We start from the raw sequence: 57,671 nt of genomic DNA, 5'->3' as shown, positions 1-57,671 counted from the left end.
GCCAGCAGGTTGGCCACGTGCTGGCCGCGGGCGTCGCGCCCGGCGTCCGGCAGCTCGTAACCCTTGGCGCGGTAGACCCGGCCCTTGTTGGTGAAGAACAGGATCCAGTTGTGGGTCGTCGTCACGAAGAAGTGGTCGACGAGGTCGTCCTGCTTCAGCTGGGCGCCGCGCACGCCCTTGCCGCCGCGCTTCTGCGAGCGGTAGAGGTCGGAGCGGGTCCGCTTGACGTAGCCACCACGGGTGATGGTGACGACGATGTCCTCCTCGGCGATGAGGTCCTCGATGGAGAGGTCGCCGTCGGACGGGATCAGGGTGGAGCGCCGCTCGTCGCCGTACTTCTCGACGATCGCGGTGAGCTCCTCGGAGATGATCTCGCGCTGGCGGCCCGGCGAACGCAGGATCGCGTTGTACTCGTCGATCTTGCGCTGCAGCTCGTCGTGCTCGTCGGTGATCCGCTGGCGCTCCAGGGCAGCCAGGCGGCGCAGCTGCATCTCGAGGATCGCGTTGGCCTGGAGCTCGTCGATGGAGAGCAGGCCCATCAGGCCGGTGCGGGCGGCGTCGGCACTCTCCGAGGCCCGGATCAGCGCGATGACCTCGTCGATCACGTCCAGGGCGCGCAGCAGGGCGCGCAGGATGTGCGCCCGCTCCTCGGCCTTGCGCAGCCGGAAGGTGGTGCGCCGGACGATGACCTCGACCTGGTGGTTGACCCAGTGCCGGATGAAGGCGTCCAGCGAGAGCGTGCGCGGCACGCCGTCGACCAGGGCCAGCATGTTGGCGCCGAAGTTGGTCTGCAGGTCGGTGTGCTTGTAGAGGTTGTTCAGCACGACCTTGGCGACGGCGTCGCGCTTGAGCACGATCACCAGGCGCTGGCCGGTGCGCGAGGAGGACTCGTCGCGGACGTCGGCGATGCCGGCGACCTTGCCGTCCTTGACCAGGTCGGCGATCTTCAGCGCGAGGTTGTCCGGGTTGACCTGGTACGGCAGCTCGGTGATCACCAGGCACTGGCGGCCCTGGATCTCCTCGACCTCGACCACGGCGCGCATGGTGATCGAGCCGCGCCCGGTGCGGTACGCCTCCTCGATCCCGCGGCGGCCGACGATCAGGGCGCCGGTCGGGAAGTCCGGGCCCTTGATCCGCTCGATCAGGGCCTCCAGCAGCTCCTCGTTGGAGGCGTCCGGGTGCTCCAGCGCCCAGAGCGCGCCGGAGGCGACCTCGCGGAGGTTGTGCGGCGGGATGTTGGTGGCCATGCCGACCGCGATGCCGGTGGCACCGTTGATCAGCAGGTTGGGGATGCGCGCGGGCAGGACGGTGGGCTCCTGCGAGCGGCCGTCGTAGTTGGCGGCGAAGTCGACGGTCTCCTCGTCGATGTCCCGCATCATCTCCATGGCCAGCGGCATCATCTTGCACTCGGTGTAGCGCATGGCCGCGGCCGGGTCGTTGCCCGGGGAGCCGAAGTTGCCGTTGCCGTCGACCAGCGGCATCCGCAGCGACCACGGCTGGGCCAGCCGGACCACGGTGTCGTAGATCGAGGTGTCGCCGTGCGGGTGGTAGTTGCCCATGACGTCGCCGACGACGCGGGCGCACTTGTAGTAGCCCTTCTCGGGGCGGTACCCGCCGTCGTACATCGCGTAGAGCACGCGCCGGTGCACCGGCTTGAGGCCGTCGCGGACCTCGGGGAGCGCCCGGCTGACGATCACGCTCATCGCGTAGTCGAGGTAGGAGCGCTGCATCTCGGTCTCGAGCTCGATCGGCTCGACCCGGGACACGAAGGTGTCGGTGGCGGTGCTGGCGTCCGGCTGCTCGCCGTCGGGACGGTTGTCGTCGACCACTGGTGGTCAGTTTCCTTTCACGCGTGACTGGACTGTGCTGGCGGGGAGGGCCCCGGTCACACGTCCAGGAAGCGGACGTCCTTGGCGTTGCGCTGGATGAAGGAGCGGCGGGCCTCGACGTCCTCGCCCATCAGGACCGAGAACAGGTCGTCGGCACGGGCCGCGTCCTCCAGGGTGACCTGCATGAGCAGCCGGTGGGCCTGGTCCATGGTGGTGACCCGGAGCTCCTCGGCGTTCATCTCGCCGAGACCCTTGAAGCGCTGGATCGCGTCGTCCTTCGGCAGCCGTCGGCCGGCCGCGACGCCGGCCGCGATGGTGGCGTCCCGCTCGCGGTCGGAGTAGACGTAGTCGAAGTCGTCCTTGCCCCACTTGATCTTGTACAGCGGCGGCATCGCCAGGTACACGTACCCGGACTCGACCAGCGGCCGCATGAAGCGGAACAGCAGGGTCAGCAGCAGGGTGCGGATGTGCTGTCCGTCGACGTCGGCGTCCGCCATCAGGACGATCTTGTGATAGCGGAGCTTGGACTCGTCGTAGTCCTCCTGGATGCCGCAGCCGAAGGCCGAGATCAGCGCCTGGACCTCGGTGTTCTGCAGCACCTTGTCGATCCGGGCCTTCTCGACGTTCAGGATCTTGCCGCGGATCGGGAGGATGGCCTGGATCCGCGGGTCGCGGCCCTGCTTGGCCGAGCCGCCGGCGGAGTCACCCTCGACGATGAAGATCTCGCACTCGGCCGGGTCCTTGGACTGGCAGTCGCTGAGCTTGCCCGGCAGCGAGGCGCTCTCCAGCAGGCCCTTGCGGCGGGTCAGGTCACGGGCCTTGCGGGCGGCGACGCGCGCGGTGGCGGCCTGGATGGACTTGCGGATGATGTCCGCGGCCTCGTTGGGGTTGCGGTCCAGCCAGTCGTTCAGCTGCTCGTGGACCACCCGCTGGACGAAGGTCTTCGCCTCGGTGTTGCCGAGCTTGTCCTTGGTCTGGCCCTCGAACTGCGGCTCGCCGAGCTTGACCGAGATGATCGCGGTCAGACCCTCGCGGATGTCCTCGCCGGAGAGGTTGTCGTCCTTCTCGCGGAGCAGCTTCTTGTCCCGCGCGTAGCGGTTGACCAGGCCGGTCAGCGCGGCGCGGAAGCCCTCCTCGTGGGTACCGCCGCCGTGCGTGTGGATGGTGTTGGCGAAGCTGTAGACCCCCTCGGTGTAGGAGGAGTTCCACTGCATCGCGATCTCCACCGAGATCGCCTTGTCCTTGTCCTCCGCCTCGAAGTCGATCACCGAGGGGTGGATGACCTCGCCCTTGCGGGAGTTGAGGTGGGCGACGAAGTCGGCGATGCCGCCGTCGTACTTGTACGTGACGGAGAGCGGCCTGCCCTCCTCGTCCGCGTGCTCGGGGCGCTCGTCGATCAGCGAGATGGACAGGCCCTTGTTGAGGAAGGCCATCTCCTGGAAGCGCCGGGAGAGCGTCTCGAAGGAGTAGACGGTGGTCTCGAAGATGTCCCCGTCGGCCCAGAACGTGACCGTGGTGCCGGTCCGGTCGGTCGGCTCGCCCTTGACCAGCGGACCGGTCGGGGCACCCATCTTGTAGTCCTGGGTCCAGATGCTGCCGTCCTTGTGGATCTCCACGGAGAGCCTGGTGGACAGCGCGTTCACCACGGAGACGCCGACACCGTGCAGACCGCCGGAGACGGCGTAGCCGCCGCCGCCGAACTTGCCGCCGGCGTGCAGGACGGTGAGCACGACCTCGACGGCCGGCTTGTCCTGACCTGGGACGATGTCCACCGGGATGCCGCGGCCGTTGTCGACCACCCGGACCGCGCCGTCGGCGAGGAGCGTGACGTCGATGGTGTCGGCGTACCCGGCCATCGCCTCGTCGACGGAGTTGTCCACGACCTCCTGCACCAGGTGGTGCAGCCCGCGCTCACCGGTCGAACCGATGTACATGCCGGGGCGCTTGCGGACGGCGTCGAGGCCTTCCAGCACCTGGATGTTGCTACCGGTGTAGGTGCTCTCGGTCGCCTGGTCGGTCTGGTCTGGGGTCTGGCTGGGGTTGCCGGAATCGGCCACGAAGCGCCCTCTCTGGCACAGCACGGGCCGCATCCCCACCCCGTGTGGGCGGGCGTGCGACCACGGCGTTTCGACTCGGTTGCCACTAGCAACAGTGTTTGGCCTTCAGTCTACCGGTACGACTGACATAGATGGGCGTTTGGCAGCCCCTGAGGGCAGATACGCCGCCCTGAATCCCCTCTGCACGTGTCCCGATACTCGCCCCGGGGGCCCAGACCGCCTGGAAGGGCCGTCAGGGGTTCCGGAGGATCCCGGTCCGCTCGCGACCCGGCCGGCCGGACTCAGCCCCAGGTGTCGCCCGGCCCCTTGCTCCCCGGCGCGCGCAGCCGTCCGTAACCGCGTACCGGGGCGGCGGGGCCCAGCACCTTGATCACCTTGACCGTGCCATGGCCCAGCTCGTGGTTCAGGCGGGCCACCAACTGCCTGGCCAGCCAGCGCAGTTGAGTTGCCCATGCGGTGGAGTCGCACTGCACGGTGAGCACCGCTGCCGCGTCGTCGTAGGAGGTGGGCTCACAGTGCGCCGCGATGTCCGGGCCGACGATCTGGCTCCACCGGCCCATCACCCCGCCGACCGCCGCCGAGGACTCCCAGCCGCGCTCGGTCAGCAGCCGGTTCAGCGCGGCGCCCAGCGGCACCGGGTCGCGGCCGTCCGAGCGCGCTCCGCTGCGCAGCCCGTGCCGCTTCGCCTCGCGCTTCTCCCGGACCTGCTCGCCGCGCTCCCGGGCCTGTGCCCGGGCCGCCCGCAGCGCCGAGCGGGCCAGGTCGGCACCGGTCAGCCGGGCGCCGGCCGGCACCGGGCCGGAGGGCTTCGGGAAGTGCTCCGCCGGCTCGCTCACGGCGATCTCCTTTCCCCAGCCTGTGGACAACCGTCGCGGTCGCGCGCCGGTGAGCCGTCCAGCGTACGGGAGCGGCCGGACCTCAGGCGTCGACCCGGCGCACCGCGCCGTCCGCCACCGTGTAACGGGCCCCGGCCAGCGCCTTCGGCACGTCCTCGGCGACGGCCGCGGTGACCAGCACCTGCTCGCCGCCGGCGACCAACTCGGCCAGCCGGTCCCGGCGGGAGGCGTCCAGCTCGGCGAAGACGTCGTCCAGGATCAGCACCGGCTCCCCGCCGTCGGCGCGCAGCAGCTCGTACGAGGCCAGCCGCAACGCCAGCGCGAACGACCAGGACTCGCCGTGGCTCGCGTAGCCCTTGGCCGGCAGCGGGCCGAGCTTGAGCACCAGTTCGTCGCGGTGCGGCCCGACCAGCGTAAGCCCGCGCTCGACCTCCTGCTTACGGGCGGCCTGGAGGGCCCGCAGCAGCTGTTCCTCGGCCTGCTCCCGGCTGCCCGGCAGCTCGCCCTCGAAGGAGCTCCGGTACTCCAGCCCGATCTCGCCGCCGGCCGGCGCGAGCTGCCCGTACGCGGCCGCCACCAGCGGCTGCAGGGCAGCCACCAGCTGGATCCGGAAGGCGGTCAACTCCGCTCCGGCGCGCGCCAGATGGCCGTCCCAGACCTCCAGGGTGGAGAGGTCGGCACCCTTGCCGCCACCGGCCCGGCGGGCCATCGCGGCGGTCTTCAGCAGGGCGTTGCGCTGCTTGAGCACCCGCTCGTAGTCCTGCCGGACCCCGGCCAGCCGGGGGGCCCGGGCGGTCAGCAGCTCGTCCAGGAAGCGCCGGCGCTCGCCCGGGTCCCCCTTGACCAGGCTGAGGTCCTCGGGGGCGAACAGCACGGTGCGCAGCAGGCCCAGCACGTCGCGCGGGCGGACGTTGTCGGAGCGGTTGATCCGGGCCCGGTTGGCCTTGCCGGGGGTGATCTCCAGCTCGACCAGGGTGCTGCGGGCGCCGGCCAGCACCGAGGCGCGGATCACCGCCCGCTCCGCGCCGAGCCGGATCAACGGGGCGTCGGTGGCCACCCGGTGGCTGCCCAGGGTGGCGATGTAGCCGATCGCCTCCACCAGGTTGGTCTTGCCCTGGCCGTTGGGGCCGACGAAGGCCGTCACGCCCGGGTCGAGGGGTACCTCGGCCCGGGCGTAGGAACGGAAGTCGGCGAGCGACAGATGCGCGACGTGCATGGCTGTGGACTGCGCTCGCCTTCTGTGGAAAACCGGTGGGACTACTTGGACTCGACCGCGTGGCCGCCGAACTGGTTGCGCAGCGCGGCGATCATCTTCATCTGCGGCGAGTCGTCCTGGCGGGAGGCGAACCGGGCGAACAGCGAGGCGGTGATCGCCGGCAGCGGCACGGCGTGGTCGATCGCGGCCTCGACGGTCCAGCGGCCCTCGCCGGAGTCGGCGGCCCAGCCCTTGAGCTTGGCCAGGTGCTCGTCGTCGTCCAGGGCGCGGACGGCCAGGTCGAGCAGCCAGGAGCGGATCACGGTGCCCTCCTGCCAGCTGCGGAAGACCTCGCGCACGTCGGTCACCTCGGGGGCGGCCTCCAGCAGCTCCCAGCCCTCGGCGAAGGCCTGCATCATCGCGTACTCGATGCCGTTGTGGACCATCTTCGCGAAGTGGCCGGCACCGACCGCGCCCGCGTGGACGGAGCCGAAGTCGCCCTCGGGCTTGAGCGCGTCGAAGACCGGCTGGACCTTGGCGACGTGCTCGGCGTCGCCGCCGTACATCAGCGCGTAGCCGTTCTCCAGGCCCCAGACGCCGCCGGAGACGCCGCAGTCCACGAAGCCGATGCCCTTGGCGGCCAGCGCCTCGGCGTGCTTGATGTCGTCGGTCCAGCGGGAGTTGCCGCCGTCGACCACCACGTCGCCGGGAGAGAGCAGCTCGGCGAGCTCGTCGACGGTCGCCTGGGTGGCGGCCCCGGCCGGGACCATGACCCAGACCACACGCGGGCCCTGAAGCTTGGTGACGAGCTCCTGGAGGCTCTCGACGTCGGAGATGTCCGGGTTGCGGTCGTAGCCGATGACGGTGTGGCCGGCGCGGCGGATCCGCTCGCGCATGTTGCCGCCCATCTTGCCGAGACCGATGAGGCCGAGCTCCATGACCAAGTCCTTACCTGTGGTGACGTGCCTGCCGGCGGCGCCCTTGCCGCGCTGTCCTGAGCCTACGCGCTGAAGCGACAGGGCCTCCCCGCGGTCGGGCCGACCGGGGGAGGCCTTCCACAGGCTGTACACAGCCTGTGGGTAACGCGTGCGGCGCCGGCAGGGATCAGCCGGAGAGGCGGACCGGCATGATCAGGTACTGGTACGCCTCGTCCGCCTCGGCGTCCACCGAGGCCTTGCCGCTGAGCAGGGCCGGCTTGGTCGGCGTGGTGAAGCTCAGCTGGGCGTAGGCGGAGTCGATGGCCTTGAGGCCCTCCTCCAGGTAGCCCGGGTTGAAGGCGATCGAGATGGAGTCGCCCTCCAGGGAGGCGTCGATCCGCTCGGTGGCCTGGGCGTCGTCGCCCGAACCGGCCTCCAGGGTGAGGACGCCCTCCTCGAAGTTCAGCCGGACCGGGGTGTTGCGCTCCGCGACCAGCGAGACGCGCTTGAGCGCCTCCAGGAAGGGCTGGGTCTGGATCGCCGCGATGGCGTTGAACTCGGTCGGGAAGAGGCTGCGGAACTTCGGGAACTCGCCCTCCAGCAGCCGGGTGGTGGTCCGGCGGCCCGCGCCCTCGAAGCCGACCAGGCCCTCGCCCGCGCCGCCCGAGGAGAGCGCGATCGAGACGTTGTCGCCGCTGCCCAGCGACTTGGCGATGTCCTGCAGGGTCTTGGCGGGCACCAGGGCGACCGCGGAGATGTCCGGCTGCTCGGGCTTCCAGAGCAGCTCGCGGACGGCGAAGCGGTAGCGGTCGGTGGCGGCCAGGGTGATCCGGTCGCCCTCGATCTCGACCCGCACACCGGTGAGCACCGGCAGGGTGTCGTCACGGCCGGCGGCCACCGCGGCCTGGCTGACCGCGGAGGCGAAGACGTCTCCGGAGACGGTGCCGGTCGCGGTCGGCATCTGGGGCAGGGCCGGGTACTCGTCCACCGGGAGGGTGGGGAGGGTGAACCGCGAGCTGCCGCAGACCACGCTGACCCGCTGGCCGTCGGTGGAGATCTCCACAGGCCTGTTGGGAAGGTTGCGCGAGATGTCGTTGAGCAGCCGGCCGGAGACCAGGACGGTGCCGGCCTCCTCGATGTCGGCCTCCAGCTCGACCCGGGCCGAGACCTCGTAGTCGAAGCCGGACAGCGCCAGGCTGCCCTCCTGCGCCGTCAGCAGCAGGCCGGCCAGCACCGGCACCGGCGGCCGTGCCGGGAGGCTGCGGGCAGCCCAGGCCACCGCCTCCGCGAGGACGTCACGCTCCACCCGGAACTTCACCGGTAACCGCCTCCTGGATCGAGCGCTCCCGCTCGCAAGTCTGGTTCGTCTGGTCTTGATCGTCGGTTCGGCTGGCCGCCGAGCTCTGCCGCTCCGCTTCCAGTCGCCGAGGACAGTCTGACGTACTCCACCGACAGACGGGGCAGACGGGCGGAAGCAACCCGAACAGATGTCGGGGATCCGTTGTCCACAGATTTTGGCCCCACCCGCTTTTGAACGAGTCGATGGGTCTATAGGTGTAGCAGTAGTAGTAGGGCCTGTGGAAACCGTGGATAACCCCGTTCGCGCAGGTCAGGCCGGGTTTTTTGTCCACAGGATGTGTGGACGGCGGCTGTGGACGAACACGGCCCGCTGTGGACGGCGGAGCGTTACCCACAGGGCACGCTGGGTATCCACAGGTTATCCCCAGCGCTGTCCCCAGATCCGGCCCCGGTTATCCACGGGCGCCGGTCAACATTTCGTGACGCCTTTCACACCAGGGCATGAACGTGGGTACACGCTTGTCGAACTGTGGACGCGCCTGTGGACAACCTGGGGATAACCCCGCCCTCCCTGGGGACAACCGGTGGATAACCCGGACGGCCCGCTGACGGGACGCCAACTGTCCACACCCTGTGGATAACGGTTGTGCACAAGTCCACAGGCACCTGACCTGCGCGGAAGAGCGTAGCGGCGCTCAGCCTGTGGAGGAATTCTGGATAACTTCCGGCGCCCCACCCTGTGGACGGCGGGGAACCGGTCCAGCCTGTGGATTTCGGCCCTGCGCGCCGGGGCGGTTCGAATCCCCGGTCAGATGTTCGGCGCGGCCTGCGGGCTGGCGGAGCGTCCGTCGCAGGCATCCCTGCCCAGCCGGACGGCGGTACACACCTGTGGATACGCGAAAAGGGCGTCAGGACCGCTCCTGACGCCCTCCAACGGCCGTGGACGGCCTAGCTCTTGATGCGGTTGGTCAGTTCGGTGACCTGGTTGTAGATCGAGCGACGCTCGGCCATCAGCGAGCGGATCTTGCGGTCCGCGTGCATCACCGTGGTGTGGTCGCGGCCGCCGAACTGGGCGCCGATCTTCGGCAGTGAGAGGTCGGTCAGCTCCCGGCAGAGGTACATGGCGATCTGACGAGCCGTCACCAGCACCCGGCTGCGCGAGGATCCGCAGAGGTCGTCCACGCCCAGCCCGAAGTAGGCCGCGGTCTGCTGCATGATGACCTGCGCGGTGATCTCCGGTCCGGCATCCTCGTCCCCGCCCGGAATCAGGTCCTTGAGGACGATGCCGGCCAACTCCAGGTCCACCGGCGCCCGGTTGAGGTTGGCGAAGGCGGTGACCCGGATCAGGGCGCCCTCCAACTCCCGGATGTTGCGGGTGATTCGGGACGCGATGAACTCCAACACATCCGCCGGGGCGTTCAGTTGCTCCTGGATCGCCTTCTTGCGCAGGATCGCGATCCGGGTCTCCAGCTCCGGCGGGGTGACGTCGGTGATCAGCCCCCACTCGAAGCGGTTGCGCAACCGGTCCTCCAGCGTGATCAGTTGCTTGGGCGGCCGGTCCGAGGAGAGGACGATCTGCTTGTTCGCGTTGTGCAGGGTGTTGAAGGTGTGGAAGAACTCCTCCTGCGTGGACTCCTTGCTCGCCAGGAACTGCACGTCGTCCACGAGCAGGATGTCCATGTCCCGGTAGCGCTTGCGGAACGCGTCCGCCTTGCCGTCGCGGATCGAGTTGATGAACTCGTTGGTGAACTCCTCCGAGGACACGTAGCGCACCCGGGTGCCCGGGAAGAGGCTGCGCGAGTAGTGCCCGATGGCGTGCAGCAGGTGGGTCTTGCCCAGCCCGGACTCGCCGTAGATGAAGAGCGGGTTGTACGCCTTGGCCGGGGCCTCGGCGACCGCCACCGCCGCCGCGTGCGCGAAGCGGTTGCTCGCGCCGATGACGAAGGTGTCGAAGAGGTACTTGGGGTTCAGCCGGGCGGCCGGCTCGTCCTTGCGGGAGCCGCCGGCCGGGGGAGCGCCGGGCGGGGCCGGTACACCGGGGACGGCCTGGCGGTCGGTGGCGCGCTCGGCGCCGGACTTCTCCGCGGGGCGGCCGGGGGCCGGGCGCGGGGCGGGGGAGCGGCGGCCGGCCCCGGCCCGCGGCTGCTCGCCCGGCCCGGGGCCGTACGCGCCGCCGAAGAGGTCGCCCTGGGTGGTCGCGGGCGGCCCGGGCAGCGGGCGGTTCTCGCGCGGCGCCGGGCGGTCGGGCTCGGCCGGCTCGCGGTAGCCGGGCGCGGACTCGGGGTAGCCGGGGCCCTGCTCGCCGTAGCCGGAGTGGCCGGGGTGACCGGGGTGGTTCTCCCAGGACGGGGCGCTCTCGCCGCCGCCCGGCCAGCCCGGTGCTCCGCCCGGGCCACCGTAGGGCGCGGGGCGCTGCTCGTAGCCGCCGTAGCGGCCGCGCTCGTAGTCCTGCTCGTAGGGGCGCTCGTACGACGGCTCCCCGTACTCGCCGGCGTCCTCGCCGCCCGGGCCCGGGTACGGCTCGGCCGGTGCGGCGGGCATCGGGGTGGTGGGCACGGCGTTGGCGTCGACCATCACGGCGATCCGCACCGGCCGGTTCAGCTCGCGGCTGAGGGCCTCGGTCAGCTGCGGCAGCAGCCGGCCCTCCAGCACCTGCTTGGCCCGCTCGTTGGGGGTCGCCAGCAGGGCGGTGTCGTGCATCATCCACATCGGCTGGGTGCGCTGCACCCACTGCTTGTCCATCTCCCCGACATCCGGGTCGTTGACCAGCCGCTCGACGACTCTCGCCCAGACCGGGACGAGGTCGCTGTTGACATCAGCCACTGGTGCACGCTTTCTCGGTTCCCCGCGGCTCCAGCAGGGGGTGGTGGATCAAGAGACTGTGGATCGATGGGTCGGTTGTGAAGAACAAACCAGACAAGTCCTGCAACGGTAGTCAGCGAACAGGGCCGGATCAAGTCGTTGTCCACAGGCTGTGGGCAACGGCGGAGGCGTGAGGTCCCCGGCGGGGGCGGACGCGAACGGCCGGTTTGACCCTCGCGCCCCGTCCCGCGTACCGTAACCAGGTCGAGTTGTCGATGGCCGCTGCCGCATGTCCGCGGGTCCGCCCGCTCCATAAGGCGCGCAGCACGGGCGCCGTGGATTGCCTCAGACCCCAGCCGAACTGGGGCGATGGGCCGGATTTCCGTATCAGGGGAGATCACGCGGACGCACGGTGACGGCCAAGCGACCCCCCGTCATCCTACGATTCACCTCAGGAGCCCCCGAGTGAGCAAGCGCACCTTCCAGCCGAACAACCGTCGTCGCGCGAAGACCCACGGCTTCCGGCTGCGGATGCGTACCCGCGCCGGCCGCGCCATCCTGGCCGCCCGCCGTGGCAAGGGCCGCACCAGCCTGTCCGCCTGATCCGCGCCAGAGTCTGTTGTGCTGCCCTCCGAGAATCGGCTGCGGCGGCGCCAGGACTTCGCGACCGCGGTGAAACGCGGTCGCCGGGCCGGCCGGCCCCTTCTGGTCGTCCATCTCAGCAGAGACGGTGACCCCAAGGGGCAGGCCGACCGGACCAGCGACTCCCGCCCGCACGTCGCCGAGGGGACTCCTTCGGCGCGTGCGGGTTTCGTCGTGAGCAAGGCCGTCGGTCCGGCGGTCGTCCGTAACCTGGTCAAGCGCCGCCTGCGCCATCTTGTCCGTGATCGCCTGTTCAGGCTGCCCGCCGGTAGCCTGATAGTGGTGCGTGCGCTGCCCCAGGCCGCGTCCGCCTCGTACCAGGATCTCGAACGTGACCTGGACGCGGCGCTCAAGCGGCTGCTGAAGGTGGAGCCCGCCGCCTCGGCGCCGACGGGAGCAGGTCGATGAAGTACCTGCTGATGGGTCTGATCAGGGTCTACCAGTGGACCATCAGCCCACTGCTCGGTCCGGTCTGCCGTTATTACCCCTCCTGCTCGCACTACGGCTACGAGGCCGTGAAGGTGCACGGGGCGGTCAAGGGCGGCGGCCTGACCGTGTGGCGCATCCTGCGCTGCAATCCGTGGACGCCCGGCGGGGTCGATCATGTTCCGCCGCGCAAGCACCCGGTGTGGCACCGCCGGCTGCGCGATCTGCTGAACCGCAGGTCCGCCGCCGACCGGCCGGTGACCGCACCCCCCGCCGGTCCGGACCCCGAGGGCCCGGCGACCATTGGCTCTGTGGGGCCAATCCCAATGTCCAAGGAGCCTGACCGGTGACCTTCTCCTTCCTGAACCCCCTGTACACAGCGGTGTCCTGGATCATCGTCCAGTTCCACTCGCTGTACAGCCACATCTTCGATCCGGACGGTGGCTGGGCCTGGGGTCTGGCCATCGCGTCCATGGTGGTCGTCATCCGGATCTGCCTGATCCCGCTCTTCGTGAAGCAGATCAAGGCGACCCGGGCCATGCAGGCGATCCAGCCGAAGATGAAGGCCATCCAGGAGCGCTACAAGAACGACAAGCAGCGCCAGTCCGAAGAGATGATGAAGCTGTACAAGGAGGCGGGTACCAACCCGTTCTCCAGCTGCCTTCCCATCATCGTGCAGGCGCCGTTCTTCACCGCGCTCTACGGCGTGCTCGCCAAGGTCGCCAAGAGCGAGCCGATCGGGGTCATCGACGGCACCCTGCTGACCAGCGCGGGCAAGGCGCACATCTTCGGTGCCCCGCTCTCCGCGACCTTCGTGAGCAGCCCCGAGACCAGCGTCAAGATCGTCGTCGCGGTCATGATCATCCTGATGTCGCTGTCGCAGTTCATCACGCAGCGCCAGCTGATGACCAAGAACATGGACCTCACGGTCAAGACGCCGTTCATGCAGCAGCAGAAGATGCTGATGTACGTCTTCCCGATCATGTTCGCCGTGATGGGCATCAACTTCCCGGTCGGTGTCCTGGTCTACTGGCTGACCACCAACGTCTGGTCGATGGGCCAGCAGCTGGTCGTCATCCGCAACAACCCGACGCCGGGCAGCAAGGCGTGGGACGAGCGCCAGGTGCGGCTGAAGAAGGCGGGCCGGCTGAACCCGGACGGCTCGGTGATCAAGGGCGGTATGTGGGGCCTGCTTCCCCCGAAGAAGACGGCCACGACCGCCGAGGCCGTCGTCGAGGACGCGGTGCAGGTGCGACGCCAGCAGCCGCGCAAGCAGACCAAGGCACAGCGCCAGCACGGCGGTCAGACGACCAGCCTGACCAAGGACGCCCCGGCCCCGGCCGAGGAGACCGTCGAGTCCGGTGCCGACCAGCCGGCCGCGGCCAAGCAGGGCGCGGCCAAGCCCGCCGGAGCCAAGCCGGGCACCGTCCGGCAGCAGGGCGCCCGGCAGCAGCCGAAGCGCGGTGGCGGACAGGGCGGCCAGCGCCCGAAGAAGAAGTCCTGACCCGCCCCCGGACTGTCAAGGCAGCGCACAGAGCTTCGTTCCCGGCCCACCACCTGGGCCCCATCTCCGAAGGAGTCCATCAGTGACGGAAGGCACCACCTCCGCCATCGAGGCCGAGGCCGTCGCCAGCGCCGACGAGAGCCTCATCACCCGCCTGGAGCAGGAGGGCGACATCGCGGCGGACTACCTGGAGGGTCTGCTCGACATCGCCGACCTCGACGGTGACATCGACATGGACGTGGAGGGCGACCGTGCCCTGGTGTCCATCGTCAGTGATGGCAACGACCGTGCGCTCCAGCGCCTGGTCGGCCAGGACGGCGAGGTGCTGGAGGCGCTGCAGGAGCTGACCCGGTTGGCTGTCCACCGGGAGACCGGCGAGCGCAGCCGCCTCATGCTGGACATTGCCGGCTTCCGGGCCCGCAAGCGGTCGGAGCTGGCCGCGCTCGGCGCCGAGGCGGCGGAGCAGGTGAAGAGCACGGGGGAGCAGGTCAAGCTGCGGCCGATGACGCCGTTCGAGCGCAAGGTCGTCCATGACGCGGTGGCCGCGGCCGGTCTGCGCAGCGAGTCGGAGGGCGAAGAGCCCCAGCGGTGTGTGGTCGTGCTGCCGGCCTGAGACCGGCAGAGCGGTGCCCGGCCGAGACGGCCGGTGCGCCGGGACTGTCCGGATGGCGACTGACAGACCCCGTCCGCCTTGTGCGGGCGGGGTCGTTGTCCCTCTGCGGGGCCGCCGGGCCGAGAGCCCGGCGAGAGATGTTTCACGTGAAACGGTGCGATGCGCGGGTCGGTGGATCCGGGGAGCGGAGAGGTCGAGATGGACACGGAGAACGCGGCTGCCGGTGAGCCGGCGGCGGGTGCCGGCAATTCGGCCGCTGAGGGTCCGGCGGTCGAGGGGCCGGCCGCCGAGGGGCTGACCGAGGCGCCGGCCGTGGCCCGGGAGGTCTTCGGCGACCGCTTCGACGCCGCCGTCCGGTACACCGAGCTGCTGGCCACGGCGGGTGTCCAGCGCGGGCTGATCGGCCCCCGCGAGGTGCCCCGGCTCTGGGACCGCCATGTGCTGAACTGCGCGGTGCTCGCCGAGCTGCTGCCGCCCGGATCGACCCTGTGCGACGTCGGCTCCGGAGCCGGCCTGCCCGGCATCCCGGTGGCCCTGGCCCGCCCGGACGTCTCGGTGACGCTGCTGGAGCCGCTGCTGCGCCGGACCACCTTCCTGGAGGAGGTGGTCCGCGAGCTGAACCTGGAGAACGTCACCGTCCTGCGCGGGCGGGCCGAGGAGATGGTCGGCAAGCTCGCGGTGGACGTGGTCACCGCCCGGGCGGTGGCACCGCTGGACCGGCTGGCCGGCTGGGGCCTGCCGCTGCTCCGCCCGCACGGGCAGATGCTGGCGCTCAAGGGCGACAGCGCGGAGCAGGAGCTGGCGGACTCGCGGGCCGGGCTGACCAAGCTGGGCGCCGTGGAGTGGTCGGTGATCTCGGTGGGCGAGGGCACCCTGGAGACCTCCACCCGGGTGATCCAGGTGAAGGCGGGGGAGAGCCCCGGCGGGGTGAAGGCGGCGACCCGGCGGGCCAAGGCGGCCCGGGCCGGGCGGAACGCGAACGCCTCGCGGGTCGGCGAGCGGGGCCGCGGCGGACGGCGCCGCGGCCGCTGAGCGGACGCGTGGGAACGGGCGGGCGGCCTCTTCGGGCCGCCCGCCCGTTCTGCTTCGCGACGGAGTGTCGCACCGTCAGAATTCCGACATAGCGGGCATGGTGTTTCACGTGAAACGTCGCTCCCTGCTCTCCGACGGTCTTGACCTCCGGCTCCGCCGCGGGCTCGGCCTTATCCGGGCGGCAACTGTTGCCGCTCCGGTTTCACGTGAAACACTGACCCCCATGCAGGACTCGGAGACCATCGACCAGATCGATGACACGCCCATCGCGCGTGCTGCCCAGGCTGCGGTCCGAGCGATCGGACGAGCGGGCGAGGGCCTTCCCCGGCCCGCCGCCACCCGGGTGATCGTGGTGGCCAACCAGAAGGGCGGGGTGGGCAAGACCACCACCACCGTCAACATGGCCGCCTCGCTCGCCATGCACGGACTGCGCGTCCTCGTGGTCGACCTCGACCCGCAGGGAAACGCCTCCACCGCACTCGGCATCGACCACCACGCGGAGGTCCCGTCGATCTACGACGTCCTGGTGGAGGGCAAGCCGCTGGCCGATGTGGTGCAGCCGGTGGTGGACGTCGAGGGGCTGTTCTGCGTCCCGGCCACCATCGACCTGGCCGGCGCGGAGATCGAGCTGGTCTCGCTGGTCGCCCGGGAGAGCCGGCTCCAGCGCGCCATCACCGCGTACGAGCAGCCGCTGGACTACATCCTGATCGACTGTCCGCCCTCGCTCGGGCTGCTGACGGTCAACGCCCTGGTCGCCGGTCAGGAGGTGCTGATCCCGATCCAGTGCGAGTACTACGCGCTGGAGGGTCTCGGCCAGCTGCTGCGCAACGTCGAGCTGGTCCGGGCGCACCTGAACCCCACGCTGCACGTCTCCACCATTCTGCTCACCATGTACGACGCCCGGACCAGGCTGGCCGCCCAGGTGGCCGAGGAGGTCCGGACGCACTTCCACGAGGAGGTGCTGCACACCGCGATCCCCCGTTCGGTCCGGATCTCGGAGGCACCCAGCTACGGCCAGACGGTGCTCACCTACGACCCGGGCTCGACGGGTGCGCTCTCCTACCTGGAGGCGGCCAGGGAGCTGGCGCTGCGCGCGGTGGGCATCGGGGTCGGTGGCTCGACGGTGGGCCAGCAGCGCGACGGCGGTACGGGGCAAGGCGCCCCAACGGCACAGCACGGTACGACGGAGGACAATCGGTGAGTGGTCGCAGGGGTCTGGGACGAGGGCTCGGGGCGTTGATCCCGGCCGCCACGCCGGGGGCCGGCGGGGCGGCGGCAGAGCCCGCGGTGGTCCCGTCCGCCCCGGCCTCGGTGGTGGCCGCGGGGACGGTGTCGCCGACGGCGGTGCCGGTGCTGCCGACCGGCCGCGGCACGGTGGCGGCGAAGGCCGCCGCGGAGAGCCTGCGGGAGCAGGCGGTCCGGGAGCGCGAGGCGGCGGCTGAGCTCGTCGGGGCGGACCTCGCCCAGGTGACCGGTGCGCGGTTCGCCGAGCTGCCGCTGGATGCGATCACGCCCAACCCGCGCCAGCCGCGCGAGGTCTTCGACGAGAAGAAGCTGGACGAGCTGGTCGCCTCCATCAAGGAGGTGGGCCTGCTGCAGCCGGTGGTGGTGCGCCAGGTCGGTCCGGAGCGCTTCGAGCTCATCATGGGCGAGCGGCGTTGGCGGGCCTCCCGGGAGGCCGGGCTGGAGCAGATCCCGGCGATCATCCGGGCCACCGAGGACGACAAGCTGCTGCTGGACGCCCTGCTGGAGAACCTGCACCGGGCGGAGCTGAACCCGCTGGAGGAGGCCGCCGCCTACGATCAGCTGCTGCGGGACTTCTCCTGCACCCATGACGAGCTGGCGGACCGGATCGGCCGCTCGCGTCCGCATGTCTCCAACACCCTGCGGCTGCTGAGGCTGTCGCCGCCGGTCCAGCGGCGGGTCGCCGCCGGGGTGCTGACCGCCGGGCACGCCCGGGCCCTGGTCGGCGTGCCGGACAGCAAGCGGCAGGAGCGGCTGGCCAGGCGGATCGTCGAGGAGGGCCTCTCGGTGCGGACCACCGAGGAGATCGTCACGGTGATGAACCACGAGGAGAAGCCGCAGCGCCAGTCCGGGCCGAAGGCGGGCAAGCTGATCTCCCCGGCCGTCAACGATCTGGCGAGCCGGCTGTCGGACCGCTTCGACACCCGGGTCAAGGTCGAGGTCTCGCAGCGCGGCGGCAAGCTGGGCAAGGGCAAGGTGGTGCTGGAGTTCGGCTCGGTCGAGGACCTGAACCGGATCCTGGACAGCCTGGCCCCGGGCGAGGACGGGCTACGGCTGTCGCAGGGCTGAGCCGGGCCGAAGGCGAATCCCGATGGGTGCATGTTCCACGTGAGCGGTGTTTCACGTGAAACATGCACCCATCGGCGTTCGGGGGGAATGCTCGACTGTGGAGTGGACGAGGAGGTGCGGGGTATGGGACGCCGGATCGTTCCGCTGACGCTGGACAACCTCGGAGATCTGCCGACGACCTGCCGGTCCTGTGTGTTCTGGGAGCTGGACCCGGTCAGCGGGCGGGCGGCGGTCGAGTCCGGCAAGCCCGAGCAGGAGAAGGAGGCGTGGATCTCCGCGGTGCTGCTGGAGTGGGGGTTCTGCGGCCGGATCGTCTATGTGGACGACCAGCCCGCCGGGTTCGTGCTCTACGCCCCGCCCGCCTATGTGCCCCGCTCGCAGTCGTTCCCGACCAGTCCGGTCTCTCCGGACGCCGTCCAGCTGATGATCAGCCGGGTACTGCCGGGCTATCAACGGCAGGGGATCGGTCGGGTGCTGGTGCAGACGGTGGCCAAGGATCTGCTGGGCCGCGGGGTCCGGGCGGTCGAGGCCTTCGGCGCGGTCGGACGGCAGCCGCCGAGCTGTGTGCTGCCGGTCGACCATCTGCTCGCGGTCGGCTTCAAGACCGTTCGTCCGCACCCCCGCTACCCGAGGCTGCGGCTGGAGGCGCGGACCACGCTGTCCTGGCGGGGCGATGTGGAGGGGGCTCTGGAGCGGCTCCTGGGCGGGGCGCGCAAGGAGCCGGCGCTGCGGCCGTTCTGAGCCGGCCGACCGTTCCCGGCCGCTTGCCCGGAGCCGGGCCGAGGGGGAGGAACACGACGAGGGCGGGGCTCCCGATGGGGGAGCCCCGCCCTCGTCGTGCCGGTCGGGCCGGACCTAGATGAACTCGGCCAGCTCGCGCAGCAGCGCGGCCTTCGGACGGGCGCCGGTGATCGACTTCACCGGCTCGCCGCCCTTGTAGACGATCAGCGTCGGGATGGAGATCACGTTGTACTGAGCCGCGGTCTGCTGGTTGTTGTCGACGTCGAGCTTGGCGATGGTCAGCTTGTCGCCGTGTTCGGCCGCGATCTCCTCCAGGATCGGGGCGACCTGGCGGCACGGGCCGCACCAGGTGGCCCAGAAGTCGACCAGAACGGGCTTGTCGCTGTCCAGGACGTCGGCCTTGAACGTCGCGTCGGTGACGGTGGTGGTGGCGCCGGCCACGGGAACTCCTCGGGATCGAACGGAGAGGGCTGCTGCCAGAAGAACAACGGGCGGGCCCGTTCTGTTTCTGCCTGGCCGGGGCGGGGGTGTTTCACGTGGAACACCCCCGCCGGGGGCGGTCGGTGGTGCGGAGGTCAGACCGCGACGGTGGCGGCCTGGGCCTCGAGGTCGGCCAGCGCGGCCAGGTAGCGCTCGGCGTCCAGCGCGGCGGAGCAGCCGGTGCCGGCGGCGGTGATGGCCTGGCGGTAGGTGTGGTCGACCACGTCGCCCGCGCCGAAGACGCCGGGGATGCTGGTCCGGGTCGAGGGGGCCTCGACCTTGAGGTAGCCCTCGGCGTCGAGGTCCAGCTGGCCCGTGAAGAGGTCGGTCCGCGGGTCGTGGCCGATGGCGATGAACAGGCCGGTGACGGCCAGCTCGCGGGTCTCGCCGGTGGTGGTGTCGCGCAGGGTGACGCCGGTCAGCTTCGGGTCCCCGTGGATGGCCTCGACCGCGCTGTCCCACTCGAAGCGGATCTTCTCGTCGGCGAAGGCGCGCTCCTGCATCGCCTTGGAGGCGCGCAGGGTGTCACGGCGGTGGATGATCGTGACGCTGCGGGCGAAGCGGGAGAGGAAGGTCGCCTCCTCCAGCGCGGTGTCACCGCCGCCGACCACCGCGATGTCCTGGTCGCGGAAGAAGAAGCCGTCGCAGGTGGCGCACCAGGAGACGCCGCGACCGGAGAGCTTGTCCTCGTTCGGCAGGCCCAGCTTGCGGTGCTGGGAGCCGGTGGTGACGATCACCGCGCGGGCCTTGTGGACGTTGCCCTCGGAGTCGGTGACGGTCTTGATGTCGCCGGTGAGGTCCACCGCGACGATGTCGTCCGGGATCAGCTCGGCGCCGAACCGCTCGGCCTGCGCCCGCATGTTGTCCATCAGCTCGGGACCCATGATGCCGTCCCGGAAACCGGGGAAGTTCTCCACCTCGGTGGTGTTCATCAGCGCGCCACCGGCGGTGACGGCCCCCTCGAAGACCAGAGGCTTGAGGGAGGCACGGGCGGTGTAGAGCGCGGCCGTGTAGCCGGCCGGGCCGGAACCGATGATGATCACGTTACGGACGTCGCTCACTGCATCTCCTGGTTCGCATCGCGACCCGCGTTAGGTGCGGGGAGGGCGGTCCTGCTCCGCCGCCCGGGACAACGACTGACCAGTGTCTCGCATTCCCAGGCGGATCAGTACCAGGTGCCCGCAGTCCGGGAGCGCCGGGCCGTGCTGGGCGTGGATCGCTCGGGAACGGCCGGTCAGCGGGCCGGGACCGTGCGGTGCAGCAGGACCGGCCCGCAGCCGGGGGAGCGCAGATAGACGTCGAGCAGCCCGGACCGGTCCGGCACCGGGTACACCAGGACCTCGACCGGGGCGCCGGCGTAGCTGCCGCGGTCGGTGGCCAGCGGCGGTCCGTCGGCGGGCGCCGGGCAGGCCGGGGCGGAGCGGCCGCCACCGCCGAGCCCCTGCGTTCCGTCGGCGGGCGGCCCGTCGGCGGGCGTTCCGTCGGCGGGCCCGGAGGGGACGGAGGGCTTGGCCGCCGGGGGAGCGGGGGTGGCGGCGGTCCGGGCGAGCAACTGCTGGATCTGGGCCGTGAGCCGGTCGTCCCGGTAGACGGTGCCGCCGGCGGCGTGCTCCGCCCTGCCGTCGGTGGTGGCAGCGGCGGCGGCCGGGGCGTCGGCCTTCGCCATGGTGCCGTCGACGGACTGCCGGTCCGCGGGGCGCAGCAGCAGGACGCCGCCGAGGCCGATCGCGAGCAGGGCGGCGGCCGAGCCGAGCAGCAGGCCGGCCCGTCGTCGGCGGGGGCGGGAGCGGCCCGCTCCGGTGGCGCCGGGACCGGCGGGCGCCGTGGCCGCGGACGGACGGCCGGGCGGCGGTGCGAGTGGGGGTGCGGGCGCCGTGGACGGCGCCGTGGCAGGGCGGGACGGTCGGGCCGGGGGCCCGGCCCCGTCGTCGGCCGCAGCGGCCTCCTGGGGGCCCTCCACGGCCTCGGCGGCCGCGGCGGCCAGGGCGGAGTCGAGCCGCCCCGCGAGGTCGGCGGGCATCGGCGGCGGTTCGACGGCGCCCAGCAGTGCCTGGACCTCGGCGAGCGCGTCGGCCGTCTCGCGGCACTCGGCGCAGCCGTCCAGGTGCCGTCGCAGGGCCCCGGCGGTGGCGGCGGACTCGACCAGCCCCTCGGCGAGGTCGGCGAGCTCGTCCGGGTCGGGGTGCGGTCCGGTGGGGTCGGGGGAGGAGAGGGGGGCCGTCATCGCGCGCTCGCGTCTCCTTCCAGGATCGGTCGGCCGGTGTCCAGGCCTGTCCCTGGGACGGTACGGGGCCCCGAGGGGTTCCCCGGCGGGGCGGCGGCGCCCCGTTCCGCCGGTGCCGTCGTCCCGGGAGCGGGCGCTGTTTCACGTGAAACGGCGGGTGCGCCGCCGTCGCCGCGCAGATGGCGGACCAGCGGGAGCAGCCGGGCCCGGCCCCGGGCGCAGCGGCTCTTCACCGTCCCGACCGGCACGCCCAGCAGTTCGGCCGCCTCGGCGACCGGATAGCCCTGCATGTCGACCAGGACCAGGGCGGCCCGCTGCTCGACCGGCAGCTCGGCCAGCGCGGCGGTGAGTTCCCGGTGCACCTCGGCGCGGACCACCGGGCTGTCGGCCGGTTCGGCGGAGCCGACCAGGGCGTCCAGCCGCCGGGGGTCGTCGTCGAGCGGTCCGGTGCGGCGGGTGGCGGTGCGGCGGGCCCGGTCCAGGCAGGCGTTGACCACGATCCGGTGCAGCCAGGTGGTGACGGCCGAGCGGCCCTGGAACGTGTGGGCGGAGCGGAGCGCGGAGACCAGCGCGTCCTGGAGGGCGTCGGCGGCCTCCTCACGGTCGCCGAGGGTGCGCACCGCGACCGCCCAGAGCCGGTCGCGGTGGCGGCTGACCAGCAGGCCGAAGGCGTCCCGGTCGCCGGCGACGTGCCGGGCGAGCAGCGCCGCGTCGTCGTCGGTCCGGTCCGCGCCGTCCGCCACCGCCACCCCTCCCGTGTCCTGCGCTCCGGTGTGCCAGGCCCTGTCCCCGCCGTGCCGGTCCGGTCAGCCGGAGACCTTGACCTCGGCGATCCCGCCGCGGTACCTGCCGTCCGATGGATCCTTCGGCAGGCTGGTGATCCAGATCAGGAGGTAGCGCGTGGTGACCGGGCTCTCCAGGGTGTAGTCGGCCGTGGGGCCGCTGTGCTTGCCGAGCACCGTGTAGTCCCCCGGCTGTGCCTTCAGCGGGGCGGCGGCGGCCTGGGCGTTCGGCACCCGCAGCTCCGCCGTGGTGGAGCCGAGGAACTGGACGTTCACCGAGCTGACCGCCTGCGGCGTGCCGAGGTCGATCAGCAGACCGGTGCCCTCCTTGAGGAGGGGCTTGGGACCGAACGGGTCGTTGTACCACTGCGGGACCCAGGCGGTGTTCGGGTCCCCGTCGAAGGCCTTGGCGGTCGAGTAGGCGCCTTCCGGGCCATCGCCCTGCGGGTTGTACGACTGCGCGTCCTTGACCGGGATCGGCACCGGTGTGTGGGTGGTGGCGTGTGTCGTCGGTGAGGTGACGGTCGCGGACGGGGAGGTCGCCACGGCGGGCTGGTTGTTGCGCAGGCTGTCGACCAGCTGCCAGGAGGCGACGCCGATCGCGCCGAGGGCGACCGTCCAGGCCGTCACCTTGAGCACCCGGCGCAGCCGCCGCCGGGTGCGCCGGGCGGGGACCGGGCGGGGACCGGCCGGCGGCTGGGCGATGCCGGGGGCGGCGACCACCCGGGTCGGGTTGGGCGCGGTGGGCAGCGCGTGCGTGTTGTGCCGGGGCGGGGCGGTGAAGGCCGGCAGCTCCGGCTCGGGCTGGCGGATGCGGGGCATCAGCGCGATGGCCCTGGCCAGCTGCTCGGGGGTGGTGATCGGCTCGGCGTGGTGCGGCGGGTGGTCGAAGAAGGCGCGGGCGGCCAGCTCGGACAGACCCTTGTGGACCCCGGCCCTGACCTGGTCCGGCGGCACCTCGCGGAGGTTCTTCGGCAGCCCCTGGAGGTCGTAGCGGTCCTCGGGGAACGGCCAGCGGTGGGTGAGCGCGGCGTACAGCAGGGCGCCGATGGCCCGGGTGTCGGTGCGCTCGGTGTCCTCGGCGGTGTCCTCGGCGGGCAGGCCGCGCAGGGCGGCGTCCACCGCGATGCCGTTGATCCGGTACTGGCCGCTGTCGGTGCGCAGCACACAGCGCGGGGTGAGCCGCAGATGGGCCTGGCCGCGCTGGTGGGCGGCGGCCACGGCATCGGTGACCTGGCGGACCATCTGGTAGGCCTCGTGCGGCTCCATCGGGCCGTCGGCGAGCAGCTTGGCGAGGTCGGAGGCGTGCGGCAGCCACTCCCGCACGACGTAGACCAGCTCGCCCTCCTGGACGGCGTCCAGGACCTGGACGAAGCGCGGGTCGCCGAGCAGCGCGGCGGACTTGGCGGCGGCCAGGACGGCGCGGGCCCGCTGGTGCCCGGAGGCCATCAGATGGACGCCGACGGCCCGGCGCAGCTTCTCGTCGACCGCCCGCCAGCTGCTGAAGGTCTCGGTCTGGGAGATGCACTCCTCCAGCCGGTACCGGTTGCCGATCTTGTCGCCGCTGTGCCGCAGGGGGGCCGGCAGGGTACGCGGGAGGGTGCCGGTGGCGCGGGGGTCGACGGTGGGCTGCGGGTCCTGCGGAGGGCGGCCGGCGGGGTGTCCCGAGGGCGCACCCGCGGACGGCTTCGCCGCCCCCTGGCCCGTTCGGCGCCGGTCCGCGGCGGCGGCGCGCGCGGCGCCCGCGGCCAGCTCGGCGGCGATCTCGTCGGCCGACAGCGGTGCGGTGATCTCCGAGGTCTCCTCGCCGCTGGAGGCGGTTTCGGGGGAGCGGTCGGCGGTGTCGTCGGCGTCGTCCGTCCCGGCGGCCGTGTCGACCGCGAGCTCGTCGATCGCGGCGGCCAGCGCGGCCTCGTCCGTCGTCCCGTCAGCCGCTGACGTGTCGACGACCGCCTTGGTGCCATCAGCCACCGTGGTCCTGCCTCCCCTTGTGTCGCCCCGGCCTGAGAGAGTCGCTGGAGCACGCGGGCGGGCAGGCCCAGCGCTCCAGGACAATTGTGCCCACTCTTCTCCACCGGGTACGACCGCTGAAAGGTCCGGGCGGTTGCGCGGTGGTGGAGAGATGTGGTGCGGATCCGGCACTGGGCCGCCATCGCGGAGCCCGGGACGACCCGGGAGCCGATGGCGGCCCAGTGCCCGCCCCGGTGGGGCGGAGAACCCCGTCCGTCCGGTTGACGCCCGGTCAGGGCGGCGGCCGGTGCGGCCGGTTGGTACGTGTGGTCAGCGGCCCAGTCGGCCGCGGACCATCCCCAGCATGGCGTTCAGTTCCTCGATCCGCAGCCGCTTCGCGATCAGCACGAAGACGGCCAGCTGGAGCCCGCCGGCCAGGACGACCGAGAGCACGCTGCCCGGCCAGCCGCCGAGAACGCGCTGGACCGCCAGGCTGACGGCCAGGCCGACCACGGCGGCGGGCACACAGGCGGCCGCCAGCCGGCTGTAGGTCCTGCCGATCCGCTTGGTGTCCAGGCCGCCGATCTTCCGCTTCAGCTTCGGTACGGCCACCATCACTCCGATGGCGTACGCCAGACCGTACCCGAACGCCATGCCCGTCACCGTCCACTCGGGCGGCAGCACGAACCAGCAGAGCACCGAGAAGACGGCCTGGCAGGCCGCCACCCAGACGGTGTTGGAGAACGGCGTGCGGGTGTCCTCGTAGGCGTAGAAGCCGCGCAGCATCACGTACTGCGCCGAGTAAGGGATCAGGCCCAGTGCGAAGGCGGAGAGCATCAGACCGACGTTGGTGGCGCTGAGCAGGACGGTCCGGTCGCCGCCCACCGCGTAGATCGCGCGGCCGATCGCCGGGCCGAGGGCCAGGAACAGGAACGCGGCCGGGACGACCGCCACCGCGGTGGTGCGCAGACCGTGCGAGAGGTCGTCGCGGACCGCGCCGGCGTCCTCGTCGGCGGCGGCCCGGGAGAGCCGGGGAAGTACCGCGCTCATGATCGAGACGGTGATCACGGCCTGCGGCAGCTGCCAGATCAGCAGCGCGTTGGAGAACGCGGCGAGGCCCACACCGCGGTGGCCGGTCTTCTCGGCGGCGCTGCCGGCGGCGGTGGCCAGCTGGGTGATGACCAGGAAGCCGGCCTGGTTGGCGAGCACGAAGAAGAAGGTCCACTTGGCCAGCCGGCCGGCCTTGCCCAGACCGTGGCCACGCCAGTCGAAGCGCGGCCGGAAGCGGAAACCGGCCGCCCGCAGGTACGGGATCATCGCCAGCGCCTGGACCACCAGGCCGACCATGGTGCCGATGCCGAGCAGCCGGACGCCCTCGGGCGAGACGGTCTCCGGGGTGACCTCGGTGCTGCCGAAGCTGCCGTAGACCCAGATGTACGCGGAGAAGGTGAAGATCACCACGATGTTGTTGAGGACCGGGGTCCACATCATCGCGCCGAAGCGGCCGCGGGCGTTGAGGATCTGCCCCATCACCACATGGATGCCCATGAAGAAGATGGTCGGCAGGCAGTACCGGGCCAGCGCCACGGTGGTCGCGGCCCGGGTCGGGTTCTCCATCATCGGGTGCGAGATCAGCTGGACCAGCAGGGGAGCCCCGACCACGGCCAGCAGCACCACGGCGCCGAGCCCGACCATCACCAGGGTGAGCAGCCGGCTGGCGTAGGCGGTTCCGCCGTCCTCGTCGTTCTTCATGCTGCGCACCAGCTGCGGCACGAAGACCGCGTTCAGCGCGCCGCCGCCGATCAGGATGTAGAGCAGGGTCGGCAGGGTGTAGGCCGCGTTGTAGGAGTCACCCATCACGGCGATGCCGATCGCGCTGGTGATCACCATGGTGCGCAGGAAGCCGGTGCCCCGGGAGACCAGGGTGCCGGCCGCCATGATCGCGCTGGAGTTGAGCAGGCTCGTGACCTTGCCGCCGCCACCGGCCGCGGGCGCCGGGGCGGTGCGTTCCTCGGCGGCGAGCTCCTCCAGGGGCTCCACCGCGGGCGGCAGCTGCACCGCCGCCACCTGCCTGGTGGCCTCCTCCTCGGAGAGCGGCGGGTCGAACTCGATCGGCGGGACGAACGGGCGCTGCCCGTCCGGGTCGTGCGGGTGTCCGTGCTGTCCCGGGTACCCGCCGCCCGGGGGGAACGGCGCGGGTGCGACGGGCGGCGGGCCCAGCGGGGGCTGTCCCATGAACGGCTGGACCATCGGCGGCTGGGGCATCGGCGGCTGGGCCGCGTAGGCCTGGGGCCCGGGGGGCTGGACCAGCGGCGGCTGGGGCTGGGCCGCCGCGGCATGGCCGCCGCCGAACAGCGCGTCCACCCCGACGTACTCGGTGGTCTCGGAGTCCCACGCCGAGTGCGCCGGGCCGGGCTGCCACTGCGGCTGGCCGCCCCACTGGCCGCCCCACTGGGCGCCGGACTGGCTGTCGGCCTGGTTGTTGGCCTGGTTGTCGGCCTGGGCCGGCTGCTCCCAGCCGGGCCGGTTCTCCTGCCAGCCCGCCTGGGCCGGGGCGTCCCAGCCGGGCTGCACCGGCGGAACCGGCGTCGGGTAGCCGCCCCCCTGCGGCGGCAGCTGCGGCGGCACGTCGTAGGCGGCGGCCTGCTGCTGCGGCGCGGCGGGCCGGGCGGCCCCCAGACCGTACGGGTCCTGACCGTCCTGGTGACCCTGGTACGCGTTGGCCGCGTACGGGTCCTGGGCGTAGGTGTCGGCCACGTACCAGTCGCCGGACGGCGACTCCGCGGCCGGCCGGCCCTCACCGCGGCCCGGCGGCCGCTCCTCGCTGCGCCCGGTCATGTCACCTCTTCGCTGTCGTGGGGGAGGCCGCCCCGGAATCGGGGGGTGTCGGCGGTATCAAGGACCAACCTTCTCATCACTGGTGGCCTGATCCCGGCCATCTGCGGCGCTGCCGCGCGGTGTCTGCGCGGCTCCTCCACGTTCGGGCCCCTCCCCGTCGCCCGCGTCCCCGGCCGGGGCGGGCTCTTCGGAGAGCGGTGCGTCGGGGTCCTCGGTGTCGGTCCCCCGCCGCTTGCGCTGGCGGAAGAAGCGCAGCGCCGCCAGCAGCAGCAGCACCAGGCCGCCGCCGAAGACGTACAGCACGCCGTTGGTCACCGAGGTGACCTCCACGGTGAACCGCTGTTCGTCGCCGTACGGCCGGGAGTCCGGGCCGGTGGTCCAGAGCTGGGCGGTCATCTGGACGGGCCCGTTGTTCTGCGCCTCGGCCTGGAACCGCAGCGTGACGCTCTGCGAGGCGGGCAGGACCAGCTCCTCCGGATCGCTGACCCGGAGCCGGTTGGGCTGGGTCGGGCGCAGCACCAGCTTGAGATTGGTGACCGGCTGGGTGAGGTCGTTGCGGACGCTGACCTGCAGGACCCCGGTGTCCCCGGCGAGGGTGATGACGTTCTTCTGCGGCACCTTCACCGCTTTGGTCAGATCGCCGAGGTAGGTCGACACCCCGTCGCGGTAGGTGCTGCCGGCCGGCGCCTGGGTCCGCCACTCCGTCGACATCGAGCGGACCATGGCCGCGCTGAACGGACCGCGCACCCGCTGCGGCAGGGTCAGGACGCGCATCAGCAGGTCCAGATCGCTCTGGATCTTGATGGTGCCGGTCAGGTCCGAGGACGGCAGTTCCGAGGAGCGTGCGTGGGCCGGGTAGTCGGCGGCGGCCGGGACGGAGCCGTTCGCCTTCGGGTCGGGGGCGCTCTGGGCCACCACGTCCAGCTTGACCTGCTCCACCCACTTGCCGGTCTGCGCCGTCTGCAGGGCCGTGGCCAGCACCTTGGCGGTGTCGGCGGTCAGCTCGCGCGGCGGCATCACCAGCAGGCCACGGGGGTTCTGCGGCTCCTGGCGGCTGATCACGAAGGTCTCGGCCAGGAAGCGCTGCACCGCCAGGGTCTGGGCCTGCGGGGTGTTCAGGTCCGACTGGAACAGACCGGCGATCGTCTCGTCGGCCACCACCCCGGTCTGCCCGTTGCCGATCGGGCGTACCGCGGTCGGCGTGTACTTCAGCGCGTCCGACTCCGGCAGGCTCGCCCCGTTCACCAGCACCAGGCCGGCGCCCGCACGCTGGGCCACGCCCGCGATCTGCTGGTCCAGATACCCCTGGTACGGCCAGGCCACATCGGAGCGGGTGTCCACCGCCAGCCGGCCCTCGACGGTCAGCCGGCCCGCCGTGGCCGCCTTGCCCAGCGCGGCGTCCATGCCCTGCAGGTCGGCGCCGTTGTGCGCGATGGAGGCGAGGTCCGGGTCGGCGTACGGCAGCGACACCACCTGGCTGGTCGGCTTGGCGACGGCCGTGCGCAGCTTCTCCAGCCAGGCCGTCGCGGCGGCCTGGCCGGTGCCCTGGACGGTGTTGTCCTCCTTCGCCGCCTGATGCTCGGTGCCCGGCTTCTGCACCCGGTACGGCCTGGTCATCGCGAACGCGGTGTCCAGCAGGTCCGGGTCGACCACCCAGGTCAGCCCCGGCAGCTTGGATCCGGTGTCCACCAGCTCGTACAGCCGACCGCCGGGGGAGAAGTCGGCGGCCAGGCTGTCGTCGCGCAGCACCGAGACGGTCTGCTCGTTCTCGGAGATGGTCTGCGCGGCCAGCACCGGCGCGTGCACCAGCGGCCACAGGATGGCGACCTTGGACGGCTGCGCGTCGGCCGGCGTCGGGCTGTACGGCAGGAACGTCCGGGCGATGCCGAGCGGCCGGTCGCGCTGGTTGTCCGCGGTCGAACCCCAGACGTCCACCGCCAGCTCGTACACGCCCTCTCCGGAGAGCTGGAGGTCGTTCACCGCGACCCCCAGGGTGTACTGCTGGGTCTGGCCCGGTCCCAGCTCGTTGAGCGCGTACTGCGGGCTGTCCAGCTCGACGCCGTCCGAGCCGGTCGGGCTGGTCCGGCCGGCCACGTTCAAGAGCTCGCTGCGGGCCGTCAGCGGCTTGCCCGACCAGGGCTTGCGCACCGCGGCGTGCGCGGACTTGAGCACCGACTTGCCACCGTTGGTGACCTGGCCGGTGATCGTCACGGTGCCGTTCTGCGCGGTGACCATGGGGGTCATCGTCTCGATGGTCATCACCACCGGGTACTCCGCGGAGACGGTGGAGTCGGCGGCCGGGAGGTTGCCGCCGTTCGGCAGCGCGCCGGCCGGCGCGGCCGACAGCAGCGCCAGCGCCGCGCCGACGGCGGCCGCGAACCGCCGGGCCGTGCGCGCCGCGCGGCGCCCTGGCTCCCCCCGGTCGGCGGCATGCCCGGTCCGTCCAGGCTGTCCGTACGCCTCCAGGCCCGAGTGCCGTGCCGGCTCGCCCACGCGCTTCGCCCTCGCCGTTCTCGATCGCTCGCTGCTTGATGCTGTCGCTGCTTGGTGCTGCGGATGCTCCGCCGGCCGATACGCGCGGCCGTGAGGAGTAGCCGTGAGGAACGCGGCCGTCCGCCGTCCGGTCGGCCGTGACGGCACGCGGCACGGCAACCGCTTCCCGGTGCCCGCGACCCGCTCCACCGGCATGGTAACGATGCTGCCAGGGGTGCGGTGTTGCGGCCCTTGAGCTGAGACGCCGAAAACGCGCGGGCGGTTGAGCTGCCCGGGCACGTACCCTTGTGAGCCGTGTCCACTGTCAATGAGCCCACTGCCCACGAGTCCGGCGCCCATCATTCCAGCACCGCCACCCAGGTCGTCCCAGGCCTGAGCGAGGCGCAGACCCTCGGGCTGCAAGAACTGCTGCGGGTCTCTCCGGTCGCCGACGAGATCGCCCGCCGTTTCGAGGCGGCCGGTCACCGGCTGGCGCTGGTCGGCGGCTCCGTCCGGGACGCCCTGCTGGGCCGGCTCGGCAACGACCTGGACTTCACCACCGACGCCCGTCCGCACCAGGTGCTCAAGCTGGTCAAGGGCTGGGCGGACGCCGTCTGGGACGTCGGCATCGCCTTCGGCACCGTGGGCGCACGCAAGGACACCCCGCAGGGCTCCTTCCTGATCGAGATCACCACCTACCGCTCCGAGGCGTACGACCGGACCTCGCGCAAGCCCGAGGTCAGCTACGGCGACACCATCGAGCAGGACCTGGTCCGCCGCGACTTCACGGTCAACGCGATGGCCGTCGACCTGCCCGGCCGCGGCTTCGTCGACCCGCACCACGGACTGGAGGACCTGGAGGCGCGGGTACTGCGCACCCCGGCCACCCCGGAGGAGTCCTTCTCCGACGACCCGCTGCGGATGATGCGCGCCGCCCGCTTCGCCGCCCAGCTCGACTTCGAGCCCGCCCCCGAGGTCGTCGCCGCGATGACCGCGATGGCCGACCGGATCTCGATCGTCTCCGCCGAGCGGGTCCAGGCCGAGCTCAACAAGGTGCTGCTCGCCGACCATCCGGTGAAGGGCCTGCGGCTGCTCGTCGACACCGGGCTCGCCGACCACGTGCTGCCCGAGCTGCCGGCGCTGCGGCTGGAGCGTGACGAGCACCACCGGCACAAGGACGTCTACGAGCACTCGCTGACCGTCCTGGAGCAGGCCATCGACCTGGAGCAGGGCGGCCCGGACCTCACCCTGCGGCTGGCGGCGGTGCTGCACGACATCGGCAAGCCGCGCACCCGCCGGTTCGAGTCGGACGGCCGGGTCTCCTTCCACCACCACGAGGTGGTAGGCGCCAAGATGACCCGCAAGCGGATGCGCGAGCTGAAGTACTCCAAGGAGCTCACCGAGGACGTCTCCCGCCTGGTCGAGCTGCACCTGCGCTTCCACGGTTACGGCGGCGGCGAGTGGACCGACTCCGCGGTGCGCCGCTACGTCACCGACGCCGGGCCGCTGCTGGAGCGCCTGCACAAGCTCACCCGCTCCGACTGCACCACCCGCAACCGCAAGAAGGCCACCGCGCTCTCCCGCACCTACGACGGGCTGGAGACGCGGATCGACGAGCTGAGGGCCCGGGAGGAGCTGGACGCCGTCCGCCCCGCCCTGGACGGCAACCAGATCATGGAACTGCTCGGGCTGAAGCCGGGCCCCCAGGTCGGCAAGGCCTACAAGCACATGCTGGAGCTCCGCCTCGAACACGGCCCGATGGAGCACGACGAGGCCGTCGCCGCGCTCCGTGCCTGGTGGGACGTCCAGCAGGGCTGAGGTCGGGTTCGGCCGGGCCTCGAACCGTCAGGCATCCGTTAGCACATTCACTCGAAGATGTGGTTCGGCCTGGGTGGCCGTGGCATTCGGGTGAGGGCCTCGTTGCTCCGTCCGAGGGAGGGGACGTACCCCTCCGGAAGGAGCGACGAGGCCATGGCCATCGAAGCGGTGCTGTTGGAGTCCCCCACGATGCGCGCGAGCGTGGCGGACCGGGTGGAGACGCTGGACCGGGTGCGGGCACTGAGCCTGCTGCCGGACGGCGTGCACGTGACGACGGAGGGCGTCGCGCGGTACTTCGGGGTGGGTGAGAAGGCGGTGTACTCGCTCGTCATCGATCACCGCGCCGAGCTGGTGATGAACGGGTACTCGGTGGCGACCGGGGCCCGACTGGCCTCCTTGAAGGAGGTCTGTGGAATCAAGACCCGGGCCAAGTCCCTCGCGCTGTTCACCCGGCGCACCGTGCTGAACGTCGCGATGCTCCTGCGGGACAGCGAAACCGCACGTCAGGTGCGGTCCTACCTGCTGGACGCCGAGCGGGTCGCCCGGCCGGGGCCGGTGGAGAACCCGGTCGACCGGCCTGTGGACAACGGGCCTCTGCCGCCGGAGGGGAGCATCGACGCGGCGGTGGTGCGGATCGCCGAGTCGGTCGTCCGCCAGGTCGTCGCCACCTCCGTCACCCCGCTGCTGAACACCCTGGTGGCCGAGGTCGGCCGCAACAGCCACAAGCTCGACGCCCTGGGCGACCGGGTCGACCGGCTGGAGCGGATCGTGCTGGACGACGACGAGAAGGCGGCGGCCCGGCGGCGGCTGCGCCTGCTGCGGGCGCTGGACGAGGGAGCCGAGCCGGAGGAGCTTGACGAGCTGCTGCGATGAGGACGGGCAGGCGAAAGGGGGTGGCTCCGGAGGGATTCCGGGGCCACTCCCCTGCGATCGCCGCAGCGCGTCGGGTCGGCTGTGGGCGGCCTGAGAAGGTCAGGACTTCTTGACGGGCGGGACGCCGGTGCCGGTGGTCAGCGGGCCGAGGCAGAGGACGTACCGCTTCTTGTTCCAGCGCCGGCCGCTCTTGCCCGAGACCGCGCTGGTGGACCCCGTCGTCTGTCGGCAGCGGGCGGTGTCGGTGGTGTCGTTGTACTTCGCCACGACCTTGTAATTCGCTTGGGAATCAGTGCACTTGACGATTTCGACGTCGCGCGTACCGGTCGCCTTCACACAGTCGCCGACCTTGGCGCTGCTGCCGCTCGGCCCGCTGACGAAGTAGCCGACGATCAGAGCGAGGCCGCCCAGCACGGCACCGACGATCTTCAGCTTGGCCTTCCGGCCGGTCCCCGGCGCCAGCTCGGCGGGCACCGGGTCGGGCGGCGGGCCGTACGTCGGAGAGCCGTACTGGGGCGGTGGGCCGTACGTCGGCGGCTGCTGTCCGTACGGCTGCTGACCGTACGGGGGCGCGGGCTGGGCGGGCTGGGGCGCGCCGGGATAGCCGTACGCCGGTGGCGGGCCGAACTGCGGAGCCGGAGCACCGTGCTGCGGAGGCACCGGCTGCGCCCCTGGCGGCCCCTGCGGCGGGCCGAACTGCGGCGGCTGCCCAGGGTGCTGGGGTGGAGTGCTCATCAGGTTGTCCCTCGAGACCGGGTGCTGTCGCTCCGACAGTTCTGACGTACCTTAGCGACCCTTGGCGCCTCGCCCGGACGCGACCGGTTCTGAGGGGCACGGGGTCTCAGGAGGACCGGTCACCGGGGAGCGGGCCGGTCCGCCGGGCCGCCCGGAGGTAGAAGACGGCGGTGAGCGCGTACACCAGGGCGACACCCGAGACCACCGCGGCCGACCGGCCGGAGAGCGGCAGCACCAGCGCCGTCACCAGCGCGGCGGCGACGAAGGCGACGTTGAACAGCACGTCGTAGATGGCGAAGACCCGGCCTCGGTACTCGTCCTCGACCGATTCCTGGACCATGGTGTCCGCGCAGATCTTGGTGCCCTGGGTGACCACCCCGAGCAGCAGCGCGGCGATCAGGCAGGGCACCAGTGAGAAGCCCAGGCCGAGCGCGGGCACGAAGACCACCGGCGCCGCCAGACAGGCCGTCATCCATCCGGCCAGCCCGACCCGGCGGGTGCACCAGGGGCTGATCACCGCCGCGATGAAGAACCCGGCGGCGGAGAGGCCGACCGCCTGCCCCAGGGTGACCAGCCCGGCCGCGCTGTCGGCCGGATCGTTGAAGGTGTAGCGGGCGAGCATCACCAGCACGACGATCAGCACGCCGTAGCAGAACCGGGCCGCGGTGACGGCGGTCAGCGCGTGCACCGCGGGCCGGCAGTCCCGGACCAGGTGCCGGAGGGCCGAGTTCAGCCCGCGGGCGGCCCGGACCAGGGCCTGGCCGAGCGGCGGGTGGCCGGCGTGCTGCTCGGGGCCGAGCAGGTCGGGGTCCATCCGGCGGGCGGCCAGCGCCGCCGAGAGGTAGAGCAGCGCGGCGACGGTCACCAGGGCCGCGTCGGCCGTCGGCCCGGGGGACATCACCTGGTGCAGCAGGAAGCCCATGCCGCCGCCGGAGGCCGCCGCGACCGTACCGAGGGTGGGGGAGAGCGCGTTGGCGGTGACCAGCTGGTCCTGCCGCACCACCCGGGGCAGCGCGGCCGAGAGACCGGCCAGGATGAACCGGTTGAGTGCGGTGACCAGCAGCGCGGAGGCGAAGAACAGCCAACTCGGGGCCTCGGCCAGGAGGAGGGCGCCGGTGAGCAGGCCGAGCCCGAACCGGGCGAGGTTGCCGTAGTACAGCACCTGGCGGCGGCGCCAGCGGTCCAGCAGCACACCGGCGAACGGGCCGATCACCGAGAACGGCAGCAGCATCACCGCCAGCACCGAGGCGATGTCGGCGGGAGAGGACTGCTTCTCCGGGGAGAACACCACATAGGCGGCGAGCGAGACCTGGAAGACGCCGTCGGAGAGCTGGGAGAGCACCCGGGCGGTCAGCAGCCGGCGGAAGTCGCGGCCGCGCAGCAGATCGAGAAGTGTGGCGCGTTGCGCGGACTGGTGGGTGCTGCTGTTCTCCGTGATCGCCACCCGCCCAGACTGCCATGGAACCGGCCGGTGTTTCACGTGAAACATTCGCCGGAAACGCCGGAGGGCCCGCGATCGTCCGATCGCGGGCCCTCCACGGAGGTGGTGCACCGCCGTCGCCTGGTGCCGGGGCCCCGGGCCCCGGCACCAGGCGGGCGTGAAGTGCTCAGCGGGCGTGAACCCCGCGGCGCCGGAGGCCGGTCAGCGCTCGACCTCGCCGCGGATGAACTTCTCGACGTTCTCGCGGGCCTCGTCGTCGAAGTACTGGACCGGCGGGGACTTCATGAAGTACGAGGACGCCGACAGGATCGGGCCGCCGATGCCGCGGTCCTTGGCGATCTTCGCGGCGCGCACGGCGTCGATGATGACGCCGGCGGAGTTCGGGGAGTCCCAGACCTCGAGCTTGTACTCCAGGTTCAGCGGGACGTCGCCGAACGCGCGGCCCTCGAGGCGGACGTAGGCCCACTTGCGGTCGTCCAGCCAGGCCACGTAGTCCGACGGGCCGATGTGGACGTTCTTGGCGCCCATCTCGCGGTCGCGGATCTGCGAGGTGACGGCCTGGGTCTTGGAGATCTTCTTGGACTCCAGGCGCTCACGCTCGAGCATGTTCTTGAAGTCCATGTTGCCGCCGACGTTCAGCTGCATGGTGCGCTCGAGGATCACACCGCGGTCCTCGAACAGCTTGGCCATCACGCGGTGCGTGATGGTGGCGCCGACCTGGGACTTGATGTCGTCACCGACGATCGGCACGCCGGCCTCGGTGAACTTGTCCGCCCACTCCTTGGTGCCCGCGATGAACACCGGCAGGGCGTTCACGAAGGCGACCTTGGCGTCGATGGCGCACTGGGCGTAGAACTTGGCCGCGTCCTCGGAGCCGACTGGCAGGTAGCAGACCAGGACGTCGACCTGCTGCTCCTTGAGCACCTGGACGACGTCGACCGGGGTCTCGTCGGACTCCTCGATGGTCTCCAGGTAGTACTTGCCCAGGCCGTCGAGGGTGTGACCACGCTGGACGGTGACGCCGGTGGGCGGCACGTCGCAGATCTTGATGGTGTTGTTCTCGCTGTTGCCGATGGCGTCGGCCAGGTCGAAGCCGACCTTCTTGGCATCGACGTCGAAGGCGGCGACGAACTCCACGTCACGGACGTGGTAGTCACCGAACTGGACGTGCATCAGCCCGGGGACCCTGCCGGCCGGGTCGGCGTCCTTGTAGTACTCGACACCCTGCACCAGCGACGCGGCGCAGTTGCCCACGCCCACGATGGCTACGCGAACCGAACCCATTCCGGTTGCTCCCTGTGATCTCATGAGAGCCGCCGGGGCTCGGCGGCACTCGTCCTGCTTCTTCGATGACTGCTTGACGGGCGCGAGGCGCCCACTCCTGCCGCGTGGCACAGGGCTGACGCGGTGTCAGCGCTCCTGGGCGGAGCGCCCCGGGCGGTCGTACGGTGGCCCGGGCGGGTCCGAGGACCCGTCCTCCTGGCCACGGCCGTCCGAAGTCTGTTCGGATACTGCGGTGTTCGGCCCGCCGGTGGACGGCCCGGTCCGGCCGGTGCGGTTGGCCCGCTCGGTCTCGATGAGCTCGTTGAGCCACCGGACCTCGCGCTCCACCGATTCCAGTCCGTGCCGCTGCAGCTCGACGGTGTAGTCGTCGAACCGCTCCCGGGCCCGGGCGAGCGAGTTGCGCATGCGCTCCAGGCGCTCCTCCAGCCGGCTGCGGCGTCCCTCCAGGACGCGCATCCGTACCGCGCGGTCGGTCTGGCCGAAGAACGCGAAGTGGACGCCGAAGTGCTCGTCCTCCCAGGCGTCGGGGCCGGAGTCGGCGAGCAGTTCCTCGAACCGCTGCTTGCCCTCGGGGGAGAGCCGGTAGACGATCTTGGACCGCTTGCCGTTGAGCGCGGTGGCCGGGACGTACTCGACGTCCGGGTTGTCCTCGACCAGGAAGCCCTGGGCCACCAGGCTCTTCAGACAGGGGTAGAGCGTTCCGTAGGAGAACGCGCGCAACGTTCCGAGGAGGACGTTGAGCCGCTTGCGCAGCTCGTACCCGTGCATCGGGGCGTCATGGAGCAGACCGAGAACGGCGAACTCCAGCACTCCTGAGCGCCTGCCCATTGCTGTCGTCCTCCTTCCCTCCGGCCGTTTTCCGGCCGCCGTGTCCGGCGGTATGTCGCTCCGATGTATCGGCTCGATATATCGAGAACAGTAAACCGGGGTCTCCGAAGGGGCAAGGGGGGCGCGCGTGAATGTGATCACAAGGCGACGCGCGGGCGGGCTTGGCAACGGGCGTGTAATGATCTACTGCCGTTTTGCGGTCATACGTAACTGATGCCCGATTAGTTGTATATCTCGGCTGCGTACGCTGTCGCGTGTGCACGAGGACCAACCTCCGGGGTCAGGGCGGTTGCGGGCATCGGACGTGAACCCTGCCTTCAGGCTCGACCGCCTGGCGAGGAGTAGCTGGAAACATGAGCGAACGACGGCGGAGGTCGCCGAACGGCGGCGGTGGGCAGCCCCCGGGCGGCAACGGCCGCCCGAGCGGAGCCGGACCCGATGAGCCCGGCCCGGAAGGTTCCGGCCGGCGGCGCCCCCCGGGCGTCAGGGAGACCGCGCAGCAGCCCCGGATGACCCGTGCCGAGCTGCGCAAGGCCGCCCAGAAGGGCGGCAGGCGCGGTGGTGCCGCGGCAGAGCCGCCGGCCGGACGGGGCGGAAAGCCCGGCGGTCCCGGCAAGCCGGGCAAGAAGCGGTTCATCGACTACCCGCGCTTCGGCAAGCAGGGCGTCCGCCGCTGGCTGCCGTCCTGGAAGCAGTGGCTCACCGGCTTCCTGGTGGTCTTCGCGACCTGCGTCGGCGGGGTCTGGTACGCGTACGCCAACACCGAGATCCCGAAGATCCACGACCTGGTCAAGGACCAGAACAACATCTACTACTGGGCCGACGGCACGGAGATGACCCGCAAGGGCGAGACCAACCGGCAGATCGTCGAGCTCTCGGAGATCAGCCCCTCCCTGCAGAACGCGGTGATCGCGGCGGAGAACGAGACTTTCCGCACCGACAGCGGCATCGACCCCAAGGGCATGCTCCGCGCCGTCTACAACATGGCGACCGGCGGCGAGACCCAGGGCGCCTCGACGATCACCCAGCAGTACGTCAAGAACGCCTACCTCAGCCAGGAGCAGACCCTCAGCCGCAAGGCGAAGGAGTTCTTCATCACCCTGAAGGTCAATCAGGACATGGAGAAGAACGACATCCTGAGGGACTATCTGAACATCAGCTGGTTCGGTCGCGGTGCCACCGGCATCCAGGCCGCCGCCCAGGCGTACTACGGGGTCGACGCCAAGGACCTCGACATCTGCCAGAGCGCCATGCTGGCCGGCCTGCTCAAGGGCGCCACCCTGTACGACCCCACCAACCCGGCCAACCACGACCGCGCGGAGGGCCGCTGGAAGTGGATCCTGGAGCGGATGGTCACCACCAAGAACGCCACGGCCGAGGAACGGGCCAAGTGCACCGCGTTCCCCGAGCCGATCCCGCGCAAGCCCTCGGCCAACATGAACGGCGAGATCAGCTACCTGGTCGACACCGCCAACAAGTTCGTCATGAGCAAGGACCCCCAGATCACCCAGCAGGTGATCGACAAGGGCGGTCTGAAGATCTACACGACCTTCGAGAAGGACAAGGTCGACGCCCTGAAGGCGGCCGTCGACGAGGTCAAGGGCGAGACGCTCAACCTGCAGAAGCGCCCCGAGCAGGACAAGTGGGTCCAGTTCGGCGCCGCCTCCGTCCGGCCCGGTGACGGCGCGATCGTCGCCCTCTACGGCGGCGACGGTGTGGAGAACCAGCACTTCGACAACAACGCCGACGCCAAGGGCGTCCAGGTCGGCTCGACCTTCAAGCCGTTCGTGCTGGCCGCGGCGATGCAGATCGGGGTGCAGACCGAGACCGACGACAAGGGCAAGCCGAAGCGGATCAACGCGGACAGCCGCTACCTCTCCGACGACATGTCCGAGATCCACAAGCCGGACGGCTCGCTGGTGATCGGCGACGACGGCAAGCCGTATCGGCAGCGGAACGAGGACCCCGGCAAGCGCGGCTACGTTTCGCTGCGGCAGGCCATGCAGAATTCGTACAACGTTCCGTTCGTCCAGCTCAACCAGGATGTCGGCGGCCAGAACGTGGCCAACATCGCGGAGGCGATGGGCGTGCGCAAGGAGAGCTTCGTCGACCCCAAGACCCCGACCTTCGCGCTCGGTACCTCCACCGTCAGTCCGATCCGGATGGCGACGGCGTACGCGACCCTCGCCGCCAGCGGCAAGGAGGCCGACCCCTACTCGGTGACCAAGGTCGAGTGGAGCGGCAGGGAGCGCCCCGGGTTCGCCAAGCCCGCGCTGAACCAGGCGCTGGAGACGGCCGTCGCGGACAACGTCACCGACGTGCTGGTGAACGTGGCGAAGAACGGTACCGGTTCCAAGACCAACACGCTCGGCCGCCCGGTGGCCGGCAAGACCGGTACCACCGACGAGAACAAGTCGGCCTGGTGGGTCGGCTACACCCCGCAGCTGGCCACCAGCGTCGCGATGTGGCGCGAGGACCCGGTCAAGCACGAGCGGCTGTCGCTCAAGGGAACCGGCGGCAAGGACTCGGTGCACGGTGGTGACACCCCGACGGACATCTTCACCCGGTACATGAAGGCCGCCCTGGCCAGCGAGAAGAAGATGGACTTCCCGGCCCCGCAGCCGATCGGCAGCCAGGTGGACTCCTCCGGCGCCCCGAGCACCGCGACCGCCACGACCTCTCCCTCGTCGACCGAGACCGTGCCGACCACCGCCCCGGAGCCGGGAGTCCCGCTGCCGCCGCAGCCGACCACCACCCAGGGCCCGGCCTGCGTCCCCGGCGTGGACTGCCCGGGCACGGTGCCGAGCCCGACGACGACCAGGACGCACCCGACCGGTGGTGGTGGCGGCGGTGGCGGAGCCTCGCCGACCTGCATCATCGGGAACATCGGGTGTACGACGCCGACCCCGACCTCCACGGACCCGGGTGGCGGCAACGGCGGCGGCACCGGCGGCGGCAAGCCGTCCGGCAGGCCGAGCACCTCGGCCACGCCGACCGGCGGTACATCGGGAAATCCGATTCCCTAGCAGGCTGACGGTGTGATCAACGGCGGTGGCGGCCCTCTCCGGAGGGCCGCCACCGCCGTTTCGCCGTATTCGGCGCGATTCGTCACGGCCGTGGCGGGGCGCCTGCCGGGCCGTTGCGGGGGCCTCCTCGTCCAGCCGGGACAGGTGCGGCAGGATGTCCCGCATGACGTCGAGCGCTCCTGACGAAACCGTCGGCCGGACCGGGCCCGAAGAGGCCGCCGGGCCATCCCCGACGGACCCCGCCGCGGCGGCCGCGGCAGCCGCTCGGAGCGACCGGCCCGCCGTGGCGGCCCCGTCGGCTCCGGCCGCCCCGCCGGCCAACACCGTGGTCGTCCCGGCGGACGAGGACCCGGTGGCGGCGGCCGGCAGCGAGGTGATCGGCGGCCCGCCCGGCCGGCGCGCCCTGCTGGGCGTCTCCTGGTGGATCCCGGCGCGCTTCCTGGCGCTGCTGGTGATCGTGGTCTCGGCGCTCGGCATGGTGCAGAAGCTGCCCTGCTACAACGAGGCCTGGTTCCAGCCGGGTTCGCCGCAGTACATCCACGCCTGCTACAGCGACATCCCGCACCTGTTCTCCGGGCGCGGCTTCGCGGCCGGACTGCACCCGTACGTGGACCGGATCCCGGGCACCTCCGGTGATCTGCAGTACCTCGAATACCCGGTGCTGACCGGCCTGTTCATGCAAATCTCGGCCTGGCTGACGCCCGGCGGCGGCAGCAGCCAGCAGCAGGAACAGTGGTTCTGGGCGATCAACGCGGGCCTGCTGATGGCCTGCGCGGTGATCGCGGTGGTGGCGCTGTCGCGCACCCATCGCCGACGCCCCTGGGACGCCCTGCTGTTCGCGCTCGCCCCCTGCCTGCTGCTGAACTCCACGGTCAACTGGGACCTGCTGGCGGTCGCGCTGGCCGCCGTCGCGATGGCCTGGTGGGCCGGCTCGCGCCCGGTCTGGGCGGGCGTCTTCATCGGCCTGGCCACCGCTGCCAAGCTCTACCCGCTGCTGCTGCTCGGCCCGCTGCTGGTGCTCTGCTGGCGGGCCGGCCGCTGGCGCGACTTCCGGGCGGTGCTGGGCGGCGCGGTCGCCGCCTGGGTGCTGGTCGACCTGCCGATCATGATCGCCAACTGGCAGGGCTGGTCGACCTTCTACGTCTTCAGCAAGCACCGCAAGGAGGACTACGGCTCCTTCTGGTTGATCCTGATGCAGGGCCGGGGCGTGGCCCTGGAGAACCTCGACACCTTCATCGCGGTGCTGATGGTGCTCAGCTGTCTGGGGATAGGGTGGCTCGCCTTCTCGGCGCCCCGCCGCCCGCGCTTCGCCCAGCTGGCCTTTCTGGTGGTGGCCGCGTTCGTCCTGGTCAACAAGGTGTACTCACCGCAGTACGTGCTCTGGCTGCTCCCGCTCGCGGTGCTGGCCCGGCCGCGCTGGCGGGACTTCCTGATCTGGCAGTCCTGCGAGGTGCTCTACACCCTGGGCATCTGGTCCCACCTGGGCTTCGTCACCGGGCCCAAGCAGCACGGGATCAACGAGTCCTGGTACCACTTCGCGATCGTCCTGCACCTGCTGGGCACGCTCTACCTGTGCGGCATGGTGATCCGCGACGTCCTGCAGCCGGAGTCCGACCCGGTGCGCTGGGACGGCAGCGACGACCCGTCCGGCGGGGTGCTCGACCAGGCCCCGGACGTCTTCGTCCTCGGCGCCGCCCGGCGGCTGCGCGAGGAGGAGACCTACGCCGCGTACGCGCCGGCCGGCCCCGAGGAGTGGCTCAAGGAGCCGGAGCCGGCCGAGAGCGGCAGGCCGCAGTAGCGGCCGGCCGGCCCGGCGCCCTGCCGTCCGTCCCGCGCCACGGTCCGTCGCGCCCTACCGGTCGACCACGCGGTCGAAGTGCGTGGTGGTGTGGCGGACCTGGAGGCCGAGCTCGTCGCCGACGGCCGGCGGCTTGGTCTCGCCGTCCAGGAACAGCAGCGAGACCTGCATGTGCGGCGGCTCGGCGAACCAGAGCTGCTTGCCGGACCAGTTGTACGGCGACTTGGTCTTGTTGACGGTCGCCAGGCCGGCCCGGGCGATGCCCTTGGCCCGGGAGGACATGCCCTGCACGTACTTCGGCGCCTCCAGGCCGATGCCGTGCGCGGTGCCGCCGGCGACCACCAGCAGGTGGCCGTCGGTCGGCGCCGGGTGCTGGCGGTAGCCGTAGCGGTCGCCCTTGACGACCGGGGTGACGTCCAGGACCGTCGCCCGGACCTCCAGCGCGTCGTGGTCGCCCAGCCAGAGCCGGGTGCCGATCCGGGCCCGGAAGACGGTGTCCGGGTAGCGCTGGGCCAGCTGCTCCATGCCCGCCGCGCCGAGGTGGCTGACGAACACGGTGTGCACCGGCACGCCGGCCGCCCGGGCGGTGTCCACCCAGTACGCCACCTCGTCGACCGGGTTGCTGCCGTCCGGCCGGTCCATCGGCAGGTGCAGCGCCAGGCCCTCGAAGGAGACGCCGTCCAGTTCGGCGGCGACCGCCGTGAGGTCGGCCGCGCTCACCCCGTGGCGGCGCATGGTGGTCATGCACTCCACCACCACCCGGGCGCCGTGCAGCGCGCGCAGCGCGCCCAGGTTGGCGACCGTCCGGATCACCCGGGCGTGCGGCAGCGGGAGCACCTCCTCGCCGACCCGGTACGGGGTGAGCACCAGCAGCTCGCCGCCGTACCAGTCGGCGGCGTCGGCCGCCTCGTACGCGGTCCCGACGGCCAGCACACCGGTGCCGAGCAGCGTCGCCTCCTCGGCGAGCCGGTGGTTGCCCAGGCCGTAGCCGTTGCCCTTCGCCACCGGAACCAGGCCGGGGAACTCGGCCAGGACGGACCGCTGATGGGTCCGCCAGCGGTCGGTGTCGAGGTAGAGCGACAGCGTCATCGGGTCATCTCCCAGGGAGTGTTGGGCACGGCGGAGCGGATGCGGCTCAGCGCCTCGACATGTAGAGGTCGAGCGCCTTGTGCAGCAGCTTGTTGAGCGGGAAGTCCCACTCGCCGAGGTACTCGGCGGCCTGGCCGCCGGTGCCGACCTTGAACTGGATCAGGCCGAACAGGTGGTCGTTCTCGTCCAGCGTGTCACTGATGCCGCGCAGGTCGTAGACGCCGCCGCCGAGCGCGTACGAGTCGCGCATCATCCGCCACTGGATGGCGTTGGACGGCTTGACCTCGCGCTTGTGGTTGGCCGAGGCGCCGTAGGAGTACCAGACGTGCTCGCCGACGACCAGCATCGTGGTCGCGGCGAGCGGCTCGCCGTCGTGGTAGGCGATGTAGAGCCGCATCCGGTTCGGGTCCTCGGCGGTGAGGGCCTTCCACATCCGCTGGAAGTACGACAGCGGGCGCGGGGTGAAGCGGTCGCGCTCGGCGGTCACCAGGTACAGCTGGTGGAAGATCGGCAGCTCGTCGTAGCCGCCCTGGAACACCTCGACGCCGCTCTTCTCGGCCTTCTTGATGTTGCGGCGCCAGAGCTGGTTGAAGCCCTTCTGGATGTCGTCCAGCGAGCGGTTGGCCAGTGGCACCTGGAAGACGTAGCGCGGCTGGACGTCGCCGAACCCGGCGCCGCCGTCCTCGCCCTGCAGCCAGCCGGCCTTGCGCAGCCGGTCGGCCACCTCGAAGGCACGCGCCTCGTACCAGTCGGCCTCGACGTCGCGCAGGCGCTTGGCCTGCTTGCCGGCGATGGCCTCCTTGATGGTCGGCGCGTCCCAGCGGCGGATCACCACCGGCGGGCCCATCTTCACCGAGAACGCGCCCTGCGACTTCAGGTGCGCCAGCATCGGCGACAGCCAGCGGTCCAGATCGCGGTCGAACCAGTCGATGACCGGGCCCTCGGGCAGGTAGGCCAGGTACCGCTTGAGCTTCGGCAGCTGCCGGTAGAGCACCAGGCCGGCGCCGACGATCTGGCCGGAGTCGTCGAACCAGCCGATCGACTCCGAGCGCCACTCGGCCTTCACATCGCCCCAGGACGGCACCTGCATGTGGCTCGCCGAGGCGCGGCTCCTGATGAAGGCGAGGTGCTCCTCGCGGGTGATCGTCCTCAGGCGCAGGCTCATGCTCGGTGCTCCTCGTCGGTCGGGCTGCGGTGGGCCCAGGTTCTCGGGCTGACCTTATCGTCCGGGATCCCGGCTCCTGCGGCTGCGGGCGCGCAGGCGCCCCCGGCGCATACCTGTCTCTTCCAGATACGCGACGGGGGCGCCGGGGGTTCCGGAACCGCCGGGACCGGACGGGGCGGGCCGGCCCCGGAGCTCGCGGGCTAGCCCCAGAGCCCGCCGCGGGCGATGCCCAGGTAGAAGCCGACCGCGGAGGCGACCAGCGCGATCATCAGGACGAACCGCTCGGCCGTGGTGACGGAGATGAACTGTCCCCAGAAGCCGGTGATGATCCCGAAGAGCCCGCTCCAGGAACTCACCAGGTGCAGATCGTGGAAGAACGAGGTGGCGAAGGCCAGCACGCCCAGCAGGGCGGTGACGCTGACCAGGGTGTTCTCGCGGGGGTGCCGGTGGCCGTCGGTGTTCAGGGTGAGGGCGGGGAGCCGGTGAAAGGACAGAGCCATGAATCCCACCTCCTGGCGGGGAGACGAACGAGCAGGAAACCCGTTCCGTCCAGATTGCGGGGATTGGGCATGGATCACAACCCCTATGCATTTTGTTCGGCCGTCCGGGTGCGGGTAGGCTGTGCCGTCTGCACTGGTGTAGTTGTGCCCCTCTTGCACCCTCTTCCGGGTCGGTGGGGCCCGATTGTCCGACCCGGCCGCTACGGTGGGCCGGTGTCGTCACCACACCGGTGCCGACGCTGCACAACCCTCCTGCCACGGAGAGACCGTGGCCGCTGAGTCCAAAGGAGGTGGGTTACACATGCGTCACTACGAGCTGATGGTCATCCTCGACCCCTCGGTTGAGGAGCGCGCTGTCTCCCCCCTGATCGAGAACTTCCTCACCGTCGTCCGCAATGGCGGCGGCAAGGTGGAGAAGGTCGACACCTGGGGTCGCCGCCGTCTGGCTTACGAGATCAACAAGCAGTCCGAGGGCATCTACTCGGTCATCGACCTGAAGGCCACGCCTGAGGTCGTCAAGGAGCTCGACCGCCAGCTTGGCCTGAGCGAGTCGGTTCTGCGGACCAAGGTCCTGCGCCCGGACACCCACTGAGCCACCTCTGAGGCCTTCGGGTCTCGGGTAGCTCGCGACCGCTGTTTCACGTGAAACAGCGGTGAACGGACATCTTCCCGAGAGGTCATCACCACCATGGCAGGCGAGACCGTCATCACCCTCGTCGGCAATCTCGTCGACGACCCCGAGCTGCGCTTCACCCCGTCGGGTGCGGCGGTCGCGAAGTTCCGCATCGCGTCCACCCCCCGCACCTTTGACCGTCAGACGAACGAGTGGAAGGACGGCGAGAGCCTCTTCCTCACGTGCAACGTCTGGCGGCAGCCGGCGGAGAACGTGGCCGAGTCGCTTCAGCGCGGCATGCGGGTCATCGTGCAGGGCCGGCTGCGCCAGCGGTCTTACGAGACCAAGGAAGGCGAGAAGCGGACGGTCTTCGAGGTCGAGGTCGACGAGGTCGGCCCGAGCCTGCGTTCGGCGACCGCGAAGGTCACCCGGGCCAACCGGTCCGGTGCCCCCGGTGGCGGCGGCTTCGGCGGCGGCCAGCAGGGCGGCGGCCAGGGCGGCAACTGGGGCGGCGGTGGCGGCCAGCAGGGCGGCGGCGGCTGGGGTGGAAACTCCGGCGGCGGCCAGTCCGGCCCGTCCGACGACCCGTGGGCGTCCAGCGCTCCCTCTGGTGGCAACCAGGGTGGCGGCAGCTGGGGAGCCCCGTCCGGTGGCGGCTTCTCGGAAGAGCCCCCGTTCTAAGAGCTGACAGATTTCGTGCGGCCCGGCCACGGGCGTCGAGAGACGCCCGCCGGGCCGTGAACCCCAAATGGAGCACACAATGGCGAAGCCGCCTGCTCGCAAGCCGAAGAAGAAGGTTTGCGTCTTCTGCAAGGACAAGGTCAACTACGTTGACTACAAGGACACGAACCTGCTGCGGAAGTTCATCTCCGACCGCGGCAAGATCCGTGCCCGCCGGGTCACCGGCAACTGCACCCAGCACCAGCGTGACGTCGCCACGGCCGTGAAGAACAGCCGTGAGATGGCGCTGCTGCCCTACACCAGCACCGCGCGCTAAGAGAGGGTGACCAAGTAATGAAGATCATCCTCACGCACGAGGTGCCGGGTCTCGGCTCCGCCGGCGAGGTCGTCGAGGTCAAGGACGGCTACGGCCGCAACTACCTGGTCCCGCGTGGCTACGCCATCCGCTGGACCAAGGGCGGCCAGAAGGACGTCGACGCGATCCGTCGCGCCCGCAAGATCCACGAGATCCAGACCCTCGAGGCCGCCAACGAGGTCAAGGGCAAGCTCGAGGGCGTCCAGGTCAAGCTGGCCGTTCGTTCGGGCGAGGCCGGCCGTCTGTTCGGCTCGGTGACCCAGTCCGACGTCGTCGAGGCCATCAAGGCCGCCGGCGGCCCGGCCGTGGACAAGCGCGCCGTCGCGATCGCTTCGCCGATCAAGACCGTGGGCACCCACAAGGTCTCGGTCAAGCTGCACGCCGACGTCCAGGCCAACCTCGACGTCGCCGTCGTCGCTGCCTGAGTTCCGTAGCAGTGGCCCGAGGGCCGGTCTCCTCCGTTCCGGGGGAGACCGGCCCTCGGTCGTTTCCGGGCCTGGTCCGGCCGGACGCGGGCCGGCGCCGTTCGGCTCAGGCCCGGACGGCGCCAGTGACCAGCCACTTGCCGCCGCGGGCGCGCCGGCCCAGGAAGACCCCGCGGACCAGCATGAACAGGTTCATCGCCCACCAGAGCCCGGCCAGCCCGGCGCCGAGCGCCGGTACGGCCAGGGCCGCCGGTGCGAAGACCGCCAGGGTGGCGAGCATCGCCCAGGCCAGGTACGGGCCGTCCCCTGCGCCCATCAGCACCCCGTCCAGGACGAAGACCAGACCGGAGACCGGCTGGCAGAGCGCGAGCAGCAGCAGGACGGTGTTCAGCTGGGCCTGCACCGCCGGGTCGGGGGTGAACAGCGGGACGTACAGCGGCCGGGCCGCCACCAGCAGCAGGCCGAGCACCAGACCGGAGCCGACGCCCCACTCGACCATCCGCCGGGTGGCCGCCTTCGCCCCCGGTACGTCCTCGGCGCCCAGGTAGCGCCCGATGATGGCCTGGCCGGCGATCGCGATCGCGTCCAGCGCGAAGGCCAGGAAGCTGAACAGCGTCATGGCGATCTGGTGCGCGGCCACCTCGTCATCGCCCAGCCGGGCGGCCACCGCGGTGGCGATCATCAGGACCGCGCGCAGGCTCAGGGTGCGGACCATCAGCGGACCGCCGGCCCGGGCGCAGGCCCGGATCCCGGTCGCGTCCGGTCGCAGCGAGGCCTGCTCCCGACGGGCCCCGCGCACCACCACGACCAGGTAGACGGCGGCCATCCCGGTCTGCGCGAGCACCGTGCCCCAGGCCGAGCCGGCCACGCCGAGCCCGGCGCCGTACACCAGGCCGATGTTCAGGCCGAGGTTGGCGGCGAAGCCCGCGACCGCCACCAGCAGTGGCGTCCGGGTGTCCTGGAGTCCGCGCAGCACGCCGGTGGCGGCCATCACCATCAGCATCGCCGGGATGCCCAGCGCGCTGATGCGCAGATACGTGACGGCATAGGGCGCCGCGGTGTCCGAGGCGCCCAGGACATCGGCCACCCAGGGTGCCAGCAGCAGGGTCAGGGCGACCACGCCCACGGAGAGCGCCAGGGCGAGCCAGATTCCGTCGATGCCCTGCTGGACGGCGGCCCGGCGGTCCCCGGCGCCGATCCGGCGGGCGACCGCCGCGGTGGTGGCGTAGGCGAGGAAGACGAACACCCCGGTGGCGGTGGTGAGCGCGGCCGAGGCGACACCGACACCGGCCAGCTGCGGGGTGCCGAGGTGGCCCACGATGGCCGAGTCGGCCATCAGGAAGAGCGGCTCGGCGACCAGGGCGCCGAAGGCCGGGACCGCGAGAGCGAGGATCTCCCGGTCGTGCCGGCGGCGGTCGGTGGTGGGGGCGGTCATGCGCCCAAGGCTACTCATCCACAGGTAATGACTGCCAGTAGGTTGGGCCTATTACTCGAAATCTTGAGCGACCGCGTCGGGCCGGTGTGTGTCCATGGCCACCCGGCCGTGTGTGAAGAATTTCTCATGCACAGCCCCGGGGCGAGGTACTCCCAGGTCAGCGGGTTGACGGTGGGTGGATTGTCTGGTTATCCACAGACCTTTCCACAGGGGTGTCCACAGGTTTGCGGCACTTCTCCACAGCCTGGGGCCCGTCGTCCACACCCCCTGTGGATAACCACCTTGGCTGAACGGAGCCCGGCGCCTTAGCGTGGGTCACCCGGCCGACACTCCCATCCGCCCCGGCGTCCGATATGTCGGCCCGGTGGCGTAGAAAGAGGGACGCGGCTCCGCTCCACCCAGCCACCGGCAAGGCCCGCTCCAACTCGCACCACTCGCTGATCGGGGAACACGCGTGACCGGCCCCCAGTACGACGACCACGACGCCCCGCCGCCGGAGGATGACTGGCAGACCGCTGACGACCCTTTCCCGGCCGGTGCCTTCGCCGACACGCCCTTCCCGGACGGCCCCGGCGACCGGCTCCCGGTCTCCCGCGGTCGGGGCAACGGCCAGGGCGGCGGCCAGGGTGGCGGCTTCCAGAAGGGCGGCGGGTTCCAGGGCGGCAAGGGCTCGGGCGGAGGCTTCCAGAAGGGCGGCAAGCAGCGTCAGGACGAGGGCGAGCGCTCCGAGGCCGTGGACGGCTTCGAGCGCGTCCCCCCGCAGGACCTCGCGGCCGAGCAGTCCGTCCTCGGCGGCATGCTGCTCTCCAAGGACGCCATCGCCGACGTGGTCGAGGTGCTCAAGCCGGCCGACTACTACCGGCCCGCGCACGAGCTGATCCACGGCGCGATCCTCGACCTCTACGCCCGTGGCGAGCCGGCCGACCCGATCACCGTGGCCGGCGAGCTGACCAAGCGCGGCGAGCTGACCCGGGTCGGCGGCCCGGGCTATCTGCACACCCTGGTCAACTCCGTTCCGACCGCCGCCAACGCCGAGTACTACGCGGAGATCGTCCACGAGCGCGCGGTGCTGCGCCGCCTGGTCGAGGCCGGTACCCGGATCGCCGGCATGGGCTACGCCGCCGAGGGCGACGTCGACGAGATCGTCAACGCCGCCCAGGCGGAGATCTACGCCGTCACCGAGCAGCGCACCAACGAGGACTACGCGCCGCTCTCCGACATCATGGAGGGCGCCCTCGACGAGATCGAGGCGATCGGCTCCCGCAACGGCCAGATGTCCGGTGTGCCGACCGGCTTCGCCGACTTCGACCAGCTGACCAACGGCCTGCACCCCGGCCAGATGATCGTCATCGCGGCCCGCCCGGCCATGGGTAAGTCCACCCTGGCACTGGACTTCGCCCGGGCCTGCTCGATCCAGAACAAGCTGCCGAGCGTGATCTTCTCGCTCGAAATGGGACGCAACGAGATCGCCATGCGTCTGCTCTCGGCCGAAGCACGGGTGGCGCTGCACCACATGCGCTCCGGCAACATGACGGACGACGACTGGACCAGGGTCGCCCGCCGGATGCCGGACGTCAGCGAGGCGCCGCTGTTCATCGACGACTCGCCGAACCTGTCGATGATGGAGATCCGCGCCAAGTGCCGTCGGCTCAAGCAGCGCAACGACATCAGGCTGGTGGTCATCGACTACCTCCAGCTGATGCAGTCCGGTGGCTCGCGCCGGGCCGAGAACCGCCAGCAGGAGGTCTCGGACATGTCGCGGAACCTGAAGCTGCTGGCCAAGGAGCTGGAGGTGCCGGTGATCGCGCTCTCCCAGCTGAACCGTGGTCCCGAACAGCGCACCGACAAGCGGCCGATGGTCTCCGACCTGCGTGAATCCGGCTCGATCGAGCAGGACGCCGACATGGTCATCCTGCTCCACCGCGAGGACGCCTACGAGAAGGAGTCCCCGCGCGCGGGCGAGGCCGACCTGATCGTCGCCAAGCACCGAAACGGCCCGACCGCCACCATCACCGTTGCCTTCCAGGGGCATTACTCGCGCTTCGTCGACATGACGAGGGACTGACGGAGACCTGTAGGGTCTCAAATTTCGTGTCGGAATCTCACGGTCGGTGTCGGATCGAAGTCGGATCCGACACCGAGCTGAGATTCACAGGTCGCTGCCGTACCTCGTTCGAGTGAGTGTTGCTGGTGTGCTCCCGTCAGCGTGTTGGGCGGGAGCATCGTGCTGCCGAGGGGCAACTCCAACTCGGGAGTGGGGATGGAAGCGACTGTCAGCTTTCGCGGGCACGGTAGCGGGATTGAAGAGTGTTCCTGGGCGTCCGTGGCGCCAGCGTCGCTGCAGACGGCTCATCCGTGGCGGACGTTCCGCTGGTACAGGGGCCAGAAGCACTACTCGGGCACCTACTGGTCGGCGACGATGGGCGATCACGTGATCTACGAGTCACGGCTTGAGCTGTCGCGTCTGCTCTTCGCCGATTTTGATCCGTCTGTACGCGCCGTCGTGGCCCAGCCCTTTCTGCTGGAGACGGTGCTGGAGGGGAAGACACGTCGGCACATCCCGGACTATCTCCTGCTCACCGGGCAGGTGCCGGTGGTTGTCGACGTCAAGCCGTTGCAGCGGTTGTCCATGCCGGAGGTGGCGTTCACCTTCGAGTGGACCCGGAGGGCGGTGGAATCTCGGGGATGGGAGTACGAGGTCTGGAGCGAGCCTCCGGCCGCAGAGCTGGAGAACATTCGGTTCCTCGCGGGCTACCGCAGAGATTGGCTGTTCAACCCCGATATTTTGGAAGCGCTGCGGGATGCGGATCTCGATGGGCTTCCTCTGGGACAGGCCATGAGGTGTCTGCCGGATCATTCGGAACCTCAAGTCCGTTCCGCTATCTACCATTTGCTCTGGAAGAAGGCTTTCGTCACCGATCTCGACCAGCCTCTCGGCCCTTCGCACATCCTGCGGAGGTCAGCGTGAGCAGGGCGGCGACCCGAGTCGGAGTTGGTACGCGCTTCCGCTACGACGGGGAATCCGTCGAGGTGGTGGAGATGGCCGCGACCACGGCGGGCAACGAAGTCGTCCTGAAGGATGGTCACGGGCGGCTTCTGCGGCTGTCGCTCAAGGAGTTGCTGTTCTCTGACCGTGCCGCGATCAGTCCTGATGGCCCGGGACCGGCCCCAGATGACGAAGGCGAGATCGCCTCCGTAGTCCTCGGGCAGCTCGATGCGGAGGAGAGACAGAAAGTCCTGGAGCGAGCTGGGCACGTCCGCGAGGTGCTGACCGGCTACCGCTCCGGCAGCAGGGAGTTGGCGGCCGACGACGAACCGAAGGCCGCCTACACCACGGCAGTGCCGATGGAAGCGAGGAAGGCTGCCAAAGCGGCGGAACTTGGCGTGACGGCCCGCACCATCGAGCGCTGGGTCGCTGGATTTCTCCAGCATGGCGAGGCCGGCCTTGCACCGGGGAGGACGCGTTCGGCGCGGTCACAGACCTCGGTCGATGACCGGTGGGTGGAGACCGCGGTGGAGGTGATGGTCGAGCACGCCGACCAGTCGCGGCCGTCGCGGACGATGGTGATCGAGCGGACCCGGGCCCGGGTGATTGCGCGGTTCGGTGAAGGAGTGGTGCCGCAGCCGAGTCGGGCGACGGCGTTTCGGCTGATGGAGGAGCTGGAGCGACGCCATCCGCTGTTCCGGCTGAGTACGAAGCGCAACCGGGACATTGCCGGCCGGCCGGAGGGCCCCTACGGCAAGCTGCGGCCCACGCGGCCGGGCGAGTACCTGGTGATGGACTCCACCCGTCTGGATGTCTTCGCGTTCGATCCGCTGACGCTCAAGTGGGTGCAGGCCGAATTGAGTGTCGGGATGGACTGGTACACCCGCTGCATCACGGGGATCCGGCTCACGCCGGTCTCGACGAAGGCGGTGGATGTCAGCGCGGTGCTCTTCCAGTCGTTTCGGCCGAGGCCGGCGGGACGGGACTGGCCGCGGCACGCGGTCTGGCCCGAGCACGGCATTCCCCGCACCGTCCTGGTCGATGTCGAGGGCGTCACCGGGCCGGGGTTGGCCTCGCCGCCCCTGGTTCCCGAGACGCTGGTGGTCGACCACGGCAAGGTCTACGTCTCGGAGCATCTGACCAGCGTCTGCCGCCGGATGGGCATCTCCATCCAGCCAGCCCGCCTGCGGACGGGCCGCGACAAGGGACCGGTGGAGCGCTACTTCCGGACCCTGCGGGAAGGGCTGCTGCAGGTGCTGCCCGGCTACAAGGGGCCCGATATCCACTCGCGGGGCGAGAGCCCCGAGGATGATGCGTTCTTCTTCCTCGACGAGCTGGAGGCGATCATCCGGGAGTGGACCGCGACGGTCTATCACTGCAGGCCGCACTCCAGTCTGGTCGATCCAGGGCTGCCAGGGCTGCGGATGTCCCCGGCGAAGATGTTCGAGCACGGCATGGCGCGGGCGGGCTACATCGAAGCACCCCGCGACCGGGACCTGGCCTTTGAGTTCCTGAAGACCGAGTGGCGCACGGTCCAGCACTACGGGGTGGAGATCGGCCGCCGCCGTTACAGCGGCCCGGGCCTGCCGGAGCCGGGCATCCGCAGTCCCTACGACTCGCCGATGAAGAACGGCTGGCCGTTCCAGGTGGACCCCGACGACATCACCCGGATCTACTTTCGCGATCCGGTGACCGGGTCCTGGCACACGCTGGTCTGGGAGCACGCACCGTCGGCCGAGATGCCTCTGAGCGAGGACGCGTTGATGTTCGCCCGCCGGCTGGCCGCCTCGAAGTATCGCTTCCCCGACGACCGGCTCGCCGTTGCCGATCTGCTTCAGCGGTGGAACCTCGGGCTGGGCACCACGATCGCCGAGCGGCGCATGGCCCTGCGGCTCTCGCGCGAGCAGGCCGCCATCGACCTTCCCGAGAACGAGGAGGAGAGGGTCGTCTCGCTTCCGTCGGTACGCAAGGCCCTCGGTCAGGACGAGGAGACCGCAAAACCGCGGGAGCTCGACGTAGCGGCGGAGACGGGGGACGACGACGAGGCCGATCTGGAGGACCTCGCCGCGGAGAACGACTTCTACGCCGATGCGCTGGAGGACGTGTGAGCAAGGACGGTGTTCCGGGGCCGGCCAATCTCGCCTTGTCGCGAAAGGAGGACTTCAAGGCGTTCGCCGAGAGTCCCCGCCGCAGCCGGCCTGATCTGCTGACCCGCAAGCAGCTGAAGTCCCTGGCCACACAGGAGCGGGCGGACTACGACCGGCGGCGCCGGGCATGGCACGCCAACATCGGCCCGGTCAAGACACCGCAACTGGCAGAGCTCCACGAGGACTTGTGGGACATCGTCGACAGCAACGAGCAGGACGGCGACAAGGCCAAGGGGACGGTGGCCGTGGATGCGTTCCCGGGGCTCGGCAAGACGACCTCGGTGCTGGCCTTCGCCCGCGACTTCCACCAGCGGGAGATCGAGGAGTCGGGCCCGTTCACGAGCCAGGGGCACGAGCGGATTCCCGTCTGTCGGGTCGGGCTGACCGGGAACACCGGGATGAAGGACCTCAACCGGGCCATGCTGGAGTTCTTCGGCCACCCCGGACAGGGGCGGGGCACCACCGCCCAGTTCGGACGGCGAGTGCTGGACTGCGTGTTGTCCTGTGACGTCCGTCTGCTGGTTCTGGACGATCTGCACTTCCTGAAGTGGGGGCAGAAGAGCGGCATCGAGGTGAGCAATCACCTGAAGTGGATCGCCAACGAGTTCCCGGTGACATTGCTGATGGTGGGGGTCGAGCTCGCGGAGAAGGGCCTGTTCGGTGAAGGCACGAACGGGCGCGACACCGCCCTGGCCCAGACCGGCCGTCGCACCACCCGCCTGGGGCTTCGCCCGTTCACCATCGATGGGGAAGCCGGGCGCTGGGAATGGCGACAGATGCTGCTGGCCCTCGAACAGCGCGTCGTGCTCGCCGACAAGCACCCCGGCATGCTCGCGGACGACCTGTCGGACTACCTCTTCGCCCGCAGTACCGGACACATCGGCTCGCTGATGACGCTCATCAACCGCGGCTGCCAGCGGGCGGTCCGCACCGGCGCCGAACGGCTGGACCAGGAGCTCATGGACCGGGTGAAGAACGACGAAGCATCCGAGGCGGCCCGCCTCGAACTCCAGGTCGCGCTGGAGAAGAAGCGGCTGACCAGCCGCCCGCGAACCCGAAACCGACGAGCCGCATGAGACCGTCGGCCCGCACCCTGCCGATCCGGTTTCCCCCATTGCCCGGTGAGGCCCTGGACTCCTGGCTGGAAGCGACGGCCCGACGGATGGACACCACACTCGGCGATGTCCTGCTGCACTTTGGTTTCCCGGTCCGCCAGCGTGCAGGAAACCAGCACCACGGCATCCCGGCCGACTGGACGATCTTCCTCGACGAGCGGTTGACCGCTGCCGTCGCGCACGCGACCGGCATCAGCTCGCAGGCGATCACCGCACTGACGCTGGCCCACTACGACGGGCGGGCCCTGCGGACGAGTGCGGGTGGACGGTTCGTGTCGCGGCATGTCCTCTGGGGCCGCGGGCGGGGTTCCCGGTTCTGCCCGGACTGCCTTGCGAGCGCCGACGGTCGCTGGCAGTTGTCCTGGCGGCTCGGTTTCTCCTTCGCCTGCACCCGCCACCGCAGATTGCTGGCCGACTGTTGTCCGGATTGTGGGAGGGTTCCCAGACAGCGGCCCTGTTCGGGCCGCTCCGTTCCCCGGCCGGAACTCTGCGGCAACCCGCCGGCCCGGCCCGGTGGCCCGGTCACCGTCGGATGCGGCAGCGACCTTCGCAGTGTTCCGACACTCCTCCTGCCTCCCGGGCACCCCGTTCTCACAGCGCAGGACCGGGTGATGGCCGCCATCGACACCACGACCGCTTCTTTCGGCCCCTACGCGGCCACCCCGCAGCCGACGGCAGCCGTCCTGGCCGACATCAGGGCGCTGGGCATCCGCTTCCTGGCGGACCTCCCTGCCGAGGCCCTGGGGCAGTGGCTCCCTGAAGACATCACGACGGCATATCTCTCCCAGGGGTCCGCCGCTACCGGGAAGGCGGGGGACCGCCCGGGCTTCATGGCCCCGCCGCGGGCCGCAGACACCGCGGTCGCGATCACCGGCGCCCTGAACATCCTGCAGAGACCCGGAATCCATACGGCCGGCGAGGCCCTGCGCGGCCTGCTGGAAGCAGTACGCGACGAGCTCACACAGATCTCGGTAACCAGCATCGACGACTGGGGACAGGGCATCAGCCCGGTGCTGCAGTCCGTGCACTTGGCCGCGCTCGCCCCGTCCCTGCGGCCCAGTGAGCACTTGCGCTACCGCATCCCGACCCAGTCGCCACGACGGCCGGCCAGGACCGCGCTGGCCATTGAGCAACGCTCCAGGAAGATCCCCACGCTCTTCTGGCCCTCCTGGACGGCCCGGCTCGCACCACCCGAAGGAATCCACGCACGAACCCTGGCCCCCGTCCTCGCCGCCCTGCTACTGATCCCCGACGGCCGCGTCTCCTTGGACCAGGCCGCCGTCCTGGCCGGTGACGTCACCGACGGCATCGAGATCTCCCGACTCCTCCAGGAACTCGATGATCTTCCGCACTGGCCGGACATCGTCACCGCCCTGACCCGGCTCACCGACCACCTCGACGCCGACAACACCCCCATCGACTACGGCCGGCGCCGAATTCTGGACTACACCGGCCTGCTTCCCCACGACCGTTGGCTGGAGATCTGCCTCCGCACGGGAACACCTCCGGGGGCCGGCCGGCGCGAACGCATCGCCCGCAGCCAGCTCTTCCGCCGCCTCAGCGGCCTGCCTGCCGAATCTTTCCCCGACGACCTGGCCGGGCTCGACAGGGCAGAGTTCCGGGCGGCCTCCGTGCGGTTCACCGCCCTTCAGACCCCCGAACTCGCACGCGCCCTCCAGCAGGAAGCCCTCGGCTTCCTGGCCTTGCACCAGATCCATGACGAGCCCGTGGTCTGGCAGCCTCCCACCGCGTTGCTGGCCGGTCTCTCCCTTCCCGGACCGGACCCGGCGCACGTCGACCTGCCCCGTCTGCACCAGCTCGTCCGAGAACGTCAGCACCCCGTGCAGCACGCCGCCCAGGTCCTGGGCACGACCGTCGAGGCCATCCGGCAGCTCCTCGACGAACACCCAGCACCCGCACCGCCGCTGACGAAGAGCACCGCCAGAGCCGCCGGTCGCGTCCGGCTCCAAGCCCGTCGGGAACTGTCGAAAGAGACCTTCACCCGCCTCTACCCCGGCGAACACCGCTCGTTGAAGCAGATCGCCACCCTCACCGGCTTCTCGCGCAGTGTCCTGACCGGCCTCGCCCGCGAATACGGCATCCCCCTCTGCAACGGCCCGCAGGACTACAAACGACGCGGCACCGTCGAACGCGACTGGCTCTTCGAGCAGTACGTCCACCGTCGGCGGACCCTGCCTGACCTCGCCTGCGAGAAGGGCATGAGCACCGCGAACATGGTCAGGTGGGCCCACACCCACAACATCCCCCTCCGACCGCGTGGCGGAGGAAGCCACGACGCAGCGCTTCGTGTCATCGACCAGGCCGACCAGATGCCGCCCATCCTTCAGAAGGCGTTCAGCACTCCTTACGCAGGTCAGCGGCTCAATCGCTTCATGGCAGCTGCCGCATATCCGACGATGCGTGAGGCCGCTCGCGCGCTCGGGATTCGCCAGTCCGTGCTGGTGACTCAGATCAGCCGATTGGAGCGTGACTTTGGACAACCCCTGTACGAGCGCGCAGGACGCGGCCGAGCGATGAGGTTGACGCCCTTTGGTCAGCGCATCGCTACTGCGATGCAGAAGATTAGTGCCGAGAAGTAGACCGGCAGGGCTGGAACTTGACCGTCCGATTCGAGTCCTTCGGGCCCATCGGACCTTCGGTCGCGCCTGAGCGCGCTGCCAACGGGTGGTGCGGGATGCAACCGCAAAGGCCTCGGTCGGAATAGGCAACCAAAACGTGCTCGACAGGCAAGGGTTCCAGGATCGAGCTGTTAAAGATCAAACTTCGCCTGGCGGCTCTGACCTGCATGAACCTTCGATATCTGCACCTGATCTGCGTCGAATGGTTGTTAATTGTCATAATGGTTATCTGATGTCGGTCCTCGGCGGTAACGGGCGTTCGCCCTAGTGTCCATGACTGGCCATCATGACGGCCGTGTGCCGTGCATCCTTATGCCCATGGCACGGATCATCTTCCCGCCGACTGGCCAGTCTCTCCCGGCCAGCGGCCTCTCCCAAGGGCTCGGCATTGCGGCGCTCCTGCAGTCATCGAAGCGGCGCAAGGGAGCGGTGCCTCTTCGGCGGTCGTTCGTGCAACGCGTCTCCGGTGACGACGACGGCGCGACTAAGGCGCCAAGCCCCCTGAGCGAACTGGTGCGTTCGCGCGGCGCGCGGGCGTTGGACCTGTATCTGCTCGTGGCGGCGGTCACGACTGCCGCCCCGTTCGATGTGACCGAGCGATCTGAGCTCTGGGCCCGATGCCTCGGCACCTATGCGACGGGCGCATCGACAAGCGTGAAGATCTCGCGGCTCTGGAGGAGGCTTGAGGATCTTGCCCTAGTGGCTAGGTCTCAGGACGGCAAGCACACCAAGATCACAAAACTCATGGAAGATGGGAGTGGGGCCGCGTACGTCCCGCCCTCCGGGCTAGTCGATGGCCCCCTCCAAGACATCTACTTCCGGCTGCCGTTTGAGTACTGGAGCGACGAGCTCTACGAGAAGCTCTCCTTGCCGGCCAAGGCGATGCTCCTCATATGTATGAGCCTGCGCGACCCGGAATTCTACATTCCGGATGTGTTCGCGGAGTGGTACGGGCTCTCGCCCAAGACCATCCGTCGGGGACGGCACGAGCTAGTCAAGGCCGGGATCCTCAAAGAGGTTGGGCTCGGTATGTACATCGACACCTCGCGGCCAACCCTCACGGCGACGGCCGCGAAGTATGCCTTTCGCGAACCCTACAACCTGAACATCAGCAAGCGCGCTCAGGCCGAGATCTCGGCAGCTGGCCCCACCAAGACTGTGCCTGGGGAAGGCGCGCCACCAGCGCTGCCTCCTAACCAGGACGAATCCGTTCTTTCGATGGAGTTCCTGTTCAGCAAGCGCTCGACCCTCTGAACACCGTCGCTCCAGGAGGGACGGCCGGCGTCGGCCGCCGCCAAAAGGCGGCGGCCCCCTGTTCCCGCAGGGAGCCGCCAGATGAAGAAACCAATCGCTCGACCGCAAGGAGGAGCTATCAGCACCACCCCTAACTGATCGTTTCAGAATGAGGTTCGGAGCTTTCGCAGGCAGATGATGCTGCAGGCGAGTTGGAGCAGGCCGAGGTGGAGGTCGGCGCGTATCTCGTAGCGGATCCGCAGGCGCTTGAACTGGTGGAGCCAGGCGAAGGTCCGCTCGACCACCCAACGTGTCTTGCCGAGTCCGGAGCCGTGGGCGACGCCCCGGCGGGCGATCTTCGGGGTGATTCCGCGGCGGCGGAGGATGCGGCGGTACTTGTCGTAGTCGTAGCCGCGGTCGGCGAACAGTCTTCGGGGACGTCGTCGGGGCCGGCCGCGCAGGCCCCGAATCGGTGGGATGGCGTCCAGCAGTGGTAGGAGCTGGGTGACGTCGTGCCGGTTGCCGCCGGTCAG

The 57,671-nt window shown here is 70.6% G+C and carries 46 protein-coding genes and 1 pseudogene (1 of these 47 running past the window's edge); 24 read left to right on the top strand and 23 right to left on the bottom strand.

Annotation, left to right across the window (positions count from 1 at the left end; all coding sequences use genetic code 11):
* The 7 genes from gyrA to dnaA all read right to left on the bottom strand — a co-directional run.
* On the bottom strand, positions 1-1,829 hold the 5' portion of the coding sequence (gene gyrA / locus ACIP82_RS17315; protein ID WP_400654097.1) for a DNA gyrase subunit A. 796 nt of this gene lie to the left of the window's left edge; the window shows 1,829 of its 2,625 coding nt (coding positions 1-1,829); its start codon is at positions 1,827-1,829; its stop codon lies beyond the left edge, outside the window.
* A 56-nt stretch (positions 1,830-1,885) separates the two neighbouring features.
* The gene (gene gyrB, locus ACIP82_RS17310) at positions 1,886-3,910 is read right to left on the bottom strand and encodes a DNA topoisomerase (ATP-hydrolyzing) subunit B (protein ID WP_363613063.1); all 2,025 of its coding nucleotides are present in this window, start codon (positions 3,908-3,910) and stop codon (positions 1,886-1,888) included.
* 257 nt (positions 3,911-4,167) lie between these two features.
* Positions 4,168-4,680: a DciA family protein gene (locus tag ACIP82_RS17305; protein WP_363613086.1), complete on the bottom strand. Its 513-nt coding sequence runs from the start codon at positions 4,678-4,680 to the stop codon at positions 4,168-4,170.
* A 124-nt stretch (positions 4,681-4,804) separates the two neighbouring features.
* Complete coding sequence (gene recF, locus ACIP82_RS17300; RefSeq protein ID WP_363613061.1) at positions 4,805-5,938, bottom strand: DNA replication/repair protein RecF; 1,134 nt, start codon at positions 5,936-5,938, stop codon at positions 4,805-4,807.
* 41 nt (positions 5,939-5,979) lie between these two features.
* On the bottom strand, positions 5,980-6,855 hold the full coding sequence (gene gnd / locus ACIP82_RS17295) for a phosphogluconate dehydrogenase (NAD(+)-dependent, decarboxylating) (protein WP_363613059.1): 876 nt from the start codon (positions 6,853-6,855) through the stop codon (positions 5,980-5,982).
* Between the two features lie 166 nt (positions 6,856-7,021).
* Positions 7,022-8,152, bottom strand: a complete 1,131-nt coding sequence (gene dnaN / locus ACIP82_RS17290) for a DNA polymerase III subunit beta (RefSeq protein WP_363613057.1) — start codon at positions 8,150-8,152, stop codon at positions 7,022-7,024.
* A 929-nt stretch (positions 8,153-9,081) separates the two neighbouring features.
* Positions 9,082-10,956 carry a chromosomal replication initiator protein DnaA gene (gene dnaA / locus ACIP82_RS17285; protein WP_363613055.1) on the bottom strand — a complete coding sequence of 625 codons (1,875 nt, stop codon included), beginning with the start codon at positions 10,954-10,956 and terminating at the stop codon, positions 9,082-9,084.
* 444 nt (positions 10,957-11,400) lie between these two features.
* On the opposite strand from dnaA, the gene rpmH reads away from it, so the two are divergent.
* From rpmH to ACIP82_RS17240, 9 genes are all read left to right on the top strand, one after another.
* Positions 11,401-11,538 (top strand): 50S ribosomal protein L34, encoded by a 138-nt coding sequence (gene rpmH, locus ACIP82_RS17280; RefSeq protein ID WP_030392420.1) that lies wholly within the window; start codon positions 11,401-11,403, stop codon positions 11,536-11,538.
* An 18-nt stretch (positions 11,539-11,556) separates the two neighbouring features.
* Positions 11,557-11,985 (top strand): ribonuclease P protein component, encoded by a 429-nt coding sequence (gene rnpA, locus ACIP82_RS17275; protein WP_363613053.1) that lies wholly within the window; start codon positions 11,557-11,559, stop codon positions 11,983-11,985.
* Positions 11,982-12,353 (top strand): membrane protein insertion efficiency factor YidD, encoded by a 372-nt coding sequence (gene yidD / locus ACIP82_RS17270; RefSeq protein ID WP_363613051.1) that lies wholly within the window; start codon positions 11,982-11,984, stop codon positions 12,351-12,353. The genes rnpA and yidD overlap by 4 nt, the downstream gene beginning before the upstream one ends.
* The gene (gene yidC, locus ACIP82_RS17265; RefSeq protein WP_363613049.1) at positions 12,350-13,507 is read left to right on the top strand and encodes a membrane protein insertase YidC; all 1,158 of its coding nucleotides are present in this window, start codon (positions 12,350-12,352) and stop codon (positions 13,505-13,507) included. Before yidD ends, yidC begins: the two co-directional genes overlap by 4 nt.
* Before the next feature lie 82 nt (positions 13,508-13,589).
* Complete coding sequence (locus ACIP82_RS17260; RefSeq protein ID WP_363613047.1) at positions 13,590-14,120, top strand: R3H domain-containing nucleic acid-binding protein; 531 nt, start codon at positions 13,590-13,592, stop codon at positions 14,118-14,120.
* A gap of 198 nt (positions 14,121-14,318) precedes the next feature.
* Entirely contained in the window at positions 14,319-15,152 is an 834-nt protein-coding gene (rsmG, locus tag ACIP82_RS17255) for a 16S rRNA (guanine(527)-N(7))-methyltransferase RsmG (protein WP_400654091.1), read from the top strand.
* Between the two features lie 250 nt (positions 15,153-15,402).
* A complete protein-coding gene (locus ACIP82_RS17250) occupies positions 15,403-16,353 on the top strand; it encodes a ParA family protein (RefSeq protein ID WP_400654280.1) in 951 nt (316 codons plus the stop codon).
* The gene (locus ACIP82_RS17245; RefSeq protein ID WP_363613041.1) at positions 16,350-17,465 is read left to right on the top strand and encodes a ParB/RepB/Spo0J family partition protein; all 1,116 of its coding nucleotides are present in this window, start codon (positions 16,350-16,352) and stop codon (positions 17,463-17,465) included. The genes ACIP82_RS17250 and ACIP82_RS17245 overlap by 4 nt, the downstream gene beginning before the upstream one ends.
* Before the next feature lie 123 nt (positions 17,466-17,588).
* Positions 17,589-18,206 (top strand): GNAT family N-acetyltransferase, encoded by a 618-nt coding sequence (locus ACIP82_RS17240; protein ID WP_400654089.1) that lies wholly within the window; start codon positions 17,589-17,591, stop codon positions 18,204-18,206.
* Positions 18,207-18,320: 114 nt separating this feature from the next.
* Here the strand turns inward: ACIP82_RS17240 and trxA are convergent, their stop codons facing one another.
* The 7 genes from trxA to ACIP82_RS17205 all read right to left on the bottom strand — a co-directional run bounded on the left by trxA (position 18,321) and on the right by ACIP82_RS17205 (position 28,973).
* Positions 18,321-18,647, bottom strand: a complete 327-nt coding sequence (trxA, locus tag ACIP82_RS17235) for a thioredoxin (RefSeq protein ID WP_363613037.1) — start codon at positions 18,645-18,647, stop codon at positions 18,321-18,323.
* 134 nt (positions 18,648-18,781) lie between these two features.
* Positions 18,782-19,747, bottom strand: a complete 966-nt coding sequence (trxB, locus tag ACIP82_RS17230) for a thioredoxin-disulfide reductase (protein ID WP_363613035.1) — start codon at positions 19,745-19,747, stop codon at positions 18,782-18,784.
* A 173-nt stretch (positions 19,748-19,920) separates the two neighbouring features.
* Entirely contained in the window at positions 19,921-20,910 is a 990-nt protein-coding gene (locus ACIP82_RS17225; protein ID WP_400654086.1) for a hypothetical protein, read from the bottom strand.
* Positions 20,907-21,653, bottom strand: coding sequence for an RNA polymerase sigma factor SigM (sigM, locus tag ACIP82_RS17220; RefSeq protein WP_400654084.1), 747 nt, complete (start codon positions 21,651-21,653; stop codon positions 20,907-20,909). The genes ACIP82_RS17225 and sigM overlap by 4 nt, the downstream gene beginning before the upstream one ends.
* A gap of 63 nt (positions 21,654-21,716) precedes the next feature.
* On the bottom strand, positions 21,717-23,663 hold the full coding sequence (locus ACIP82_RS17215; protein ID WP_400654082.1) for a protein kinase family protein: 1,947 nt from the start codon (positions 23,661-23,663) through the stop codon (positions 21,717-21,719).
* A gap of 309 nt (positions 23,664-23,972) precedes the next feature.
* Positions 23,973-26,480, bottom strand: coding sequence for a murein biosynthesis integral membrane protein MurJ (murJ, locus tag ACIP82_RS17210; RefSeq protein ID WP_400654080.1), 2,508 nt, complete (start codon positions 26,478-26,480; stop codon positions 23,973-23,975).
* A gap of 57 nt (positions 26,481-26,537) precedes the next feature.
* Positions 26,538-28,973, bottom strand: coding sequence for a DUF6049 family protein (locus tag ACIP82_RS17205; RefSeq protein ID WP_363613025.1), 2,436 nt, complete (start codon positions 28,971-28,973; stop codon positions 26,538-26,540).
* Between the two features lie 372 nt (positions 28,974-29,345).
* Between ACIP82_RS17205 and ACIP82_RS17200 the strand changes: the two genes are divergently transcribed.
* Both ACIP82_RS17200 and ACIP82_RS17195 read left to right on the top strand, forming a co-directional pair.
* Positions 29,346-30,770 (top strand): CCA tRNA nucleotidyltransferase, encoded by a 1,425-nt coding sequence (locus tag ACIP82_RS17200; RefSeq protein WP_400654278.1) that lies wholly within the window; start codon positions 29,346-29,348, stop codon positions 30,768-30,770.
* Between the two features lie 153 nt (positions 30,771-30,923).
* Positions 30,924-31,643 carry a restriction endonuclease gene (locus ACIP82_RS17195; RefSeq protein ID WP_400654077.1) on the top strand — a complete coding sequence of 240 codons (720 nt, stop codon included), beginning with the start codon at positions 30,924-30,926 and terminating at the stop codon, positions 31,641-31,643.
* Positions 31,644-31,742: 99 nt separating this feature from the next.
* Here ACIP82_RS17195 and ACIP82_RS17190 read toward each other — a convergent pair whose 3' ends face one another.
* The 4 genes from ACIP82_RS17190 to ACIP82_RS17175 form a co-directional block, all read right to left on the bottom strand.
* The gene (locus ACIP82_RS17190; RefSeq protein ID WP_400654075.1) at positions 31,743-32,378 is read right to left on the bottom strand and encodes a hypothetical protein; all 636 of its coding nucleotides are present in this window, start codon (positions 32,376-32,378) and stop codon (positions 31,743-31,745) included.
* A gap of 106 nt (positions 32,379-32,484) precedes the next feature.
* Positions 32,485-33,822, bottom strand: a complete 1,338-nt coding sequence (locus tag ACIP82_RS17185; protein ID WP_363613019.1) for an MFS transporter — start codon at positions 33,820-33,822, stop codon at positions 32,485-32,487.
* Between the two features lie 198 nt (positions 33,823-34,020).
* Entirely contained in the window at positions 34,021-35,103 is a 1,083-nt protein-coding gene (locus ACIP82_RS17180; protein ID WP_363613801.1) for an inositol-3-phosphate synthase, read from the bottom strand.
* Positions 35,104-35,229: 126 nt separating this feature from the next.
* A complete protein-coding gene (locus ACIP82_RS17175; RefSeq protein WP_363613799.1) occupies positions 35,230-35,931 on the bottom strand; it encodes a PadR family transcriptional regulator in 702 nt (233 codons plus the stop codon).
* Between the two features lie 509 nt (positions 35,932-36,440).
* Here ACIP82_RS17175 and ACIP82_RS17170 point away from each other — a divergent pair.
* Positions 36,441-38,957 (top strand): transglycosylase domain-containing protein, encoded by a 2,517-nt coding sequence (locus ACIP82_RS17170; protein ID WP_400654072.1) that lies wholly within the window; start codon positions 36,441-36,443, stop codon positions 38,955-38,957.
* Between the two features lie 163 nt (positions 38,958-39,120).
* On the top strand, positions 39,121-40,755 hold the full coding sequence (locus ACIP82_RS17165) for a glycosyltransferase 87 family protein (RefSeq protein WP_363613795.1): 1,635 nt from the start codon (positions 39,121-39,123) through the stop codon (positions 40,753-40,755).
* A 54-nt stretch (positions 40,756-40,809) separates the two neighbouring features.
* Here ACIP82_RS17165 and ACIP82_RS17160 read toward each other — a convergent pair whose 3' ends face one another.
* The 3 genes from ACIP82_RS17160 to ACIP82_RS17150 form a co-directional block, all read right to left on the bottom strand.
* The gene (locus tag ACIP82_RS17160) at positions 40,810-41,844 is read right to left on the bottom strand and encodes an alanine racemase (RefSeq protein WP_363613793.1); all 1,035 of its coding nucleotides are present in this window, start codon (positions 41,842-41,844) and stop codon (positions 40,810-40,812) included.
* A gap of 46 nt (positions 41,845-41,890) precedes the next feature.
* The gene (locus ACIP82_RS17155) at positions 41,891-43,009 is read right to left on the bottom strand and encodes a peptidoglycan bridge formation glycyltransferase FemA/FemB family protein (protein ID WP_363613791.1); all 1,119 of its coding nucleotides are present in this window, start codon (positions 43,007-43,009) and stop codon (positions 41,891-41,893) included.
* A gap of 200 nt (positions 43,010-43,209) precedes the next feature.
* A complete protein-coding gene (locus tag ACIP82_RS17150) occupies positions 43,210-43,509 on the bottom strand; it encodes a hypothetical protein (RefSeq protein ID WP_363613789.1) in 300 nt (99 codons plus the stop codon).
* A 301-nt stretch (positions 43,510-43,810) separates the two neighbouring features.
* Between ACIP82_RS17150 and rpsF the strand changes: the two genes are divergently transcribed.
* From rpsF to rplI, 4 genes are all read left to right on the top strand, one after another.
* Positions 43,811-44,101 carry a 30S ribosomal protein S6 gene (gene rpsF, locus ACIP82_RS17145; protein ID WP_329488774.1) on the top strand — a complete coding sequence of 97 codons (291 nt, stop codon included), beginning with the start codon at positions 43,811-43,813 and terminating at the stop codon, positions 44,099-44,101.
* A gap of 96 nt (positions 44,102-44,197) precedes the next feature.
* Positions 44,198-44,803: a single-stranded DNA-binding protein gene (locus tag ACIP82_RS17140; RefSeq protein ID WP_363613785.1), complete on the top strand. Its 606-nt coding sequence runs from the start codon at positions 44,198-44,200 to the stop codon at positions 44,801-44,803.
* A 79-nt stretch (positions 44,804-44,882) separates the two neighbouring features.
* On the top strand, positions 44,883-45,119 hold the full coding sequence (rpsR, locus tag ACIP82_RS17135; protein ID WP_030304537.1) for a 30S ribosomal protein S18: 237 nt from the start codon (positions 44,883-44,885) through the stop codon (positions 45,117-45,119).
* Between the two features lie 17 nt (positions 45,120-45,136).
* The gene (gene rplI, locus ACIP82_RS17130; RefSeq protein ID WP_363613783.1) at positions 45,137-45,583 is read left to right on the top strand and encodes a 50S ribosomal protein L9; all 447 of its coding nucleotides are present in this window, start codon (positions 45,137-45,139) and stop codon (positions 45,581-45,583) included.
* 106 nt (positions 45,584-45,689) lie between these two features.
* Here rplI and ACIP82_RS17125 read toward each other — a convergent pair whose 3' ends face one another.
* Complete coding sequence (locus ACIP82_RS17125; protein WP_400654067.1) at positions 45,690-47,018, bottom strand: MATE family efflux transporter; 1,329 nt, start codon at positions 47,016-47,018, stop codon at positions 45,690-45,692.
* A 454-nt stretch (positions 47,019-47,472) separates the two neighbouring features.
* On the opposite strand from ACIP82_RS17125, the gene dnaB reads away from it, so the two are divergent.
* The 7 genes and pseudogenes from dnaB (at position 47,473) to ACIP82_RS17090 (ending at position 57,159) form a co-directional block, all read left to right on the top strand.
* Positions 47,473-49,083 carry a replicative DNA helicase gene (dnaB, locus tag ACIP82_RS17120; RefSeq protein ID WP_363613779.1) on the top strand — a complete coding sequence of 537 codons (1,611 nt, stop codon included), beginning with the start codon at positions 47,473-47,475 and terminating at the stop codon, positions 49,081-49,083.
* Positions 49,084-49,278: 195 nt separating this feature from the next.
* On the top strand, positions 49,279-49,986 hold the full coding sequence (locus ACIP82_RS17115) for a TnsA-like heteromeric transposase endonuclease subunit (RefSeq protein WP_400654064.1): 708 nt from the start codon (positions 49,279-49,281) through the stop codon (positions 49,984-49,986).
* On the top strand, positions 49,983-52,112 hold the full coding sequence (locus ACIP82_RS17110) for a helix-turn-helix domain-containing protein (RefSeq protein WP_400654062.1): 2,130 nt from the start codon (positions 49,983-49,985) through the stop codon (positions 52,110-52,112). Before ACIP82_RS17115 ends, ACIP82_RS17110 begins: the two co-directional genes overlap by 4 nt.
* Before the next feature lie 35 nt (positions 52,113-52,147).
* On the top strand, positions 52,148-53,227 hold the full coding sequence (locus ACIP82_RS17105; RefSeq protein ID WP_400654060.1) for an AAA family ATPase: 1,080 nt from the start codon (positions 52,148-52,150) through the stop codon (positions 53,225-53,227).
* Positions 53,224-53,664, top strand: a pseudogene (locus ACIP82_RS17100) (TniQ family protein); the annotation flags it as partial. The gene ACIP82_RS17105 and the pseudogene ACIP82_RS17100, both read left to right, overlap by 4 nt.
* Positions 53,665-53,877: 213 nt before the next feature.
* Positions 53,878-55,866 carry a LysR family transcriptional regulator gene (locus ACIP82_RS17095; RefSeq protein ID WP_400654276.1) on the top strand — a complete coding sequence of 663 codons (1,989 nt, stop codon included), beginning with the start codon at positions 53,878-53,880 and terminating at the stop codon, positions 55,864-55,866.
* A gap of 357 nt (positions 55,867-56,223) precedes the next feature.
* Entirely contained in the window at positions 56,224-57,159 is a 936-nt protein-coding gene (locus ACIP82_RS17090; protein WP_400654058.1) for a hypothetical protein, read from the top strand.
* 143 nt (positions 57,160-57,302) lie between these two features.
* On the opposite strand, the gene ACIP82_RS17085 is transcribed toward ACIP82_RS17090, so the two are convergent.
* Positions 57,303-57,671, bottom strand: a 369-nt coding sequence (locus ACIP82_RS17085) for an IS5 family transposase (protein WP_400654056.1), incomplete at its 5' end; no start/stop codon positions are given.

Origin of the sequence: Kitasatospora sp. NPDC088548, from assembly GCF_044753005.1 — a bacterium.
In the GTDB taxonomy this organism is placed as follows: domain Bacteria; phylum Actinomycetota; class Actinomycetes; order Streptomycetales; family Streptomycetaceae; genus Kitasatospora.
The sequence above is the reverse complement of the archived record's forward strand: the minus strand, read 5'-3'. Positions and strand labels throughout refer to the sequence as shown.

Excerpts from the sequence above, each read along its gene's own strand:
- recF (WP_363613061.1), bottom strand. The coding sequence starts at position 5,938 with ATGCACGTCGCGCATCTGTCGCTCGCCGACTTCCGTTCCTACGCCCGG.
- gnd (WP_363613059.1), bottom strand. The coding sequence starts at position 6,855 with ATGGAGCTCGGCCTCATCGGTCTCGGCAAGATGGGCGGCAACATGCGC.
- yidD (WP_363613051.1), top strand. The coding sequence starts at position 11,982 with ATGAAGTACCTGCTGATGGGTCTGATCAGGGTCTACCAGTGGACCATC.
- rsmG (WP_400654091.1), top strand. The coding sequence starts at position 14,319 with ATGGACACGGAGAACGCGGCTGCCGGTGAGCCGGCGGCGGGTGCCGGC.
- ACIP82_RS17240 (WP_400654089.1), top strand. The coding sequence starts at position 17,589 with ATGGGACGCCGGATCGTTCCGCTGACGCTGGACAACCTCGGAGATCTG.
- ACIP82_RS17225 (WP_400654086.1), bottom strand. The coding sequence starts at position 20,910 with ATGACGGCCCCCCTCTCCTCCCCCGACCCCACCGGACCGCACCCCGAC.
- murJ (WP_400654080.1), bottom strand. The coding sequence starts at position 26,480 with ATGACCGGGCGCAGCGAGGAGCGGCCGCCGGGCCGCGGTGAGGGCCGG.
- ACIP82_RS17195 (WP_400654077.1), top strand. The coding sequence starts at position 30,924 with ATGGCCATCGAAGCGGTGCTGTTGGAGTCCCCCACGATGCGCGCGAGC.
- ACIP82_RS17190 (WP_400654075.1), bottom strand. The coding sequence starts at position 32,378 with ATGAGCACTCCACCCCAGCACCCTGGGCAGCCGCCGCAGTTCGGCCCG.
- ACIP82_RS17180 (WP_363613801.1), bottom strand. The coding sequence starts at position 35,103 with ATGGGTTCGGTTCGCGTAGCCATCGTGGGCGTGGGCAACTGCGCCGCG.
- ACIP82_RS17175 (WP_363613799.1), bottom strand. The coding sequence starts at position 35,931 with ATGGGCAGGCGCTCAGGAGTGCTGGAGTTCGCCGTTCTCGGTCTGCTC.
- ACIP82_RS17170 (WP_400654072.1), top strand. The coding sequence starts at position 36,441 with ATGACCCGTGCCGAGCTGCGCAAGGCCGCCCAGAAGGGCGGCAGGCGC.
- ACIP82_RS17165 (WP_363613795.1), top strand. The coding sequence starts at position 39,121 with ATGACGTCGAGCGCTCCTGACGAAACCGTCGGCCGGACCGGGCCCGAA.
- ACIP82_RS17160 (WP_363613793.1), bottom strand. The coding sequence starts at position 41,844 with ATGACGCTGTCGCTCTACCTCGACACCGACCGCTGGCGGACCCATCAG.
- ACIP82_RS17155 (WP_363613791.1), bottom strand. The coding sequence starts at position 43,009 with ATGAGCCTGCGCCTGAGGACGATCACCCGCGAGGAGCACCTCGCCTTC.
- ACIP82_RS17150 (WP_363613789.1), bottom strand. The coding sequence starts at position 43,509 with ATGGCTCTGTCCTTTCACCGGCTCCCCGCCCTCACCCTGAACACCGAC.
- rpsF (WP_329488774.1), top strand. The coding sequence starts at position 43,811 with ATGCGTCACTACGAGCTGATGGTCATCCTCGACCCCTCGGTTGAGGAG.
- ACIP82_RS17140 (WP_363613785.1), top strand. The coding sequence starts at position 44,198 with ATGGCAGGCGAGACCGTCATCACCCTCGTCGGCAATCTCGTCGACGAC.
- rpsR (WP_030304537.1), top strand. The coding sequence starts at position 44,883 with ATGGCGAAGCCGCCTGCTCGCAAGCCGAAGAAGAAGGTTTGCGTCTTC.
- rplI (WP_363613783.1), top strand. The coding sequence starts at position 45,137 with ATGAAGATCATCCTCACGCACGAGGTGCCGGGTCTCGGCTCCGCCGGC.
- ACIP82_RS17125 (WP_400654067.1), bottom strand. The coding sequence starts at position 47,018 with ATGACCGCCCCCACCACCGACCGCCGCCGGCACGACCGGGAGATCCTC.
- ACIP82_RS17115 (WP_400654064.1), top strand. The coding sequence starts at position 49,279 with ATGGAAGCGACTGTCAGCTTTCGCGGGCACGGTAGCGGGATTGAAGAG.
- ACIP82_RS17095 (WP_400654276.1), top strand. The coding sequence starts at position 53,878 with ATGGCCGCCATCGACACCACGACCGCTTCTTTCGGCCCCTACGCGGCC.
- ACIP82_RS17090 (WP_400654058.1), top strand. The coding sequence starts at position 56,224 with ATGGCACGGATCATCTTCCCGCCGACTGGCCAGTCTCTCCCGGCCAGC.